56 protein-coding genes are annotated in these 51,748 nt (G+C 37.5%); 42 read left to right on the forward strand and 14 right to left on the reverse strand.

Annotation, left to right across the window (positions count from 1 at the left end; genetic code table 11):
* The first annotated feature begins 177 nt into the window (after positions 1 to 177).
* The 3 genes from rplU to obgE are packed head-to-tail and all read left to right on the forward strand — an operon-like array spanning position 178 to position 1,838.
* Complete coding sequence (gene rplU / locus N3C60_08340; GenBank protein ID MCX8084911.1) at positions 178 to 492, forward strand: 50S ribosomal protein L21; 315 nt, start codon at positions 178 to 180, stop codon at positions 490 to 492.
* Between the two features lie 11 nt (positions 493 to 503).
* The gene (gene rpmA / locus N3C60_08345) at positions 504 to 767 is read left to right on the forward strand and encodes a 50S ribosomal protein L27 (protein MCX8084912.1); all 264 of its coding nucleotides are present in this window, start codon (positions 504 to 506) and stop codon (positions 765 to 767) included.
* 60 nt (positions 768 to 827) lie between these two features.
* Positions 828 to 1,838 (forward strand): GTPase ObgE, encoded by a 1,011-nt coding sequence (gene obgE, locus N3C60_08350; protein MCX8084913.1) that lies wholly within the window; start codon positions 828 to 830, stop codon positions 1,836 to 1,838.
* Here obgE and N3C60_08355 read toward each other — a convergent pair.
* The 7 genes from N3C60_08355 to leuC are packed head-to-tail and all read right to left on the reverse strand — an operon-like array spanning position 1,786 to position 9,226.
* Entirely contained in the window at positions 1,786 to 2,556 is a 771-nt protein-coding gene (locus tag N3C60_08355) for an acyl-CoA dehydratase activase (protein ID MCX8084914.1), read from the reverse strand. The genes obgE and N3C60_08355 overlap by 53 nt on opposite strands.
* The gene (locus N3C60_08360) at positions 2,547 to 3,539 is read right to left on the reverse strand and encodes a 2-hydroxyacyl-CoA dehydratase (protein ID MCX8084915.1); all 993 of its coding nucleotides are present in this window, start codon (positions 3,537 to 3,539) and stop codon (positions 2,547 to 2,549) included. Before N3C60_08360 ends, N3C60_08355 begins: the two co-directional genes overlap by 10 nt.
* Positions 3,539 to 3,820, reverse strand: a complete 282-nt coding sequence (locus tag N3C60_08365) for a hypothetical protein (protein MCX8084916.1) — start codon at positions 3,818 to 3,820, stop codon at positions 3,539 to 3,541. Before N3C60_08365 ends, N3C60_08360 begins: the two co-directional genes overlap by 1 nt.
* Positions 3,821 to 3,828: 8 nt before the next feature.
* The gene (locus N3C60_08370; protein ID MCX8084917.1) at positions 3,829 to 6,612 is read right to left on the reverse strand and encodes a transporter substrate-binding domain-containing protein; all 2,784 of its coding nucleotides are present in this window, start codon (positions 6,610 to 6,612) and stop codon (positions 3,829 to 3,831) included.
* A 57-nt stretch (positions 6,613 to 6,669) separates the two neighbouring features.
* A complete protein-coding gene (locus N3C60_08375) occupies positions 6,670 to 7,212 on the reverse strand; it encodes a YqhA family protein (protein ID MCX8084918.1) in 543 nt (180 codons plus the stop codon).
* Position 7,213: 1 nt separating this feature from the next.
* Positions 7,214 to 7,822 carry a 3-isopropylmalate dehydratase small subunit gene (gene leuD / locus N3C60_08380; GenBank protein MCX8084919.1) on the reverse strand — a complete coding sequence of 203 codons (609 nt, stop codon included), beginning with the start codon at positions 7,820 to 7,822 and terminating at the stop codon, positions 7,214 to 7,216.
* Between the two features lie 15 nt (positions 7,823 to 7,837).
* The gene (gene leuC / locus N3C60_08385) at positions 7,838 to 9,226 is read right to left on the reverse strand and encodes a 3-isopropylmalate dehydratase large subunit (protein ID MCX8084920.1); all 1,389 of its coding nucleotides are present in this window, start codon (positions 9,224 to 9,226) and stop codon (positions 7,838 to 7,840) included.
* A gap of 216 nt (positions 9,227 to 9,442) precedes the next feature.
* Here leuC and groES point away from each other — a divergent pair, with 216 nt between their 5' ends.
* Entirely contained in the window at positions 9,443 to 9,736 is a 294-nt protein-coding gene (groES, locus tag N3C60_08390; protein MCX8084921.1) for a co-chaperone GroES, read from the forward strand.
* A gap of 15 nt (positions 9,737 to 9,751) precedes the next feature.
* On the forward strand, positions 9,752 to 11,377 hold the full coding sequence (gene groL / locus N3C60_08395; protein ID MCX8084922.1) for a chaperonin GroEL: 1,626 nt from the start codon (positions 9,752 to 9,754) through the stop codon (positions 11,375 to 11,377).
* A 25-nt stretch (positions 11,378 to 11,402) separates the two neighbouring features.
* On the opposite strand, the gene N3C60_08400 is transcribed toward groL, so the two are convergent.
* Positions 11,403 to 12,020: a penicillin-binding protein activator LpoB gene (locus N3C60_08400; protein ID MCX8084923.1), complete on the reverse strand. Its 618-nt coding sequence runs from the start codon at positions 12,018 to 12,020 to the stop codon at positions 11,403 to 11,405.
* A gap of 107 nt (positions 12,021 to 12,127) precedes the next feature.
* Between N3C60_08400 and N3C60_08405 the strand changes: the two genes are divergently transcribed.
* Positions 12,128 to 12,526, forward strand: coding sequence for a PilZ domain-containing protein (locus tag N3C60_08405; GenBank protein ID MCX8084924.1), 399 nt, complete (start codon positions 12,128 to 12,130; stop codon positions 12,524 to 12,526).
* A gap of 28 nt (positions 12,527 to 12,554) precedes the next feature.
* On the opposite strand, the gene N3C60_08410 is transcribed toward N3C60_08405, so the two are convergent.
* Positions 12,555 to 13,595 (reverse strand): 3-deoxy-7-phosphoheptulonate synthase, encoded by a 1,041-nt coding sequence (locus tag N3C60_08410; GenBank protein ID MCX8084925.1) that lies wholly within the window; start codon positions 13,593 to 13,595, stop codon positions 12,555 to 12,557.
* Between the two features lie 59 nt (positions 13,596 to 13,654).
* Entirely contained in the window at positions 13,655 to 15,787 is a 2,133-nt protein-coding gene (locus N3C60_08415; protein MCX8084926.1) for an RNA-binding transcriptional accessory protein, read from the reverse strand.
* Between the two features lie 125 nt (positions 15,788 to 15,912).
* On the opposite strand from N3C60_08415, the gene N3C60_08420 reads away from it, so the two are divergent.
* The 34 genes from N3C60_08420 (at position 15,913) to N3C60_08585 (ending at position 46,614) form a co-directional block, all read left to right on the forward strand.
* Positions 15,913 to 16,938, forward strand: a complete 1,026-nt coding sequence (locus N3C60_08420; protein MCX8084927.1) for an agmatine deiminase family protein — start codon at positions 15,913 to 15,915, stop codon at positions 16,936 to 16,938.
* Positions 16,931 to 17,821 carry a carbon-nitrogen hydrolase gene (locus tag N3C60_08425; GenBank protein MCX8084928.1) on the forward strand — a complete coding sequence of 297 codons (891 nt, stop codon included), beginning with the start codon at positions 16,931 to 16,933 and terminating at the stop codon, positions 17,819 to 17,821. Before N3C60_08420 ends, N3C60_08425 begins: the two co-directional genes overlap by 8 nt.
* A 68-nt stretch (positions 17,822 to 17,889) precedes the next feature.
* Positions 17,890 to 19,425: an ATPase, T2SS/T4P/T4SS family gene (locus N3C60_08430; GenBank protein MCX8084929.1), complete on the forward strand. Its 1,536-nt coding sequence runs from the start codon at positions 17,890 to 17,892 to the stop codon at positions 19,423 to 19,425.
* Between the two features lie 3 nt (positions 19,426 to 19,428).
* Positions 19,429 to 21,189, forward strand: a complete 1,761-nt coding sequence (locus N3C60_08435) for an ATP-dependent DNA helicase (protein ID MCX8084930.1) — start codon at positions 19,429 to 19,431, stop codon at positions 21,187 to 21,189.
* Positions 21,190 to 21,206: 17 nt separating this feature from the next.
* Positions 21,207 to 22,571, forward strand: coding sequence for a glucose-6-phosphate isomerase (locus tag N3C60_08440; GenBank protein MCX8084931.1), 1,365 nt, complete (start codon positions 21,207 to 21,209; stop codon positions 22,569 to 22,571).
* On the forward strand, positions 22,507 to 23,784 hold the full coding sequence (gene tilS / locus N3C60_08445) for a tRNA lysidine(34) synthetase TilS (GenBank protein MCX8084932.1): 1,278 nt from the start codon (positions 22,507 to 22,509) through the stop codon (positions 23,782 to 23,784). Before N3C60_08440 ends, tilS begins: the two co-directional genes overlap by 65 nt.
* On the forward strand, positions 23,784 to 24,317 hold the full coding sequence (gene hpt / locus N3C60_08450; GenBank protein MCX8084933.1) for a hypoxanthine phosphoribosyltransferase: 534 nt from the start codon (positions 23,784 to 23,786) through the stop codon (positions 24,315 to 24,317). Before tilS ends, hpt begins: the two co-directional genes overlap by 1 nt.
* Before the next feature lie 5 nt (positions 24,318 to 24,322).
* Entirely contained in the window at positions 24,323 to 26,137 is a 1,815-nt protein-coding gene (gene ftsH / locus N3C60_08455; GenBank protein MCX8084934.1) for an ATP-dependent zinc metalloprotease FtsH, read from the forward strand.
* Position 26,138: 1 nt separating this feature from the next.
* Positions 26,139 to 27,329: a dihydropteroate synthase gene (gene folP, locus N3C60_08460; GenBank protein MCX8084935.1), complete on the forward strand. Its 1,191-nt coding sequence runs from the start codon at positions 26,139 to 26,141 to the stop codon at positions 27,327 to 27,329.
* Positions 27,323 to 28,108 carry a diadenylate cyclase CdaA gene (gene cdaA / locus N3C60_08465; GenBank protein ID MCX8084936.1) on the forward strand — a complete coding sequence of 262 codons (786 nt, stop codon included), beginning with the start codon at positions 27,323 to 27,325 and terminating at the stop codon, positions 28,106 to 28,108. Before folP ends, cdaA begins: the two co-directional genes overlap by 7 nt.
* Complete coding sequence (locus tag N3C60_08470; protein ID MCX8084937.1) at positions 28,092 to 28,994, forward strand: CdaR family protein; 903 nt, start codon at positions 28,092 to 28,094, stop codon at positions 28,992 to 28,994. The genes cdaA and N3C60_08470 overlap by 17 nt, the downstream gene beginning before the upstream one ends.
* A complete protein-coding gene (glmM, locus tag N3C60_08475) occupies positions 28,991 to 30,343 on the forward strand; it encodes a phosphoglucosamine mutase (GenBank protein ID MCX8084938.1) in 1,353 nt (450 codons plus the stop codon). The genes N3C60_08470 and glmM overlap by 4 nt, the downstream gene beginning before the upstream one ends.
* A complete protein-coding gene (locus N3C60_08480) occupies positions 30,340 to 31,068 on the forward strand; it encodes a pyridoxine 5'-phosphate synthase (GenBank protein ID MCX8084939.1) in 729 nt (242 codons plus the stop codon). Before glmM ends, N3C60_08480 begins: the two co-directional genes overlap by 4 nt.
* A 3-nt stretch (positions 31,069 to 31,071) precedes the next feature.
* The gene (gene acpS, locus N3C60_08485; GenBank protein ID MCX8084940.1) at positions 31,072 to 31,416 is read left to right on the forward strand and encodes a holo-ACP synthase; all 345 of its coding nucleotides are present in this window, start codon (positions 31,072 to 31,074) and stop codon (positions 31,414 to 31,416) included.
* Positions 31,417 to 31,419: 3 nt separating this feature from the next.
* Positions 31,420 to 32,151 carry a 3-deoxy-manno-octulosonate cytidylyltransferase gene (gene kdsB, locus N3C60_08490; GenBank protein MCX8084941.1) on the forward strand — a complete coding sequence of 244 codons (732 nt, stop codon included), beginning with the start codon at positions 31,420 to 31,422 and terminating at the stop codon, positions 32,149 to 32,151.
* Positions 32,144 to 33,766, forward strand: a complete 1,623-nt coding sequence (locus N3C60_08495) for a CTP synthase (protein ID MCX8084942.1) — start codon at positions 32,144 to 32,146, stop codon at positions 33,764 to 33,766. Before kdsB ends, N3C60_08495 begins: the two co-directional genes overlap by 8 nt.
* Entirely contained in the window at positions 33,763 to 34,530 is a 768-nt protein-coding gene (gene kdsA / locus N3C60_08500) for a 3-deoxy-8-phosphooctulonate synthase (GenBank protein MCX8084943.1), read from the forward strand. The genes N3C60_08495 and kdsA overlap by 4 nt, the downstream gene beginning before the upstream one ends.
* Complete coding sequence (locus tag N3C60_08505) at positions 34,527 to 35,489, forward strand: KpsF/GutQ family sugar-phosphate isomerase (protein ID MCX8084944.1); 963 nt, start codon at positions 34,527 to 34,529, stop codon at positions 35,487 to 35,489. The genes kdsA and N3C60_08505 overlap by 4 nt, the downstream gene beginning before the upstream one ends.
* A complete protein-coding gene (locus N3C60_08510) occupies positions 35,486 to 35,986 on the forward strand; it encodes an HAD-IIIA family hydrolase (protein ID MCX8084945.1) in 501 nt (166 codons plus the stop codon). Before N3C60_08505 ends, N3C60_08510 begins: the two co-directional genes overlap by 4 nt.
* Positions 35,953 to 36,489 carry an LPS export ABC transporter periplasmic protein LptC gene (locus N3C60_08515; GenBank protein MCX8084946.1) on the forward strand — a complete coding sequence of 179 codons (537 nt, stop codon included), beginning with the start codon at positions 35,953 to 35,955 and terminating at the stop codon, positions 36,487 to 36,489. Before N3C60_08510 ends, N3C60_08515 begins: the two co-directional genes overlap by 34 nt.
* Positions 36,479 to 37,006, forward strand: a complete 528-nt coding sequence (gene lptA, locus N3C60_08520) for a lipopolysaccharide transport periplasmic protein LptA (protein ID MCX8084947.1) — start codon at positions 36,479 to 36,481, stop codon at positions 37,004 to 37,006. Before N3C60_08515 ends, lptA begins: the two co-directional genes overlap by 11 nt.
* Positions 36,948 to 37,667, forward strand: coding sequence for an LPS export ABC transporter ATP-binding protein (lptB, locus tag N3C60_08525; protein ID MCX8084948.1), 720 nt, complete (start codon positions 36,948 to 36,950; stop codon positions 37,665 to 37,667). Before lptA ends, lptB begins: the two co-directional genes overlap by 59 nt.
* Positions 37,664 to 39,058: an RNA polymerase factor sigma-54 gene (gene rpoN, locus N3C60_08530; GenBank protein MCX8084949.1), complete on the forward strand. Its 1,395-nt coding sequence runs from the start codon at positions 37,664 to 37,666 to the stop codon at positions 39,056 to 39,058. The genes lptB and rpoN overlap by 4 nt, the downstream gene beginning before the upstream one ends.
* Positions 39,059 to 39,076: 18 nt before the next feature.
* Positions 39,077 to 39,610, forward strand: coding sequence for a ribosome-associated translation inhibitor RaiA (gene raiA, locus N3C60_08535; protein ID MCX8084950.1), 534 nt, complete (start codon positions 39,077 to 39,079; stop codon positions 39,608 to 39,610).
* A gap of 6 nt (positions 39,611 to 39,616) precedes the next feature.
* A complete protein-coding gene (locus N3C60_08540) occupies positions 39,617 to 40,078 on the forward strand; it encodes a PTS sugar transporter subunit IIA (GenBank protein ID MCX8084951.1) in 462 nt (153 codons plus the stop codon).
* Positions 40,075 to 41,052: an HPr(Ser) kinase/phosphatase gene (gene hprK / locus N3C60_08545; protein ID MCX8084952.1), complete on the forward strand. Its 978-nt coding sequence runs from the start codon at positions 40,075 to 40,077 to the stop codon at positions 41,050 to 41,052. Before N3C60_08540 ends, hprK begins: the two co-directional genes overlap by 4 nt.
* Positions 41,052 to 41,906 (forward strand): RNase adapter RapZ, encoded by an 855-nt coding sequence (rapZ, locus tag N3C60_08550; protein ID MCX8084953.1) that lies wholly within the window; start codon positions 41,052 to 41,054, stop codon positions 41,904 to 41,906. The genes hprK and rapZ overlap by 1 nt, the downstream gene beginning before the upstream one ends.
* Positions 41,907 to 41,908: 2 nt before the next feature.
* Positions 41,909 to 42,307 (forward strand): PTS galactitol transporter subunit IIBC, encoded by a 399-nt coding sequence (locus N3C60_08555; protein ID MCX8084954.1) that lies wholly within the window; start codon positions 41,909 to 41,911, stop codon positions 42,305 to 42,307.
* Positions 42,304 to 42,792, forward strand: coding sequence for a PTS sugar transporter subunit IIB (locus tag N3C60_08560; GenBank protein MCX8084955.1), 489 nt, complete (start codon positions 42,304 to 42,306; stop codon positions 42,790 to 42,792). The genes N3C60_08555 and N3C60_08560 overlap by 4 nt, the downstream gene beginning before the upstream one ends.
* Positions 42,789 to 43,421, forward strand: coding sequence for a PTS sugar transporter subunit IIC (locus tag N3C60_08565; GenBank protein ID MCX8084956.1), 633 nt, complete (start codon positions 42,789 to 42,791; stop codon positions 43,419 to 43,421). Before N3C60_08560 ends, N3C60_08565 begins: the two co-directional genes overlap by 4 nt.
* Positions 43,406 to 44,116 (forward strand): PTS system mannose/fructose/sorbose family transporter subunit IID, encoded by a 711-nt coding sequence (locus N3C60_08570; GenBank protein ID MCX8084957.1) that lies wholly within the window; start codon positions 43,406 to 43,408, stop codon positions 44,114 to 44,116. Before N3C60_08565 ends, N3C60_08570 begins: the two co-directional genes overlap by 16 nt.
* On the forward strand, positions 44,116 to 44,391 hold the full coding sequence (locus N3C60_08575) for an HPr family phosphocarrier protein (GenBank protein MCX8084958.1): 276 nt from the start codon (positions 44,116 to 44,118) through the stop codon (positions 44,389 to 44,391). Before N3C60_08570 ends, N3C60_08575 begins: the two co-directional genes overlap by 1 nt.
* On the forward strand, positions 44,388 to 46,130 hold the full coding sequence (gene ptsP / locus N3C60_08580) for a phosphoenolpyruvate--protein phosphotransferase (protein ID MCX8084959.1): 1,743 nt from the start codon (positions 44,388 to 44,390) through the stop codon (positions 46,128 to 46,130). The genes N3C60_08575 and ptsP overlap by 4 nt, the downstream gene beginning before the upstream one ends.
* Complete coding sequence (locus N3C60_08585) at positions 46,123 to 46,614, forward strand: thermonuclease family protein (GenBank protein MCX8084960.1); 492 nt, start codon at positions 46,123 to 46,125, stop codon at positions 46,612 to 46,614. Before ptsP ends, N3C60_08585 begins: the two co-directional genes overlap by 8 nt.
* 48 nt (positions 46,615 to 46,662) lie before the next feature.
* On the opposite strand, the gene dapB is transcribed toward N3C60_08585, so the two are convergent.
* Genes dapB through dapF form a run of 3 tightly spaced genes read right to left on the reverse strand, consistent with a single transcriptional unit; the run spans position 46,663 to position 49,195 of the window.
* Positions 46,663 to 47,469: a 4-hydroxy-tetrahydrodipicolinate reductase gene (gene dapB, locus N3C60_08590; GenBank protein ID MCX8084961.1), complete on the reverse strand. Its 807-nt coding sequence runs from the start codon at positions 47,467 to 47,469 to the stop codon at positions 46,663 to 46,665.
* A 4-nt stretch (positions 47,470 to 47,473) separates the two neighbouring features.
* Positions 47,474 to 48,355 carry a 4-hydroxy-tetrahydrodipicolinate synthase gene (gene dapA / locus N3C60_08595; protein MCX8084962.1) on the reverse strand — a complete coding sequence of 294 codons (882 nt, stop codon included), beginning with the start codon at positions 48,353 to 48,355 and terminating at the stop codon, positions 47,474 to 47,476.
* Positions 48,356 to 48,379: 24 nt separating this feature from the next.
* Entirely contained in the window at positions 48,380 to 49,195 is an 816-nt protein-coding gene (gene dapF / locus N3C60_08600) for a diaminopimelate epimerase (GenBank protein MCX8084963.1), read from the reverse strand.
* A 148-nt stretch (positions 49,196 to 49,343) separates the two neighbouring features.
* On the opposite strand from dapF, the gene N3C60_08605 reads away from it, so the two are divergent.
* On the forward strand, positions 49,344 to 49,829 hold the full coding sequence (locus tag N3C60_08605) for a TlpA family protein disulfide reductase (GenBank protein MCX8084964.1): 486 nt from the start codon (positions 49,344 to 49,346) through the stop codon (positions 49,827 to 49,829).
* 24 nt (positions 49,830 to 49,853) lie between these two features.
* On the opposite strand, the gene N3C60_08610 is transcribed toward N3C60_08605, so the two are convergent.
* Entirely contained in the window at positions 49,854 to 50,324 is a 471-nt protein-coding gene (locus N3C60_08610; protein MCX8084965.1) for a rhodanese-like domain-containing protein, read from the reverse strand.
* Positions 50,325 to 50,570: 246 nt separating this feature from the next.
* Between N3C60_08610 and rho the strand changes: the two genes are divergently transcribed.
* Positions 50,571 to 51,748, forward strand: a 1,178-nt coding sequence (rho, locus tag N3C60_08615) for a transcription termination factor Rho (protein MCX8084966.1), incomplete at its 3' end; no start/stop codon positions are given.

The following is a 51,748-nucleotide window of genomic DNA, read 5'->3' on the forward strand; positions in this document are numbered from 1 at the left end:
GGGAGTTTGCTCATTAATACCAAAAATTATTTGGTATCTAACTTTACTATAAGCTGTTCTTGTCTGACAGCTGAGATTATGTTTGTAAATATTATATCCTTTTGGTATAAAAAAATGTTGACTACTGCAATAAAAAATGATAATTAAACAATCCTTTTAAAAATGGAGGTAACAGAAATGATTGCTATATTAAAAACAGGTGGTAAGCAGTTTATAGTCAAGGCTGGTGATGTATTAAAGGTTGAAAAGATAGAAGGGGAGCCAGGTACCACTATTAAACTTGATGGTGTTTTAATGGTATCTGATGGCGAAAAGGTTACTTTTGGGAATCCTACAGTAAGTGGGGCTTTTGTGGAAGCAGAAATTGTGGAACAAACTCGAGGTGAAAAGGTAATCGCTTTTAAGAGAAGGCCAAGACACGATTATAAAAAAAAGATAGGCCACAGGCAGTATCTTACAAAAATCAAGATAAAAGAGATTAAGGTTAGCTAAGGAGGCGTTCGATGGCACACAAGAAAGCTGGTGGTAGTACAAGAAATGGAAGGGATAGTCACAGCAAGCGCCTTGGTGTAAAAAAATCTGACGGTCAAGTTGTAGTAGCTGGAAATATTATTGTAAGGCAGAGAGGTACCAAATTTAAGCCTGGCAAGAACGTAGGCTGTGGTACAGATTACACCCTGTTTGCTTTGATAGATGGAAAAGTAAAATTTGAGGATAAAGGAAGTAGAGGTAAGTTTGTTTCTGTTTACGCTGATCAATCTGCATAGTTAGAATAAAACCCTTTTGTTCAATGGGTGCATTGGCACCCATTTTTTTTGGAGTATTCCTTGAAATTCATAGATACTGTAAAGATAATAGTAAAAGCTGGTGATGGTGGTGATGGCTGTGTAAGCTTTCGCCGGGAAAAATTTGTCCCAAAAGGTGGACCAGATGGTGGGCATGGAGGAAGAGGTGGGCATGTTATCCTTGTAGGGGATCGATCAAAACATACATTACTTGATTTGAATTATCAACATATCTATCGAGCTGAAAGGGGACAGCATGGTAGGGGTAATGACCAAAATGGTAGATCAGGAGAGGATCTTTTTATAAAAGTACCGCTTGGTACTGTCGTAAAAGACTTTGAAAAAGATGAGATTATTGGTGAAATACTTGAAGATGGTCAAGAGATCATAGTAGCAAAAGGTGGTAGAGGTGGAAGGGGGAATCTGGCTTTTGTAAGCCCCACACAGAGGGCACCGAGAATTGCAGAACCCGGTGAGCCCGGTGAAGAGAAAGCTCTGTTGCTTGAATTAAAGCTTATCGCAGATGTGGGGATAGTTGGATTTCCAAACGCTGGTAAGTCCACATTTATATCTGTTGTATCAGCGGCAAAACCTAAAATAGCTGACTACCCATTTACCACTCTAACACCCAATCTGGGGGTAGTTAAAGGTGAATATGGTAGTTCTTTTGTTCTTGCTGATATGCCGGGCCTTATTGAAGGGGCACATCTGGGGCTTGGTTTGGGGATACAGTTTCTAAGACATATCGAAAGAACAAAGTTTATTTTACATTTTGTTGATGCTTCATCTGAAGAGTCAATGGTAGAAAACTACAAAAAAATTAGGAAGGAACTGGAGTCCTATTCTAAAGATCTCTCAGAAAAGTATGAAATCATCGTGGCAACTAAGATGGATGCTGTAAATATTGATAATCTAAAGGAATTTGAAGATTATATCAAAGGTAGAGATTTCTTCAAAATCTCATCTATCACAAAAACAGGGGTGGATGATCTGATAAAGTTCATAAGCGAAAAACTGAAAGATCTTCAACAGCGTAGCTTAGACAACCAATAGCACCATTGAATTGGGGGTTTTTTAGTACGTTGATATCTTTTGCCAGATGTTTTGAAAGAAAATAAACGATCCCTTTTAGGGAGGCAACACCACCACTTACATAAATTTTGTGTTTGTTAAATCTTTTTACCTGTGGTATGAGGCGCCTTGCTATAGAGTCGTTTACTCCAGCTGCTATACTATCAAAAGCACACCCTTCGGCAATCTTACCTATGATCTCTGACTCGGCAAAAACGGAGCAGGTGGAGCTGAGTTTTACTGGATTGTCGATATAAGCACCCAACTGTTCTACAGACATTTTTAGTATTGCCGCTGAAGACTCTAAAAACCTTCCAGAACTTGCGGCACACTTATCGTTCATTATAAAGTCCTCTATGTAACCATCCCTAACAATTATTACCTTACTATCCTGCCCACCTACATCCAAAAGCACAAAGTCCTTTTCTTTGGTCTGTATCAAAGCACCTCTGTAGTGGGCTTTGATCTCGGAAATAACATCAGCGTTTTTAAAGTTTATAAGATTTCTACCATAACCTGTGGCACAAATCTTAACAGGAGATGACGTCAAAAAAGAGAGGTCCAAAGATAGCTGATTATCAATCCTGATAACATACTTTTGATAAAAGGTTACTGTATCGATTAAATCGAATGAGATTTTATTATCAGAGTAAAGAGCAATTTTTACAAACCTACTACCGAGATCTATACCTACGAACATCTCTTCCCCTCAAGCATTTCGATAAAGGACTCTAATCTGATTTTTGTTCTGGCATCTAATCCATCGGGATCGTTGCCTTCGATGGTTATTACAGGTATTTTTACCTCTTTTTTGATTATGACATCTTGAATCTGTCTATAGCAAAAGGATTGGACATAGTGGATCAATCCATCGAGCTTTCTATTGAAGATCTCTTTTTTTATATCATTTAATCTGTGGTAGATATCGTAAGGGTAGGTGTATTCGATAAAGTTTTGGATATAATCATCACCCATAAAGGGCATGGCAAACTGTCTTTGTATTTCATTGAAGATTACGGAGACCCCCTTTGACTCTAAAAAATCGTATAGGTCTGTAAAGATAGGTGGAACACCGATAATACCGATTTTTATTTTGTGTATTATGGGAGTTCTTTTCTCCGCTTTTTTTAAAAAGGTATCCAGATGTTTTTCAAATGTTATTGGGTCTGAGTTGAAATCTGTGGAGGAGACAAGCCATAGGTGGTTTTCAAATCCGGTTACATACCCATCGATGGTCATCTGGTCTAATCTCTTTAATTTTTCTCGAACAGGTTTTAGTTTTTTTGCAATTGCAAGGGCTTCGGTAAGATCCCCATTTAACGAGGCTGCTAAATGTTTTATTTGATTTTCAAGAAAAGAATATTTGTCGGGGGCATCATAGGGATAAGCAAAGGTATGGACTTTGATCCCTTCTGATCGAAAGATCTCTATGAGGGCGTGGGTATTGCTACAATCCCCTTCTGTGACGGCGATCACTTCGTCCACTTTTTTTTCCATTACCACAGCCAGAATCCCCTTAATCCAACTACAGGTGTTGCGTGGTAGACCATACTCTTCAGCAAATTCGATCTTTTTGTAAGGGGTTTTGTCTGTTATAAAAATATTGTTGAGATCTACTGGGATTTTTTTAGCTGAAAGGACAATCTCTACAGGGATTGTAGTGGTAAAACCTACTTTTTTCATTACAGGCTGTAATCTATGTACCTTCTGATCTCTCTGTGGAGCCCTTCCCGATTTTTAAAGATGATCATATTTTTTTCAAAAAAAGAGTCTATCAATTCAAAGTCCACGATGTCTGCTTCCCTACCATCTTCTAAGGAAATGCGATAAACTTTTGTGACTTCATTGCTTTTTGATACAGTACCTTTTAGGTGTTTACCTTTTCTAAGGAGTGTTATGAAAATTAAGTCGTCCTTAAGTTCAAAATCGATCTCTTCCCATCTCATATTTTTAAATACAATCATCCATCTACTCATATCTCACCATTGGAATGACTAATATATTTTGAATATCTTTCTAAGAGCTCTTTGACTTCTTTTAAACTATATGGCTTGGGTAAGTAATCGTTGAAACCGTATTTCTCCTTCTCCTGTATAACGAGGTCATCTGAATACCCGGAGGAGACTACAAAATAACTCTTTATTCCCATCTTTTTGAGTCTATTCATAGTTTCTAAACCATTAAGACCAGATCTGATCGTAAGATCAAGTACCACAATATCAAAGGGTTCGGACTTTACGGCTTCAAGTAGCTCTTCCCCATTTGACACAGTCTTAACTTTGCTGCCCAATGTTTCTAAAAGTATCTCAAAGGAGTCCCTTAGGATCTCTTCGTCATCCATGTATATTACAGATATGTTTTTGTCCATCATATTAAAGTGAGTTATATTCTCTTGTTTTTGATTACATGGGTGTTTATCGTTAAGGGGGATAAAAAAGATAAATTCACATCCATCCAGGTGGTTTTTAAAAGTGAGATGTCCTTTATGTTGCTTGATAATAGAATAACAGGTGGCAAGGCCCAGGCCTGTTCCTCTGGATTTTGTAGTAAAAAATGGTTCAAAGATTTTTGTGGATAGTGCTTCAGGGACACCAGGACCAGAATCTTTTACCGAGACCTTTATATACCTTCCTGCAATAAGACCGTATTCGTTGGACTCATCCATATCTATCTTGTGGGCAGATATCTTTATCACTCCGTTATCGTTCATAGCTTCTCTGGCATTTATGACGATGTTTGAGATAACTTGACTGAATAAGCCTTCGTCTATCTCTGCACACAAAGGTTCTTCAGAAATATTAAATTCCTCTTTAATGTTACTACCCCGTAATGAAAAAGTACTCACCTCTTTGATCAACTCCCTTAAGTCGATTAGTTTCAAAACAGGCTGACCACCTTTAGCAAAGGTGAGAAGCTGTTTTGTGAGGCTTTTACTCCTTTGGACGACTGTACTTATGGCGTTTGCGAGTTTTTGGATATTTTCATCCTCATTTAGCATTATAACGTTCACGTAGTTTTGAATTGCTCCAAGATAGTTGTTAAAATCGTGGGCTATACCTGATGCTATTCTACCTATGGATTCGAGCTTGTCAGCTCTTATAAGCTCTTCTTCTAACTGTTTTTCGGCGGTTATATCTTTTAGAACAAGGACAGCTCCAGAAAGCTGGGAATGGTGATCGTATATGGGTTGAACACTACCTTCAATAAAAATCTTTTTAGAATCTATGATCAAGTAAGCATTTTTAATATTGGTTTCTTGTGAAAAAAAGTTTGTGGCGTATATGGAGAAGATGGAATTTTCTGTTTTAGAATCTTTGATGGGTAAGGCATCCAAAGGGGTTCCAGATATATTGGGACCTATGATATTTAAAGCTGACCTGTTAGCATAGGTTATCATAAGATCGTTGTTTGCCACAATGACCATCTCTTTGATAGAATTTAAGATTCTGTTTAGCTTGTCTTTTTCGATACTGATTTCAGTGGTTAGTTTCTTCAGTGCTTCATTGGCTTTGACAATCTCTGTTCTTTCTAATATATGAAAAAGACCAAAGGTTTCACCCCCTATCATCATGGGGACACCAGTGGATTCGAAGTACCTTGTTTCCCCTTTTATATTTAATTGGTATAAGATATTTGAAATCTGATTTTTTTCTACAACTTCCTCTATGTGATGTTCTAATAGTGGCAAAAGATCAAGCTTAAAAAAGTCGTGGGGCCTCTTGCCAATGATTTGTTCTTTAGGTGCCAACAAAAGCTCTTCTTTGTTGGTTATGACATCTATATAGCGTTTTTCTTTGTTCATTATAAAGAGTAAGCCGGGCATAGAGGTGAGGATCGCTTTTAATCTGTTTTCTGAGTTTTGAAGTTGTATTATTGTACGGTTGAGTTCTATGGTTTTTTGGGCTATTTTTGTTTTGAGCAGATAGTTAAAAATCAAAAGTAAAACGATAACAACAAAAATGATCGTAAAGAAAATCAAGTAATACTCCAGGATATAGTAAATTAAGACATTTTCTTTGTAACCTGTAGATGTTAGATAGTCCAGCCTTTTGTAGTAATAGGAATGTTGATTTTGAATTAGGGATTGTAGCTCTTTATCTATTTTGTCTTTGATCTCTTGGGGTAATTTTTTACTATAGGCAAATTTTACTTCAATGGGTTGAATGGTAATGGTGGTGGCTATTATATTCTTTTCGTTTATTAGGTAGTAAAAGGATTTTGGAATAAGGGCGTAGTCAGCTTCCCCTTTTAACACTTTGTTTTTAGCTTCAACGTAGTTTTCACAGGTGATAGGGAGATATTGTATTTTAAAATCTTCCAGTATCTTCTTTAGACCCATATCACCATTAAAATATACATCATTTTTATGTATGGCGATTCTTTTACCTTGAAGACTACGGATATTATTGATATCATTACCTTTTGTCGTAATGAGTAGGCCCCAATTGGTATAAAGGGTCTGTTTGGAAAAGTCCATAAGTGCCAAACGACTTTCCATGTATCCTATGGGGAAAAAAAGATCTATCTCGTTTTTTATCAATTTATCATATAAATCGGACCATGTGCCGGAGACAAATTGATATTTTATATGTGTATTTTTTGCTATCTCCTTAAAAATATCAGGTAAAAAACCTTTTATATCATGGTTGTTTTCAATAACCGACATAGGAGGATTGTGCCATACACCTACTTTTAAAGTTTGGGCGTTTAGAGCAGTAACACAAAAGAATATAAAGAGGAACAAATATTTATACATGTTGTAATAATACAATTTATATTGGATTAGTCAAGGAAAATTAAACTCAACAATCTATTAGTGTTCTTCTTCTTTTTCCTTTTTGCCCTCTTTTTTAAGATTTATAACAAACAGGGATAAAGATACCAGTAATGTTCCACCTGCTAATAGGAGTAACTTTAAAATATCCCATTCTTTTTGACCTACGGCAAATTTGAAATAGGTCACTATCAAAACCATAACTATCACCTTTGCAATCTTATCCTTTAGTTGATCAAGGGAGTGAACTACAAGGATCTTAGAGGATTTTTGGTCTTTTTCCAAAAGCTCTATCTTGCTTATAAAAAGCTCATAAAGGCCAAGACCGAAGATAAGCAAAACTGTTGATATGAGGTAGTTATCTACAGCACTTATAACCTTTGCTATAGCTTCTTTTTGAACAGTTTCATAGTAAGAATAATCGGTAATGGCTAATAGAGCCTTTTTAAACAACAAAAATATATCATAAGTACCTAAAAGGATGAGCAGAATGGCCGCCAGCACTGAGGATATGACAGCCAATATGAGAAATAATCTGCTATTCCATAGGAGCCATTCAAAAAATTTTTCCAGTTTGTTCAAACTAAGCCTCTACAAATCTGTATTTTAAAGTCTTTTCCAGGCTTTTTACTTTGTCCATATTTTTTAAAAGCTCACCCAAACTATCGTATGTGCCATCTAAGAGAGCTTTTCTTGCGCTATCTTTTATCTCTATTTTATATATTTTATCACCTACAGTCAACTGTTTTGCTTCGATATCCAAAACAGCCTCAAGGTCTGGAGCTCTTACTATGATCTCTGCAACCTCTCTTATCTGATCTTTTGGTAAAGTGGCGCATACTATACCCAATGTTAGTGAATTGCCAAAGAATATCTCAGCAAAACTCTCTGCTATTATGGCATCGTATCCGGCTCTTTTGATGGATTGGGGTGCATGCTCTCTGGATGAACCACAACCGAAATTGTTACCTGAAAGTATTATTTTGGCACCTTTGTATTTTGGGTCGTTCATGGGATGGTTTTTTGGGGTACCATCTGGGTTAAATCTTTCATCGTAAAAGGCAAACTCCCCGATACCATCAAAGGTAACACATTTGAGGTATCTTGCGGGTATTATTCTATCCGTATCGATATCATCGCCTAATATCGGTATGATTCTACCTTTTACCTCTTTTATAGGTCCTATACTCATTATCTATCCTCCTTGCTATATTGAGAAGATTTCTCTTGGATCTGCTATTTCACCTGTTATTGCACAAGCTGCAGCGGTTACAGGGCTTGCTAAGATGGTTCTGCCTGTGGATGATCCCTGACGACCTTTAAAGTTTCTATTTGATGTGGAGACGGAGATCTGGTCCCCCACTAACTTATCTGGGTTCATAGCTAAGCACATGGAGCATCCTGGTAATCTCCATTCAAAACCAGCTTCGATGAATATCTTATCGAGCCCTTCGGCTTCGGCTTGCTTTTTGATTGTATAGGAGCCAGGGACTACAATTGCCTTGACCCCATTGGCTACTTTGTGCCCTTTTAGATATTTTGCTGCTTCCCTGAGATCCTCCAATCTTCCGTTGGTACAACTACCTATGAAAACAACATCGATTTTCACACCTTTTATTTTTTCTCCTGCTTTAAGCTTCATATACTCCAGAGCCTCTTTTGTGGATTCAGTATTGTCGTTAGGGATAGTTTCAGATATACCTATAGCTTGTTCTGGTGTAATACCCCATGTTACCATAGGCTCTAAATCATCGATATCTATATCTACGATGTCATCGTAGTCAGCATCTGGATCTGACTTTATGCTTTCCCAGTATGATACCATCTTGTTCCATTCGCTATCTTTAGGAGCATAAGGTTTGCCTTTTAGATAAGCGTAGGTGGTTTCATCTGGGTTTATGTAGCCCACCCTTGCACCCCCTTCTATGGCCATGTTACATATAGTCATTCTTGCTTCCATGGTGAGCTTTTTTATTATATCACCATCAAATTCATAGGCATATCCTATGCCACCATTGACGCCAAGTGTTCTAATTATCTTTAAGATAATATCCTTAGAGTAAACACCTTTTTTTAAGTCACCTTTTAGGTTTATTTTTCTTACCTTAAAACTATTTATAGCCATTGTTTGGGTTGCCAAAACGTCCCTTACCTGACTTGTGCCTATACCAAAAGCTATGGCTCCGAAAGCTCCGTGTGTGGCTGTATGAGAATCCCCACAAGCTACAGTTATACCCGGTTGAGTTAGACCCATTTCTGGACCAACGATATGAACAACACCCTGATAGCCTGAATCTGGTCCAAAAAATCTTATTCCAAACTCTTTTGTGTTCCTCTCTATGGCCTGCATCATCTCCTCTGCAAGGGGATCAGCAAAAGGTCTTTTTATATCATCTGTTGGGATGATATGATCGCAGGTAGCAAATGTTCTGTCAGGGAAAGCCACCTTCAAACCTAACTCTCTGAGCATGGAAAAGGCTTGTGGACTTGTCACCTCATGTATTAAATGAAGCCCTATAAAGAGCTGGCTTCTGCCGCCGGGTAGTTGGGCTACTTCGTGTATCTCCCACACTTTCTTGAATAGATTTTTTCCCATCATTTCACCTCGAAAAACTATTTATAAGGATTGATATAATGTTTTTCTGAAAAAGTAAAGTTTAATTGTTTTGAATATTTGTAAAGTTTTATAAAAATCATAAAAAAAAGAAAAAACCCCTTGATTTTTTTTGAAAGAGTTATATATATAAAAACTGTTAGCACTTAACTCGATTAACTGCCAACAAAAAAATAAAAATAAATTAAGGAGGTCTTAATGGCAAGTATTAAACCATTGCAGGACAGAGTATTGGTTAAAAGGCTTGATGCCGAAGAAAAAACAGCATCTGGTATCATTATCCCAGACACAGCTAAGGAAAAACCACAGGAAGGTGAAGTAATAGCTACAGGCCCCGGTAAGGTATTGGAAAACGGTACAAGGATTGAGCTTACCGTTAAGGCTGGGGACAAGGTTCTTTTCAGCAAATATGCTGGTACTGAAGTGAAGATCGATGGTGTTGAGTATCTCATCATGAGAGAAGACGACATCTTAGGTATAATCAACAAATAATAAAGGAGGTTAAGCATGGCAAAAGCAATTACATTTAGTGAAGAAGCAAGACAGGCAATATTAAGAGGTGTTGATAAATTAGCTAATGCTGTTAAGGTCACATTAGGACCAAAGGGAAGAAATGTTGTTATAGAAAAGAAATTTGGTTCACCTCTTGTAACAAAGGATGGTGTAACAGTTGCAAAGGAGATCGAGCTTAAGGACGCCCTTGAGAATCTTGGTGCTCAGATGGTTAAAGAGGTGGCTTCTAAAACAAGTGATGTAGCTGGTGATGGTACTACTACAGCTACCGTTTTGGCTCAGGCTATATATAGAGAGGGTATTAAAAACGTAGTGGCCGGTTCAAACCCAATGGATCTTAAAAGAGGTATAGATAAAGCTGTAGAAGCAGTAGTTGCTGAGCTTAAGAAGATGTCTAAGCCTATTCAGGGGAAAAAGGAGATAGCTCAGGTGGGTTCTATCTCTGCTAACAATGATATTGAGATCGGTAATATTATTGCGGATGCAATGGAAAAGGTTGGTAAGGATGGTGTTATCACAATTGAGGAGAACAAATCCACCGATACTGTATTGGAAGTTGTAGAAGGTATGCAGTTTGATAGGGGTTATCTATCTCCATATTTTGTAACAGATCCAGAGAATATGGAGGCTGTCCTTGAGAATCCATATCTGCTTATCTGTGATAAGAAGATCTCCAATATGAAGGAGCTACTTCCTATCCTTGAACAACTTGCAAAACAGAATGCTCCATTCTTGATAATAGCTGAAGATATTGAGGGTGAAGCCCTTGCTACGCTTGTGGTGAACAAACTAAGGGGTACACTAAATTGCTGTGCTGTTAAAGCGCCAGGTTTTGGTGATAGAAGAAAAGAGATGTTAAAGGATATTGCTATCCTTACTGGTGGTCAGGTGATCAGTGAAGAGCTTGGGCTCAAGCTTGAAAATGCTAAACTTAGCGATCTTGGTAGAGCTAAGAAGATAGTAGTAGAGAAAGAAAATACTACGATAGTAGAAGGTGCTGGTAAGACAGAAGATATTCAGGCAAGGGTCAACGTAATCAAAAAGCAGATCGAAGAGACCACTTCTGACTATGATAGAGAAAAGCTTCAGGAAAGACTTGCTAAGCTTGTGGGTGGTGTAGCAGTGATCAAAGTGGGTGCTGCTACAGAGACCGAGATGAAGGAAAAGAAAGCCAGAGTAGAAGATGCTCTCCATGCTACAAAGGCTGCTGTGGAAGAAGGTATTGTACCTGGTGGTGGTGTGGCTCTGCTTAGAGCTTCAAGGGCTATTGCAAACCTTAAAGATCTGAACCATGATCAGAAGGTGGGCGCTGATATCGTGAGAAGAGCTCTTGAATATCCAGTAAGACAGATTGCTGAAAATGCTGGGTTTGAGGGTTCTATAGTGGTGAACAAGATTCTTGATGCTGAGAAGGACACCTTCGGATTTGATGCTGCTGCTGAGATCTATACGGACATGATCGAAGCTGGTATTATAGATCCTACTAAGGTTGCAAGATCAGCGCTTCAAAATGCTGCTTCTGTAGCTGGCTTGATGCTTACTACTGAAGCTATGATCACAGAGATTCCAGAGAAGAAAGAGACTCCAATGCCAAATCCTGGCATGGGTATGGATATGTAATATAGAGCCGGCGATGAGCCGGCTTTTATTTTTTATTGAGTTTCTTAATAATACTGTCTATCATATCGGAAACTATTTCATCAAGGAGCTTTTCTGCTGAAGTCGCCTGTATCTCTACCTTTAACATACTCTTTGGCTTTCTTTCTTCGGCGTTTATCGCTTTGGAGTCCCTCATCATCTCGGATGCCCATACAACTTCTGCCGTTTCTATATTAACGATTTTTGCTGTGATGTGGACTTTGGAGTATAGGATAAAATTGTCTTCGTACCGTTTCTTTTCCTCAAACGCAAAGATTGCCCCAGACATAAGGTATTGGGCGCCTAACTGTTTTAGTCTGATTTTTGTCTTTTCATCCAAGCTACCTATCATATCGAGATTAGTTTGGTAGCCCAACTCTTCGAATATCTTTTTGGTGTTACTTCTATCTAAGAGCTTGAACTTGTTTGTCTTAATTACATCGACAGAAAACTTCTCAGCAGTTTTTTCCCCTAAAGAGCTTGGCACCCCTACTGTTTTAAAATTTAATATGGCAATGGTTGCAGAACCATCTATTTTAAACGTATCTGATACATTTACCTTGTTAATATTACCGGCACAACCAAAAATGATTAAAAAGATAAAAAGTATAAAAATTTTTTTCACATTAGCCTCCTATAATTTTATTATACTATTTAAAACAACTTTTTACAATCAAAAAAAGTGTTGCAAAAAAAAAGCAGATAGGTAAGATGTAAGTAAGGAGGCTTGTTATGGAGAGACGAAAATATAAACGTTATTCGGGAATACCGATTCGTGTTTTATTGAAAAATGAAAAAGATGGCCAGTTCCACAATGTTGATTTAATCAATATAAGTTTGGGAGGTATTTTGATTAGAACAAATGATAGGTTTATGCACATTTATGATCAGTATGTGCTGAAGATTGAGATCCCTGTCGATACTGTTCATCCTCTAAAAAACCATGATAAGGATGTTATTTTTGCAAGGGGTATTGTGTGGAGGATTGAGGCTGATAGGGAAAACTATAAAGAGGATGTGGCGATAAACTTTTTCTATGTGGCTTTGAGGTTCACGCAGATCGATGAGCATGACAGGATAGTTATTTCGGAATATCTCAGCAATTTTGAAGAGAATGTCCCTTATGAATAGATAGTAACCTTGTGTTGATGGGAATCGGCTAAAGTATTTCATAGGCCTCTGTTAAGATTGTTTCGGTTGTTTGCCAATCGATACATTTGTCTGTAACAGATACCCCATATTTGAGTTGGCTCTTATCCTCAGGTATGCTTTGATTCCCTTCGTAGATGTTGCTTTCTATCATAACGGCTTTGATATATCTGTTACCATCTTTTATCTGTTGTAGTACTTCTTTAAACACTTTTGGCTGATTTCTGTGGTCTTTCATGGAGTTTCCATGGCTTACGTCTATCATGATATTGGTGGGTAGGTTGTGTTTTTGCAATAGTTGAACCGCTTCTTCCACATCTTCTGGATAATAGTTTGGTCTGTCGGCTCCACCCCTTAACACTATATGGACATATCTGTTTCCAGTTGTCTTTACTATTGAGGTCCTACCCTCAGCATTTATCCCTAAAAAGCTATGGGGTCGTAGAGCTGTGAGCATGGCATCGACCGCTATCTTGAGATTGCCGTCTGTGCCGTTTTTAAAACCAACTGGGAAGGATAATCCACTTGCCATTTCCCTATGGGGCTGGGATTCGGTGGTCCTTGCACCTATTGCTCCCCAGGTGATCATATCTGAAAGGTACTGGGGTGTTATGGTGTCGAGCATTTCACAGGCTATAGGAAGTTTCATCTTTGTTAAATCGTATAAAAGCTTGCGGGCGATACCCAACCCTTTTGATATAAGATGACTACCATCCATGTCGGGGTCATTTATAAGCCCTTTCCACCCTACTGTGGTTCTCGGTTTTTCAAAATAGACACGCATAACTATGAATATCTTATCCTTAATCCTCTCAGAAAGTTTTGCCAATCTGCTGGCGTAATCAACAGCTGCAATTGGGTCATGTATTGAACAAGGTCCAACGACAGCCATAAGCCTTTTATCTTCACCAAACATGATATTTTTGACCTGTTCCCGGCTGTTTGTGACAAAAATAGCGTCATCTTCACTCAAAGGGAAGATCTGTTTTAGGTAATGGGGTGCCACTATAGGTATCAGTTCTTTAACATTTAAATTGGTTGTTTTGATCATTTTAAGCCTCACTTAAAGAAAGTTGAGCACGCTAAACATATACCAATTTGTTTTAAATGTCAAACTATACCTAAACCTTTTCTTGTTAGTGCAATTCTTTTTCTTTCGTTATCAATCTGTTTTATTTTTGCTTGTATCTTTTCACCTACCTTTACTATATGGGAAGGGTGTTTTATGAATTTATCAGCAAGCTCCGATATATGAATGAAACCAGATTCTTTTAGCCCTATATCTATAAAGACACCAAAGTCAACAATATTTGTAATTTTACCTTCTACGATCATACCTTCTTTTAGGTCTTCTATTTTTAATATCCCCTGTTTAAAAATTACCGGTTCCACAGAATCCCTGATGTCAAGATCCGGTTTTTCTAAATGTTGAATGATATCCTTTAATGTCATTTCACCTATGCCGAATCTCTTGGATATATCGTGTAAATTTTTAGATTTCAGGGCCAATCGGATCATTCTCGCATTATCGATTGTGAGATTTAAAAAGTGGAGTAGTTTATAAACATTTTCATATTGTTCTGGGTGGATAAACATTTTATCAAGGGGTTCGTCACCATCATATATTTTCAGAAAGCCTGCCGCCAGATCAAAAACTGTATCACCAATCCCCGGAACCTTTTTTAGATCATGTCTGGACCTAAATCTGCCATTTTTATCTCTATATTGGACTATTTTTTCAGCTAAGCCGGCATTTAGTCCTGAAACATACTTTAATAAGCTTGGGCTGGCGGTGTTAAGATCAACGCCCACACTGTTTACCACGTCTATAACGACATCGTTGAGCTTATCCTGTAGTTTCTTTTGGTTGACATCATGTTGGTACATTCCCACACCGATGGACTTTGGATCTATTTTGATGAGTTCTGCGAGGGGGTCGATGACCCTTCTGGCTATTGAGATAGCACCCCGAATTGTTACGTCAAGGTCGGGGAATTCTTTTATACCTACATCGCTTGCAGAATAGACACTGGCACCAGCTTCATTTACTATGGTGTACTTAATATCCAATTGTTCTTCTTTTATCATTTTTGAGACAAAATCTTCGGTTTCTCTACTTGCTGTACCATTACCTATTGCTATGGCTTTTATGGAATGTTTAGTGATCATGCTTAAAAGGGTTTTTTTACTTTTTTCATAATCGTTTTGGGGCTCTGTGGGGTAAATGACCCCGTAATCGAGAAGTTTACCTGATGGATCTACAACTGCAAATTTGCATCCGGTTCGAAATGCTGGATCTATGCCCAATATAGAAATCCCTTTTACTGGTGGAGTCATAAGTAGAGCCTTGAGATTTTTTTGGAATACTTCTATAGCTTTTTGCTCGGCTTTTTCCCATAGTTCATCCATTATCTCGATCTCTAAAGAAGGCAGTATCATCCTTTTATATGCGTTTTTGATCGCTTTTGATATAAATGGGTTTTGGGCTATACCTTTGCTATGACACAGGGCTGCTATAGCAGTGATGATTTCTTCATCTCTATTTTCCAGTTTAACTCTAATTATCTTTTCCTTTTCTCCTCTAAAAATAGCTAAGACTCTATGGGGTGGGATTTTTGCTATCTCCTGCTTAAAGCTGTAGTAATCTTCGTAGTTTGTTCTACCTTCGATCTCTTTGCGTTTTTCTGAGGTTATAAATGAGCTTTCCCAGATGATCTGCCTTGCTCTATTTTTAATCTCCAGATCGTGTCCAATTTCATTTATAACAATCTCCAGGGCGTCAGAGATCACAGCTTCTGGCATGGGGAATTGTTCATTTAGATGTTTTAATGCTACTGCTGTTATTTGATCTATATCATTATAGTTTTTGATAGCATCTGCTACAGGAGAAAATCCCCTTTCTATTGCCAGATCTGCTTTGGTCTTCTTTTTGGATTTGTAAGGAGCATAGATGTCTTCAAGCTCTTTTAACGTTGTTGCCGAAGAGATCAGCTTTTCTAACTCTAGTGTCATCTTACCTTTTTCAACTACTGCTTCATAGATCTCTTTTTTTCTTTTATTGAGATTTTTCAGGTAGTTGTATCTGTCTAATATTTCTCTGATAGTGGTTTCTGTCATACCACCGGTCTGCTCTTTTCTGTATCGTGCTATAAATGGGACTGTGGCACCATTTTCAGTGAGATGGATTAGATTTTCAAGGTATGTAGCTTTTATTCCGAACTCTTTTGACAATATATCTATCATATACACCTCGCTTTGTTTTGGGCTGAGGAATGTAAAACAAAATTCAATTAAAAGCAAGGGGGTAGTGTTTAGATATTCACCTAATTCCATTTGACATACTATTTATGTTAAACTATTATTAAAGTATGACAAGATATTTTCCACCTGAATGGTACAGACAATCATGTGTGCAGATAACCTGGCCCCATAAAGATACTGACTGGGGAGACTATTTAGATGAAGCTGAGAAATGCTTTTTAAATATTGCAAATGAGGTAACTAAACGGGAAAAATTGATTATAGTAGGTCATGATATTGATAGGATAAAAAAGCTTACCTTTGATCTACCATCAGATAAGGTGATTTATTTTGATGCAATAAATAATGATACCTGGGCAAGGGATCATGGGGGTATTACAGTTTTTGAAAATAGAATGCCTAAGATTCTAAACTATAGGTTTAATGGATGGGGACAGAAATTTCCGTCCAACTATGATAACCAGATAACGAGATTGATGTATGAAAAAGGGATCTTTGCTGATTTAGTAAAGATAGAGCACCATCATGACCTTGTACTCGAGGGGGGTAGTATCGAAACAGATGGGGAAGGTTCTTTGCTTACGACTACCCGGTGTTTGCTTTCTCTAAATAGGAATGAACATCTATCGCAGAAGGAGATAGAACAGCGATTAAAAAGGGATTTAGGAATCGATGTGGTACATTGGCTTACCCATGGTTTTTTAGAAGGGGATGATACCGATAGCCATATAGATACCCTTGCAAGATTTTGTAATGGGAATACTATATGCTATGTTAAGTGTTACTCACATGATGATATTCATTATGAGGAATTGACGAAGATGGAAGATGAATTAAAAAGTATAAGAAGACCAAACGGAGGAGAGTATAATCTGGTACCTATCCCTCTACCTGATCCCATATATTACAATGGTGAGCGTTTACCAGCGACTTACGCTAATTTTCTCATTATAAATGATGCCGTTCTTGTTCCAATTTATGGGTGTCAGCAGGATGGAGAGGCTATTGATATACTAAAAAGTGTTTTTACAGATAGGGAGATAGTACCTGTGGATTGTTCAGTTTTAATAAGACAGCATGGTTCTTTACACTGTGTAACTATGCAATATCCTGTGGGGGTAATTGATGAGTAGAATATTAAGGATAGGCTTGATTCAGCAGTCTAATACTTTTGATGTGAATGAGAACATAGAAAAACTTACTGAAAATATAAAGTATCTTGCTGGGAAGGGTGCTAATCTAATCGTTCTCCAGGAGCTACACAACTCTCTGTATTTTTGTCAGAGGGAAGCTGTGGAGTACTTTGATCTGGCTGAGCAGATACCGGGTAAATCCACGGTGCATTTTTCCAGGCTTGCTTCGGAGCTTGGTATTGTGTTGGTGACATCTCTTTTCGAGAAGAGGATGGCTGGAATGTATCATAACACATCTGTGGTTTTTGATAGAGATGGAAGTATTGCGGGGATATATAGAAAAATGCATATACCTGATGATCCAGGTTTTTATGAAAAGTTTTATTTTACACCGGGTGATTTAGGGTTTAAACCCATAGAGACATCTCTGGGGAAGTTGGGGGTGTTGATCTGTTGGGACCAATGGTACCCCGAAGCTGCAAGACTTATGGCCCTTGCAGGGGCAGAGATATTGATATATCCCACTGCAATAGGCTGGGACCCGGAGGATAATGTTGAGGAAAAGGAGAGACAACTGAATGCATGGGTAATTTCCCAGAGGGCCCATGCCGTTGCCAATGGATTGTTTGTTGTTTCTGTCAATAGGGTGGGTTACGAAAAGGATCCCTTCGATAATTTGGGTAAAGGTATACAGTTTTGGGGCAATAGTTTTGTAGCCGGACCACAAGGGGAGATTCTTTGCTGTGCCGGCAATCAGAATGAAGAAAATGTTTATATAGATATCCCCTTGGCAAGGGTAGAAAAGGTCAGGAGAATATGGCCATTCTTTAGGGATCGTAGAATAGATGCTTATGGTGATTTAATCAAAAGATGTATTGATTGATGCCTATATTTTGTTGTCAAAAATGAAATATCTTTTATAATTATATTATCGAAACGATGGGGTTTTATATGAAAAGACTAGGTGAGATATTAATAGAACGAAAGATTTTAACCAAAGAGGATCTGGATCAGCTCCTGGCCAAACAGCAAATAACAAAGGAGAAGCTGGGTGATCTTGTTGTAAAAATGGGTTATCTTACCTCAGATCAGCTTTTAAGTATAATAGCAGAACAATATGGCCTTCAATACCTCAATATAAAGGAGATCGTGATACCCCAGTCTGTCCAAAAGGAATTTAACTTTGATGTTCTAAAAAACTACAGGATTGTTCCCCTCAAAATAGAGGATAAGAAAGCTTACGTGGGTATAAACAATGTGAATATCTTAAAAGATCTGGATGAAATATCGTTTAATTTGGGGAAAACGGTTATACCAGTATTACTTTCTGAGACTACCGTGGATCGTATGCTGGATGATCTGGAAAAATTACCCTATGGGACAAAGGATTATCATTTTAAATCGTTGGAATTGATGATGCAGGGGGGAAAAGATTTTGATAATCTTATTATGACTATTATTAATTTTGATAACAAAATAGAACGGATATTTTTTAAAGAGAACTCTTCACCTTTTATCAAAAAGTACAACTATGTGGAAAAGATACCTTATGAGAAATTTACAAAAAACCATATCCTTAACATTATAAAAGAGGTTTGTGATGAATCGGATAGAAAAACACTTGTTGCCAATGGGTTTGTTAGCGTAAAAAGGCTAATAGATTCCAAAAGATTTACGGTGAACTTTTATAAGGAGAAAAGCTCTTTTTTTATCCTCGTCATAAACCATTCATCTGTTATAACAGATATCTCCAGTTTTAATCTCTCTAAGGACATATACAAAAATCTCATTGAGCCAGTAAAAGGGATAATCTTTCTCATTGCACCTTTCGGTCATGGTAAATCGACAATGTTGAATGCGATAATAGATTATTTTAATTCCACCAGAAATATTAATATGCTTTATGTTGTGGATAGGGTTTATGAGTCTATCAGAAATCATAAGTCTAACATAATACAGATTGAAAAAGAAAATATAAAGGGTAGAAAGGACTTCAACGACCTTTTGAACGATTTTGATCCAAATATCCTCTTTTTTGACAATTTGGATTCAGCGGAGACTCTAAATTATATATACAAATTTGTTGAGGCAGGAAGACCAGCCTATGTCTCAGTGGAGTCAAACAGTATCCCTTCAACATTAGAAAGTATATTGTATACAGAACGGGAACAGGCTTATAAATACCACCTTAATAGGCTTGCAGACAATATAAATCTATTTGTGAATTTTAGGCTTATACCGGGCAAGAAAAGTCAGAACAAGTACTTTATCTATGAGTATTGTACTAACAACTTCAAATTGAAAAAAATCATACGGGATAATTCTTTTAATATCATAAATACCCAGATGAGGGGTACTGGTGAGTATCAGCCCTTTGAGGTGCAGATGGCTGATCTGTTTTTAAAAAATCTTATATCTTATGATGTGGCTGAAAGCTATGCCCTTGATGTAGAGTTGTTTAAGAGATTAGCTAAGATTAGTGGTTAGTAGATGTCAGTAAGTAAATACTTCAAAGATAATTACTTACCTGCTTTAATTCAAAACTATACCTATAGGGAGAATCAGGTTCAGTTCTCTGAGGATCTCTTTCGTTATCTGGAAGATTATAAAGATATTGTAGCAGAAGCACCTACTGGTTATGGGAAAACTATAGCTTATCTTGTTCCGATCTTTGAACTGGGTAGAAGAACTATCATTAGCACCAAATCAAAACAGCTTATGAATCAGATTTTACTGAAAGATATACCTATTATTAAGAAAATTTTTAAAAATAAAGAATATAAAGTGGCTACACTATTAGGTAGGAGAAATTATTTCTGTCACTATAGATACTCGAAGTTTATTGTGCCATATTCAGATATTTATCCTGAAGTGGTGGAATGGGCAAACGGTATATTGGATAATAAAATAACAGAAGTTTATATGTTGAACTTTGGTGGGGATGTGTTGAATAAGATTACCGCTGATAGTTATCAATGTATTGGGGGCAAATGTCCTTATATTCAATCCTGTTCCTTTTATAATGCAAAAAATCTTGCCAATGAAGCGGATATTGTAATAACCAATCACCATATGATATTAGCTGATATCGCTATGAGACTGAAATTTGGTAATAGTTTTAATTTTGAGGTTGCTGAGCATATCATTTTTGATGAGGCTCATTCTGTTGCTGATATTTTCCCCCTTTATTTGGGAGAAGAGTTAAATTTTCGTTCCTTACTGAGCTTTGCAAGGGAGAATCGAAAGTTCATAGGTGATAATTTGATTAAAAAAATTGAACAAGAATACATGGCTTTGTGTATAAAAGCACAAAATATCAATAGGAAAAAACTGGATGACGATTTTCAAGAAAAATGTGTTAATTTTGTATCCGAAATGTGGGATAAATTTCATAATTTAGTTCCAGATGATGAGTACTCTGTCATGGAAAGATACTGGGAAACGATGAAAAAGATCAAAGATACAAATGGTGTGAAGGTCGTTGAGGGAAATGGTGATTTTTTCAATTTGAGAAATGTTCCCATTTATGCAGGTAAGCAGTTTGTTGATGGTGTAAAGGAAGCTGCTAATAGTATGCTTTTGGTAAGTGCTACAATTACCTTTGATAATTCTTTTGATTACATAAAGAAGGAGTTGGGTTTTGATGATACGGTGATTACCTTGAAGTTGGTACCTGAAAATAATCTTTTCTCTCAAGGGAAAGCGTATATTCATGATGAGTATCTTGTTAGTTTGGAGGATAAGAAAAAGTTTTATAAAGATTTTTTTTCAAAAAATAAGGGTGCTGCCATTGTTATATTCAATAATACAAGTCATATGCAGGAGATTGGTAAGTTTATAAAGGATTCCTTTAAAGATAAAAAGGTGTATTATCAAACGGATGATTTGCAGAGCTTAAATATTACACAAGATACCATCATATTGGGTTGTTCCATCATCAGAGAGGGGATTGATTTTGGTAATAAAGGTATAGAATATGTTATCATCGATAAGCTCCCATTTGAAAATATTTCAGATGTTTATGTAGAGGCAAAATTGGGTCACTACAAAAAAGAATATAAAGATCCATTTAAAGGGTATTATCTTCCAAGAGCGGTTATATTTTTCAAACAGGCTGTGGGTCGTCTGATAAGAAATGAAAAAGATAGAGGGTATTGGATTATTCTGGATAGCAGAATAAGAACAGAACATTATGGTAAGTACTTTTTGGACGTACTTAAGGGTGCTGGTAAAGTTGGAAAATTTTGGTAATTTTTTAGGAGGATAAGATGAGAAAGGTATCTTTGGATTACAATTTTGCCATGAGAGAGCATATTACAGATGGTATTACCAGCGAAGAACTCAATGAACACCTCAACCTGGCTAACGAAGGCCTCATCAAATTGAGTCAAATGGTGGAAAAGGGGGAGGTAGGATTCCCAAAACTCGTGGAATCTGATATCTCAGATCTCTTAAATTTTGTTAAAGAGGGGGCTGGTAGGTATGATGATGTTATTGTTATAGGTATAGGCGGTTCTTCGTTGGGGTTTGAGGCGATAACTAATGGGCTTTTACCTTATGGCTATAACTGCCTTTCAAAGGATAAAAGGGGGTTTTTCCCTAGGTTCTGGGTCATGGACAATGTGGACTCTTTTAAGGTATATTGGATTTTAAAGCATTGTGATCCAGATAGAACTTTGGCGATTGTCATAAGCAAGTCTGGCAGTACTGTGGAAACAGCTGCAAACTTTTTGATAGTTTATAAATGGTTTAATGAACATGCTGTGGATCTGAAAGATCATCTTGTGGCTATCACAGATCCTGTCAAAGGTGATCTTAGAAAGATTGTGGGGATGCTTAATATCCTTGCATTTACTGTTCCACCAAATGTAGGTGGTAGATATTCTGTTTTATCTGCTGTTGGTTTGTTGCCTGCTGCCCTTGTGGGGGTGGATATTAAAAGAATATTAGAGGGGGCTGCCTATTTTATCCATAACGGTAAGAACATATATCTCACTATGACAGCTATTTACAATATCTATCTTACTAGAGGCAAGAATATAAATGTGATTATGCCATATTCGTCAAGGCTGAAAAGTTTTTCTGAGTGGTTTAACCAACTTTGGGGAGAAAGCCTCGGTAAGAGGTATGATTTAAGTGGCAGGGAGGTTTATTTCGGTTCCACACCTGTTGGTGCTGTAGGGACAATAGATCAACATTCCCAATTGCAGCTTTATAAAGAAGGGCCTTTTGATAAATTTATAACTTTTTTAGAACTAAGTAAGCATGATTTTAATCTCGATTTAGATGGTAGTTGGTATGAAAACTATAATTACTTAGATGGAGTTGATCTCAATAGATTGCTCAATACAGAGCTGTATGCTACAGAGGCAGCGCTAAAGAAAGCATCAAGGGCTTCTATGAAGGTTGTGGTGGACTATCTCGATGAGTTTAGTATGGGCTACCTTTTTATGCTTTATCAGTATGTGGTGGCCACTCTCGGTATAATAAACAATATCAATCCATTTGATCAGCCAGGTGTTGAAGAGGGTAAGGATTATGCTTATGGTATTTTGAACAGGAAAGGGTATGATGAAAAACGGAAAGAATTTGAAAGCTTCAACCGAAGAGATAGAGATTTTATTATTGAATGAGTGTTTTAAGAAGATACCATGTGATTGCAAAAGACTTTTAGTGGCTTTTTCAGGAGGGAGAGACTCTGTGGCTCTCCTGCATTTTTTAAATAGGCATAGGGACAAACTGAAGATCATTTTAATGGCATGTCATGTTAATCATGGCTTAAGGGGAGAACTGGGTGATAGGGATGAGAGGTTTTGTGAAGATTTTTGTAGTAGATACGGTATTGAGTTTGTTTCAAAGAGGATAGATGTTCCTACTTTTCTAAAGAATAATAAAACATCTGTGGAGGATGCGGCAAGGCGATTGCGCTATCAGTCGCTTTGTGAGGTATTGGAGAAGTTCAATATGGGTTATATCGCCACTGCCCACCATCTGGATGATATGTTGGAGACCTTTTTTGTTAAGCTGTTTACAGGTTGTGCCATCTATAACCTAAAAGGTTTTAATGATACTAAAGTAATAAGACCTTTTTTGGGTGTGGGTAGGGATTTGATCGAAAAATATCTGAAGAAATATGATCTTGAATATGTGGATGATGAGACAAATTTTTCCGAGGATTACGTTAGAAACTGGGTTAGGCATAGGATATTACCGGAGATAAGAAGCTATAACAAAGGCTTTTTGCAAAATATCTTCTCCATTCAGGAACAATCTGAGGATCTGAAGATATTCTTAGAGGGGTACTTTTCTTCGATTGAAATTGTTTGGGGTGATAAGCTCTGTTATACTAGTAAGCAGGATTTAGTAAAAAGAACAAGGCTTGAAAAAAGGTATATCATAGGAAAGATGATGGAGCGCTTTTTTAGGGTGGAGAAACAGCATATCGATAATGCAATAGATCTTCTTGATGGGCAATCAAAGCGTATTAATCTACCAGATCGTTTTTTGTTTGAGGTGTCCTTTGAGAAGGTGATGGTATTCCACAGGGAATTGATAGAAGATTATAATTTTTTTAAAAAAGAAACAGTTGATATTGTTTTTTTACCAAAATTGTGTAAATATATAAAATTTAGCGGTGATCTGAAGCAAAGCAGCCTTATTGTTAGAAACAGAAGAACTGGAGATAGGGTTGCGGGAAAGAAATTAAAGGATATATTGATAGATAAAAAAATCGATCTGTTTGACAGGGATAGGTTAGTTGTTGTGGAAAAGGAAGGTAATATTATCTGGGTTGAGTCTGTATATGAAGGGAATGAAGAGATAAAGATTTATAGCATGGAGGATTGATGGAAAAACACAATCTGGAAGTTTTAATAAGTTACAATGAGATTATCGATAGGGTTAAGCTCATTGCAGAAACAATCACCAATGACTTTAAAGGTGAAGAGCTTTTGGTTGTGGGCGTGTTAAAGGGTGCTTGGATATTTATGGCTGATCTGGTTAAGTATATAGATCTACCTATGGAGATTAGTTTTGTTTCTGTCTCAAGCTATTCTGGCGCCAGAACCACTTCAAGCGGTATTGTAAGGCTGATATGTGATGTTGATAGACCAGTGGAGAAAAAAAATGTGATACTAGTAGAGGATATAATTGATACAGGCCTTACTATAAACTATTTGAGAAAACTTTTTTCTGTGAGAAATCCTTCTTGTCTTAAGATATGTGCACTCCTTGATAAACCTTCACGGAGACTTGCAGATATAAATCCTGACTACTGCGGTTTTACAATACCCGATGAGTTTGTGGTGGGGTATGGTTTGGATTACAACGGTTATTATAGGAACCTTAGAGATATATCGGTCTTAAAGCTAAATACTTAGGGGGTATGATGAGAGACAATTTTTATAAAAATATTACGTTATGGTTTGTGATTGCCCTTATAATGGTGGTGATGTTTAATGCTTTTAACACAGGTCAAGGGATCAAAAAAAAGATCTCATATACAGACTTTATAGAGCAGGTAAAGCAGGATAATGTAAAGAGTGTGGTTATAAAAGAGAAATTTATCACTGGTGAGTTTAAGAAAAACAATGAGCAGTTTGAAACCTATGCTCCTGATGATCCATCCCTTGTTTCTCTGTTAAATGAACACAAAGTGAAGATTTATGCCAAACCACCTGATCAAAATCCATGGTATATGCAGGTGCTCATCTCATGGTTGCCTATGATACTGCTAATAGCAGTCTGGATCTTCTTTATGAGACAGATGCAGGGAGGGGGTAAAGCGTTTAGTTTTGGTAAAAGTAGGGCTCGATTACTCACACCTGACCAGAGAAAGGTTACCTTTCAGGATGTTGCTGGTTGTGATGAGGCAAAGGAGGAGCTTGTGGAGATTATAGAGTTCTTAAAAGATCCCCACAAGTTTCAACGTTTGGGGGGTAAGATCCCTAAGGGGGTTTTATTAGTTGGACCTCCAGGGACTGGAAAAACATTACTTGCAAAGGCGGTAGCTGGTGAAGCTGGTGTTCCATTTTTTAGTATCAGTGGTTCCGATTTTGTTGAAATGTTTGTGGGTGTTGGTGCTTCAAGGGTTAGGGACCTTTTTGATCAGGGTAAGAAAAATGCTCCATGTATTATTTTCATAGACGAAATAGATGCAGTCGGTAGGCACAGGGGTGCTGGCCTAGGTGGTGGCCATGATGAGAGGGAGCAGACATTGAATCAATTACTGGTGGAGATGGATGGTTTTGAATCTACTGAAGGTGTTATTTTGATAGCGGCTACCAATAGACCTGATGTTTTAGATCCAGCTCTTTTAAGGCCAGGTAGGTTTGATAGACAAGTGGTGGTTCCAAGACCTGATGTTAAAGGTAGATTAGAGATCTTAAAGGTCCATGCTTCTAAGGTGCCGCTGGGGAATGATGTGGATTTAGAGGTTATTGCCAAATCCACTCCAGGTTTTGCTGGTGCAGAACTGGCCAACCTTGTCAATGAAGCGGCTCTTTTGGCTGCAAGAAAGAATAAAGAGAAAGTCAATATGGATGATTTTGAAGAGGCTAAGGATAAGGTGATAATGGGTAAGGAGAGGCGTTCTGTGGCTATTTCTGAAGAAGAGAAGAAGGTTACAGCCTATCATGAAGCGGGGCATGCAATAGTGGCGAGGTTTACCCCATTTTCTGATCCAGTTCACAAGGTGAGTATCATTCCAAGGGGTATGGCTCTTGGTGTTACCCAGCAGTTACCAAAGGATGATAAATATATTTATACTAAAGAGTACCTCAATGCCCGTTTATCTGTTTTAATGGGTGGTAGAGCTGCAGAAGAGATTGTGTTTGGTAGAATAAGTACAGGTGCAGGAAACGATATAGAAAGGGCTACAGATATAGCAAGAAATATGGTCTGCTCTTGGGGCATGAGTGAAGTTTTAGGTCCGTTAGCTTTTGGTAAAAAGGATGAGGCTATCTTTTTAGGCAAGGAGTTGGCTACACATAAAAATTATAGTGAAAAAACAGCAGAGATCATAGATGATGAGATAAGAAAAATTGTTTTAAGCGCTTATATGCATGCAAAGGACACCTTGTCAAACAATATAAAGTTATTACATTCAATGGCTGAGCTGTTGTTAGAAAAGGAAACCATAGAGGGTAAGGATATAGATGAACTGATAGATAAGGTTAATGGTGCATCTCAGATATCTTGATATGTTTTTAGAGGTTATAGATTCTGATAAAGACAGATTGGTTTATGAATGTGGCAAGATTGGGGCTCATCCTTATTCCTTTAGAGCTACTGATAGGGGTATTCCTTTGAATATCAAGATAAAAGGTATGAAGCCAGCTGCGGCTAATATTGTTAAACAGGAAGCTATTGCATCTGGAATAGACGCTGTGGTGCATAGAGGAGCTGTGGATTGTTCGGTTGATATGACGGATGTACTTATCTGTGGAGATATAAGGGGAATTAGGATCTTATCGGAAAGGCTTGATCTCCAGCCTTTTGGGTTAAAAGAGGTGGCAGATAGACTTAGAGGATTCTTAGCAGATAAAGGTGAGAGGGCTTTTCAGTGTCGTGATAGATTGTTGAATCTGAAAAAAAAACAGATGATGGCTATTGTGAATGTTACCCCTGACTCTTTTAGTGATGGTGGAAGGTTTCAGAATCTTGAGTATTTGGAAAACCATTTGATAAAGCTGAGGAGTTTTGGGGTAGAAGTGGTTGATATCGGTGGTGAATCCACTAGACCTGGTGCAGAAAGTGTTCCGGCTGAGGAGGAGTTAAGGCGCATAACACCTGCTTTAGAGATGGCTGTAAGTATGGGTTTTATTGTTTCTGTGGATACTTACAAATCTGAAGTGGCAAAAAAAGCCCTTGAAATGGGTGCTCATATTATAAACGATATTAGCGGATTGAGGTTTGATAAAGAGATGGCAAAGGTTTGTGGGGCATTTGGAGCAGGTGTAGTACTGATGCATATAAAGGGTACTCCAAAAACTATGCAGAACAACCCCCAATACGATAACCTCTTGGAGGAGGTTAAAAGGTATCTCCACGATGGTATAGAGATAGCATTGAATAGTGGAATAGATATCAAGAATATAATGATAGATCCAGGTTTTGGGTTTGGTAAAAGTTTGGAGGATAACTATAGGATACTCAAATACCTAAGGGAGTTTAGAGGCTTGGGTGTACCAGTGCTTGTGGGGATATCGAGAAAATCTATGATAGGAAATGTTCTCGGCAAGGATGTATCCCAAAGATTATTAGGAACAAAAGTGGCGGAAACAATAGCCCTTCTCAATGGGGCTGATGTAGTAAGGAGTCATGATCTGGAGGAAACTCTGGATATGCTCAAGCTCGTTAATTTTTATTCGGAAGTAGGGTTTAGATGTTAGAGGTTTTTAGATCGATTACCATCTTTGATGTGGTGGATATTGCAATAATTGCCTTTTTGATCTACAGAGTCCTTTTGCTAATAAAGGGGACAATCGCCCTAAGGATGACGCTGGGGGTTATAATTATACTTATTTTTTCATCATTTTCTACACTTTTTGGTTTTAAAGCTACAAGTTGGGTATTGAGCAACTTGACTGGTTATCTTTTTCTTTCTATCATTATACTTTTTCAGCCTGAGATAAGAAGGGCTTTGGCAATCATAGGGGATACAAAAGTCTTTAATAAAAACAATAGTCTAAATCTTTTTATTATAGATGAGATTGTAAAGGCTGTAACAGTGTTAGCCAATAAGCAGATAGGAGCCTTGATAGTAATCCAAAGGGAAATCGATCTGTTACCTTATATTCAGGTGGGTACAACGCTAAATTCTGATCTTAATAAGGATATTCTTATAAGTATATTTATCCCCCATTCCCCTTTGCACGATGGTGCTGTGATAGTAATTAATGGGAAAATTACTTATGCAGGGACAATCTTACCTCTTACAAAAAGGGTTGATCTGGATAAGAAGTTTGGTACTAGACATAGGGCAGCAATGGGTATTACTGAAGAGACGGACGCTGTTTGTATTGTAGTTAGCGAAGAAAGGGGGACCATTACCGTTTCGTATAGAGGGAATTTCACATCTGAACTTGACTCAGATACCTTAAGGGAGACGTTGCATAATATATTTAAAATTGATTCCATCAAAGAGGTCCATCATGATGCTGAGCAATAATTTGTTAAAATTGATCAGCATATTATTGGCCATTATAGTGTGGTTTATTGTGGCTACATCAGAACAGCAAGAGACAAGCTTTTATGTGCCAGTTAAATTTAAAAATGAGATGGAAGGGTTAAAAGCTTTTACCGATACAAACCTCGTTTCTGTTCTTGTTAAAGGGCCCAAGATATCTATGAAATCTTTTACATTTAATGATATAAAGATCGAAATTGATCTTTCTGGGTTTCAACATGGGGAGTACCTGTATAGAATAAAACCATCAGATATTATATTGCCATCTGGGATAAGTCTGATAAGAGTAGAACCACAGGATGTAAGAATAACCATCGATAAGGTTGGTAAGAAACAGGTTAAGGTTGTGCCAAGTTTTGTTGGTGAATTAAAAGATGGGTATAAGATCGTTTCTGTAAATATTAACCCCCAAACAGTTACAATCTTCGGTACTAACAAGAAAATCAGACTTTTGGAAAATGTTGAAACACTACCTATAAACCTGTCAGATGCAAGTAGATCCTTCAAACAAAAGATAGGGATAAAGGTAACTGATGTGATTTCAGATGCAAAACCCCAAGAAGTGGAAGTGGAAGTTAAGATAGCTGAAAATATAATAGAAAAGACATTTTTTAACATCCCTGTATTGCTGGAAAGACCATGGGGTGGTTTGAGGTTTAGGGTTTTATCAAAGGACAGGGTAGATATTACAGTCAAAGGTAGAAGCGATAAGATAATTAGTTTGGATAATCTGTCTATTAAGGCTAATACTACAGGGATCACTCAAAAGGGTATTTACAATGTTCCTCTAAAGGTGTTAAATCTTCCCGGTGATGTGGAATTGTTACAAGTGGAACCAAAGAGTATAAAGATAGAGGTAACACAATGAGAAAGTATTTTGGAACAGATGGTGTTAGGGGAAAGGCTAATTTATACCCTATGACACCAGACTTTGCACTCAAGCTTGGTCAGGCTGCGGCAAAAGTTTTTAGAAATGGCCATAAAAAACATAGGATAGTTATTGGTAAGGATACAAGGGTTTCTTCTTATATGTTTGAATATGCCATAGCCTCTGGGCTTTGTTCAATGGGTATGGATGTTGTACTTGTGGGTGTTTTGCCAACTCCTGCTATATCGTTTATAACAAGAAGTCTCCGGGCGGATGCAGGTATAGTTATCTCAGCATCTCATAACCCTTACTACGACAACGGGATTAAGTTTTTTTCCAGTGATGGGTACAAGCTGCCGGACGAGTTAGAACTTCAGATTGAGAAGATTATAGATGACAATATGATAGAACTTGAACCCATCATAGGTAGGGTAACAAGAATTGAGACTGCTATTGGAAGGTATGTGGAGTTTGCCAAAAGCTCCTTTGATAAGAACTATGATCTAAGTGGTCTAAAGATAGTAGTGGATTGTGCTAATGGGGCAACGTATAAGGTTGCTCCGATGGCTTTTGCTGAACTTGGTGCTGATATTGTGATCATAAATGACAAACCGAATGGATATAACATAAATGATAACTGTGGAGCTGTTTATCCTGAAGAGCTTGCTAAAAAGGTGATTGAGGTTGGAGCAGATGTTGGTGTATCCTTTGATGGGGATGGGGATAGAGCTATCTTTGTAGATGAAAATGGTTCTATTGTTGATGGGGATTATGTGTTGGGCATTTGTGGTAGATTCATGAAGGAGAGGGGGCTATTAAAAAATAACACGCTTGTAGCTACTGTGATGAGTAATCTGGGTTTCGAGAGGTCTTTAAATAAGATAGGTATTTATGTAGAACGCTGTGATGTGGGAGATAGATATGTTATAGAAAAGATGAGATATCTGGATCTGAATCTCGGAGGAGAGCAGTCTGGGCATGTTATCTTTAGCGATTATAATACTACTGGGGATGGTTTAATTACAGCCCTTCAGCTTTTCAAGGTGATGGTTTTGTCTGGGAAAAGGTTGAGTGAATTGCAGGAGTTTATATCTACGTATCCCCAAGTGCTCAAGAACGTTTCTGTGAATAAAAAGATACCGATCAAAGATCTTCCCAAGACAACCCACCTCATAAAGGAGTTTTCTGACCAACTTGGACAGGAGGGTAGAATCTTTGTAAGGTATTCTGGGACAGAAAATAAATTAAGGGTTATGGTGGAGGGTCAGGACTATAGTAAAATAGATTATATAGCAAACTCTATTTCGGCTACTGCTGTAAAAGAAATAAACGGTTGGAGTATGGAATGACGAAGTTGGGTGTAAATATTGACCATGTGGCCACTATTAGACAGGCAAGAAAGGGTAAAGAACCTGATCCTGTTCACGCAGCTGTTTTAGCTGAATTAGGTGGAGCTGATGGTATTACTGTACATCTGAGGGAGGATAGGCGTCATATACAGGAAAGGGATATATTTCTCCTTAAGGAGACGATAAAAGTAAAGTTAAATTTCGAAATGGCTTGCTATGATGATATTGTGGAGATAGCTTTGAGGTTGCATCCTAATACCTGTACCCTTGTTCCAGAGAAGAGACAGGAGCTCACCACTGAAGGGGGGTTGGATGTGATTAACAATTTTGATCTTGTAGCCAAAACGGTGGACGTTTTACAGTCTAACGGGATCGAAGTAAGTTTATTTATTGATCCAGATAAGGTCCAGATAGAAAAGGCGCTCCAGACAGGTGCAAAATATATAGAGATACATACTGGTAAATTTGCTGAAGCGGAAAATACCCCAGATTATGCTTTGGAGTTAAAGAAGATTGAGATCGCTGCTAAGTATGCTTCAGAGCTTGGGTTTATTGTGAATGCAGGACATGGTCTAAATTACAGAAATGTTGTAGACTTGTGCGGGGTGTTTCATTTCTATGAGCTTAATATTGGTCATTCTATAGTATCAAGAGCTGTTTTGGTGGGTTTTGAAAGAGCAGTCAGAGAGATGAAAAACATTTTGGATAGGTTCCATAAAGAGTAATGTATGTTGGGCTGTGATATTGTTGAAATAGATAGAATAGATAGTGCTTTAAAAAGGTTTGGGGATAAATTTTTAAATCGTATATTGACCGAAAGGGAAAAAGAGATTTATAATAAAAGGGGTGGTTCCCTTCAGTTTTTGTCTGGAAGGTTTGCTGCAAAAGAATCTATCTCTAAGAGTTTTAAAACTGGTATAGGTTCTCAGCTCTCTTTTAGGGATATAGAGATACTAAATGGTGAAAAAGGTGAACCGATTGTGTTTTTAAAAGGGATAAAAAGAGAGGATATTGAGGTTTCAATTTCACATGGTAGGGATTATTCTATTGCGGTTAGTATTTTAAAGGGGTGATAAGTGAACGCTGCTGTTGTTATACCTGCTAGATATGGTTCTACCAGACTTGAGGGTAAACCTTTAAAGGAGATTGCTGGTGTCCCTATGATTGTCTGGGTGATACAAAATTGTAAGAAAAGTAAAGCGGATAGAGTCATTGTTGTCACTGATGACAATAGGATATTTGATGAATGCCGTAAAATAGAAGGGGTAGAGGTGACTTTGAGCGATCCAGATCTCCCCTCTGGGACGGATAGAGTTGCTCAAGTAGCCAAGTATTTGGAAAGTGATATAATCATAAATGTTCAGGGTGATGAGCCTTTTATCGACCCTAAGTTAATAGACGATATGATAGATGATTTGGCAAAAGGTGATGCCGTAATGAATACAGCATGTGTATCTATTGATCCTGATACTGCCAGAAACCCCAATACTGTTAAGGTAGTACTGGACAAGGATGGATATGCTATATATTTTTCGAGATCAGTTATCCCTTTTGACAGGGATGGTCATGGTAGAGTGGAGTATTTAAAGCATATCGGCATCTATGGATACCGGAGGAGTTTTCTTAGGGTGTTTACATCACTGGAGAAGTCATTTTTGGAGGAGATAGAAAAACTGGAGCAGCTGAGGGCAATTGAAAATGGCTATAAGATCAAGGTGATAAAGACTAACTATAGAGGTATTTCTGTGGATACGGAGGAGGATCTTATTGAGGCAAATAAATATGCTAAGAGGTTGTTAAATGGCTAAGTTTATTTTTGTGACAGGTGGTGTACTTTCTTCATTGGGTAAAGGTATCACTGCGGCATCGTTGGGTACCCTTTTGGAACTTAGAGGATATAAGGTGATAATAAAGAAGTTTGATCCCTATTTGAATGTTGATCCCGGCACAATGAGCCCTTTTCAGCACGGCGAGGTCTTTGTTACGGAGGATGGTGCGGAAACAGATCTTGATCTCGGCCACTACGAAAGGTTTCTCAACTCATATACCAACAGGGACTGTAATGTAACTACCGGGAAGATATATCATCATGTTATAGAAAAAGAGAGAAAAGGGGATTATTTGGGGGCCACTGTTCAGGTTATTCCCCATATCACCGATGAAATAAAAAACAACATAAGGAAGCTCTCCTCAGACTTCGATATTGTGATTGTGGAGATTGGGGGTACTGTTGGTGATATTGAGAGTTTACCATTTTTGGAGGCGATAAGGCAGCTGAGATTCGATCTGGATGAAAAGGATGTGGTTTATATACATGTTACTCTTGTACCATATATCAAAAGTGCTGGTGAATTGAAGACCAAGCCCACCCAGCACTCTGTAAAGGAGTTAAGGGAGATAGGTATACAACCTGATATTCTTGTATGTCGTTCAGAGTACCCCCTTAACGATTCGATCAGAAAAAAGATAGCCCTTTTTTGCAACATTTCAAAGGATGGTGTAATAAACGCTATCGATGCGTCAAGTATTTATCAGGTACCGCTCTTGCTTCATAGTGAGGGGATTGATAGAGTAGTTTTACAAAAGTTAAACCTTCCTGAAGGAAGCCTTGATCTCTCAAAGTGGGAAGAGATCGTCTTTAGGCTCAATAATCCAGAAGGTGAGGTGACAATAGGTGTAGTTGGAAAGTATGTGGACCTTAAAGATGCATATATAAGTTTGAATGAAGCCCTAACTCATGGTGGTATAAAAAATAAGCTGAGAGTCAATGTTAAGTGGATAGATGCTGAAGATTTAGAAAAGATGCCTCCAGATAAATTTTTTGAAGATGTTAATGGTATTTTGGTGCCAGGTGGTTTTGGCGATAGGGGAGTTGAGGGTAAGATCAATGCAGTGAATTTTGCAAGGGTAAAGAATATCCCCTTTTTCGGGATATGTTTGGGGATGCAGTGTGCAGTCATAGAGTTTGCGAGAAATGTTCTTAGGATGGAAGGGGCTAATAGCGTTGAGTTTAATGCAAAAACTCCTTATCCTGTAATCGATTATATGAATGAACAAAAGAATATAAAGAAACTGGGTGGAACGATGAGATTGGGTGGGTACAAATGTACCATCAAAGAAGATACACTGGCTTTCAAATGTTATGGTGTGGGAGAGATCATTGAAAGGCATAGGCATAGATTGGAGTTTAACAATAAGTTTAGAGAGGACTTTTTAAAAGGTGGTGTGACGATATCCGGTTATAATCTGGAAAAAGATCTGGTTGAGATTATTGAGATTAAGTCTCATAGATGGTTTTTGGGATGTCAGTTTCATCCCGAGTTTAAGTCTAAGCCTACGAACCCCCATCCGTTGTTTAGCTCCTTTATATCTGCTGCTTATAAATATAAGAACGAAAAGGATGAAAAGGTGGTAATACAATGATACTTTTTGCAGGTCCTTGTGTTATTGAGAATAAAGAGCTGCTGGATGAGGTGTGTGCATTCCTCAAGGGTGTTGTTTCGAAATACAATGATGTGGAGTTTTATTTTAAATCTTCATACGATAAGGCCAATAGATCTTCGGCAGATGGTTACAGGGGGCCAGGCATCGATGATGGTTTGATGATGTTGGATTATGTGAAAAGGAAGTATGGGGTTGGTATTATTACCGATGTTCATCAGGTGGAAGAAGTGGAAAAGGCTAGTAGGGTAGCCGATGTTATACAAGTACCGGCATTTTTATCAAGACAAACAGATCTGCTGGAAGCTGTTGCTAAAAGTGGTAAAACGGTAAATGTGAAAAAAGGGCAGTTTCTTGCACCTTGGGATATGGGTAATGTCAAGGAAAAGTTAAAAAGATGTGGGGCTAAAAGGATTGTCTTTACCGAAAGGGGTGCTTCCTTTGGTTATAATAACCTTGTGGTGGACTTTAGATCTTTTCCAATCATGAAAAGTTTGGGGGTGGAAGTGGTGTTTGATGCTACCCATTCTTTGCAACTACCGGGAGGGAAAGGTAGTAGTTCCGATGGACAAAGGGGTTTTATCCCTTATCTTGCCAGAGCTGCTGCTGCCTGTGGGGTAGATGGTTTCTTTTTTGAGGTTCATCCTGAGCCGGATAAAGCACTTTGTGATGGGCCTAATATGGTAGATTTTAGAATGTTTCAGGATATATTTGATGCGATAATGAGGATTAGGTCTGTTTTATGAATCTGCTTAATATTGCCAAAGAGACAATGAAGATAGAGGCTGATGCCATTTTGAGGGCTATGGATCGCCTTGATGAAAACTTTGAAAAGGCTGTACATATTATTCTTAAGTGTGAAGGTAGAGTAATTGTTACAGGTATGGGTAAATCAGGGTTGATAGGTAAAAAAATTGCAGCTACCTTGTCATCGACTGGGACCCCTTCCATATTTTTGCATCCTGCTGAAGGTGTCCATGGTGATCTTGGAGTTATTACCAGTAAAGATTGTATAATAGCCATTTCAAATAGTGGTGAGACGGATGAATTGATATCCATTTTACCTGTGATAAAGATGCTTGGTGTTAAGATCATAGCTTTGGTGGGTAGGACTGACTCAACGCTGGCTAAAAAATCTGACTGTGTGATAGATGCATCGGTTTTAAGGGAAGCGTGCCCCCTTAATTTAGCACCTACAGCTTCCACTACTGTGGCTCTTGCTTTGGGGGATGCTTTGGCGGTGGTTTTACTTAACAAAAGGGGTTTTAAAAAAGAGGATTTTGCCATGTTTCATCCCTCTGGTGCACTTGGAAAAAGATTGCTTATAAAGGTTGAGGATCTGTATCACACAGGTGATGAATTGCCAGTTGTTAAAGCAGATAGTAAGGTTTCTGATTCAATTTTTGAGATGACAAGCAAAGGTTTTGGTTGTACAACTGTGGTTGATGATTCCGGTAAGCTCATCGGAATCTTAACTGATGGTGATTTAAGAAGGGGTATGCAAAAGTTTAGAGATCTTTTTGATAGAAAGGTTATAGATGTATGCACCCTCAATCCAAAAACGATAGATAAGGATGAACTGGCTGCCACAGCATTACAGATTATGGAGAGCAAATCGATTACCTCCCTTATTACTGTGGATAAGGATGGTAAACCGGAGGGTATCATCCATATACATGACATTTTAAAAAAGGGGATAGTATGAACATTAAACTTTTGATAATGGATGTAGATGGTGTATTAACGGATGGTAAGATTACCTATACTGCTTCTGGTGAGGAGATAAAATCCTTTCATGTTAGGGATGGTCTCGGAATAAAACTTGCGAAAAAGTACGGGATAGAGCTTGCTATAATCTCGGCAAGGTATTCTAAGATAACAGAGATCCGCGCTCAGGAACTGGGTATAGAGCATGTATATCAAGGACATTTTGAAAAACTGGATATATATGAGGAGATAAAGAAAAAGTTGGATGTCACTGATGATAAAATATCCTTTATTGGTGATGATCTAAATGACATACCTATACTTAAAAGAGTTGGTTTGCCGGCTACAGTATCAGATGCCCCAGATGTGGTAAAAAGGTTTGCCCAGATAGTTACTCCCCAGCCTGGAGGTCAAGGTGCGGTAAGACACCTTATAGAAATAATTTTAAAGAGAAATGTTAAGTGGGAAGAAATAGTAAACTCATATTCCTTGTAATTACATCTCTGGTATGTATCGCCATTGGTTATAGCATCTATGTAGATATAAATAAACCTAAAAAGATTGAAAAGAAAGAAGTGATCTCTTTTATTGAGGATTTCTCAATGAAAGCTAACATCGATAGCGGAGGGTTTTATAGGTTAAAAGCCAAAAAAGCTTACCTATTTCTTGAACAAGAAAAGGTGGATTTTGAAGGGTGTGATTTTTATTACTACGATTTAAAGAAGGAGATAAGTGGTGTTTCTGATAAATGTTTTTTTGAAAGGGATAAGCAGGTTGTGCTTGAGAAAAATGTTGCTGGTAGTTACAATAATTTAAAGATCACCACTAAAGAAGATAGTAAATTGGTGTATGATATAAAAAAGGCTTCGGGTTTTGTGACAGGCGAAGTTATGGCTATGGATGATAGAAATTTTATAAGATCTAACAGATTGAATTTTGATAAGGATAAAGTATATGTGGAGTTTATAGGTAATGTTGAGGTGAAATATGAAAAGTAAAATATTTGTTCTATTTCTTTTGGTGTTTATTACGACTGGTTTTGCAAGTGATCGCTACCCTATCAATATCGAGTCAGATAGTGTGAAATATTTTGGTAAAGAACAGTATTCTCTTTTTATTGGAAATGTAAGGGCTACCCACAAAGAGATGAAACTTTTTGCAGATGAGATGAAGGTGGTTTTTGATAAAAACAGGGAAGTGGAAACAATCTTCTGTACTGGCAATGTTAAAATGGTAAAAGAGGGGATGTACTCCCTATCTAAGGAAGCTGAGATTAGGTTGAAGGAGAATGTTCTTGTTCTTAAAGGAGATGCAAAAGTTTGGCAGGGAGAAAATTATCTTGAAGGTAACGAAGTAATAGTATATAATAATGACAACAGAGTAATTGTAAACAAAGCTGAAAACAAACGGGTTAAAGTAATTTTTTATCCAGATAATAAAACACAGGGAAGTTTTGGTGGGAATAAAGACAAAGAATCTCAAAAAGATATACAAAAAAAGAACAGTGGTAGATGATGTTTCTATAGAGGTAAACGAAGGTGAGGTTATAGGACTGCTTGGACCTAATGGAGCAGGGAAGACTACTACGTTCTATATGATTGTTGGTATTGTACAACCGGATTCTGGTTCAATCTTCCTCGATGAAGAGGATATAACTGACAAGCCTATTTACCTAAGAGCCAAAAAGGGTATCAGCTATTTACCCCAGGAATCCTCAATATTTAGAAAGATGACAGTTTATGACAATATATATGCAGCCCTTGAAATAAATCATAGGGATACTTCTTTTATCAAGGAAAGAGTAGAGGAGTTGATAGCTGATTTTAATCTGGAAAAGGTTAGATACAGTATGGGTTTTTCTTTGAGTGGAGGTGAGCGTAGAAGGGTTGAGATTGCAAGGTGCTTGTCTACAAATCCAAAGATAATATTATTGGACGAGCCTTTTGCAGGTATAGACCCGATATCGGTAATGGATATTCAGAAAATGATATTTAAGCTAAGATCTATGGGTATAGGTGTTTTGATCACGGATCACAATGTCAGGGAGACGCTTAAGATTACGGACAGAGCATATATACTTACCGATGGTTCGATTTTAGCACAGGGGTCACCTGAGGCAATTGTAAAAAATCAGGACGTTATCAATAGATATCTTGGAGAAGAATTTACTCTATGAAAGGGGCAAAACTTAATTTAGGGATTCAAACAAAACTCGGCCAAAAGCTCCTCATTACTCCACAGATGAGACAATCTCTGAATATACTTCAGATGACTGTTACGGAACTCAGTACAGAGCTAAATAATATTCTACAGGAAAATCCTGTTCTGGAGGTTATTGAAAGTAAAGAGGACTTTGAACAGAATAGTAGTGAGATAGATCAGTATTTGGAAAATCTTAAAAAGATAGAATGGGAGGATTTCTTCTCTGATAGGGAGGATTTCAAATACATTGCAAGTGATGATGAGGATGTGGACTTTGAAAAGTTTGTTTCCAGGTCAGTGTCTCTTGAGGATCATCTCATTTTTCAGCTAAAGATATTAGGTTTACCGCCGGAAGAGGAGGAGATTGGCATCTATATAATAGGTAATATTGATGAAAATGGTTATCTGGCTTCTTCTATTGAAAACATTGCTGCCGATTTGAAGGTGGATGTGGACTTAGTTCGGAAGATTCTCCGTCATATTCAGGATTTTGAGCCTTCTGGGGTTGGTGCAACAAATCTTTCTGAATGTGTAGTTAAGCAGTTAGAGGATATGGGGGTGGTCCAGGATGATATAGAACTAATAAAAGTGATTTTACAGGATCATTACACCCTTTTGGAGAAAATGGATATAAAAGGTTTAGCAAATGCCCTGGATATCTCCACAGAATATGTGGAGGATCTTATAGGTATGATCAAAAGAACCGATCCAAAGCCTGGCTTGAAATATTACAATCAAACAAAATATATAGTTCCTGATGTTTATGTGATAAAAAAAGATGATAAGATAGAGATAATCCCCAATGATGAGTCTATCCCCTCTATAAAGATAAATGGCTATTATATAAAGATGCTCAAGGATAAAGGGCTGGACAAAAATACTTATGATTATATATCCGAAAAGGTAAAAAGTGCATTATGGGTTTTAAAGAGTTTGAACCAAAGGAAATCTACTATTATCTCTGTTATGGAGAGTATAGTAAAGTTTCAGAGGGATTTTTTTTTCAAAGGTTTCGATGCATTGAAGCCACTGAGATTGAAAGATATTGCGGATGACATAGGCATACACGAGTCCACCATAAGTAGAGTGACTTCTGGTAAGTATGCTATGACTGAGTTTGGGGTTATTGAGATAAAGACATTTTTTGTAAAAGGGATTCAAACTGATAGTGGTAACATAACCACTGATTCGGTAAAATCGATGATAAAAGCTTTAATAGATGATGAAGATAAATCCAGACCTTTGAGTGATCAAAAGATTTCTGAAATATTAGCTAAAAAAGGTGTTAACATAGCAAGGAGAACTGTGGCAAAATATCGCGAAGAGATGGGGATACCATCCACAGCAGATAGAAAAAATAGATGAAAATAAACAGGAGGACGTATGAATATTCAAATTACTGGCAAAAATATTGAGTTGACAGATGCCATTAGAAATTATGTGGAGAAAAAGGTTTCTAAAGTTAAAAAGTATTTTGATCAAGTGCTAGATGTTCAGGTTATACTGGATGTACAAAAAAATGTTCATCTTGCAGAGATTTTGGTCAATGCAAAGGGGGTATTCCTAAAAGGTCTCGAAAAGTCTGAGGATCTATATGCTTCTATTGATTTAGCTGTGGATAAGATAGATAGACAGCTTGTAAAATACAAGGAGAAACTCAAGGCAAAGAAATTGATGGAAAAGGAGTTTGAAAAACCTTTAAAGTTAAACATCTATGAACATTCGAGCATGGAGACGGATAGACCCCAGATAATAGTGAGCAAACAGATACCAGTAAAACCTATGGATGTGGAAGAGGCGGTTATGCAGATGGATCTTTTGAATAAGAATTTCTTCGTTTTTAGAAATGCTTCATCTGGTGAGGTTAATGTGGTGTACAGAAGAGATGATAATAATATCGGATTGATAGAACCTTAAAAGATAATGGAAAATCTTTTTGTACAACATGACAGAGTGCTAATTCTAAAAGGTATAAAAGACAAAGAACAATTGATAAATGAATTGGTCTTTCATTGTATAAAGATAGGGATTTTAGATGATTCTAAAAAGGCTGTTGAAGGTATATTAAAAAGGGAAGCGTTGGGTAGTACAGGTATTGGCGATGGGGTAGCCATACCCCACGCCAAGCTACAATCTGTAAATGGGGTAAATGTTGTTTTTGCTTTTTTACCTGATGGAGTGGACTTTGATTCTCTGGATTCCAAACCGGTTAGATATGTTTTTCTTATTTTTAGTAATGAAAAGGAGACAGCTTTACATCTTAAAACCCTTGCATCGATTGCAAAACTGATTAAGAACACCGATTTTACATCCAAAATTGATGAGCAGTCCACTGTAAGGCAGATTGAAGAGATATTGATCAAACTATGGAGCAGCATAGTGTGAAAAGGTTAGCAGTTAGTGAACTTTTGTCAGAAGAGATAAGCGATCTAAAGTTAAAGCTCGTTTATGGTAAGGAGTTTATCAGGGATCGCTTTATCTCAAATTTTAGGATTCAAAAACCTGGTCTTGCTTTAGCTGGGTATACTGACCATATCCATCCGGAAAGGGTACAGATCTTAGGTAATACTGAAATATCCTTTGTAAATACCCTGACACCAGAGCAGAGGCTTAAGGCTTTTGATGATTTTTGTAGTAAAAAGATCTGTTGTGTTGTGGTGACTAAGAACTTAAAGATTCCAAAGGAACTTGTCTTTTGTGCTAAAAAATACGAAGTCCCTCTTTTTAGAACAGAACTACTCAGTTCCAAGGTAATAACAGAGATCATGAACTTTCTTGAAGACAAATTAGCCCCTGAATCTGTAATACATGGTGTGCTTGTGGATGTGTACGGTGTGGGTGTTGTTATACTGGGTAGAAGCGGTATCGGTAAAAGTGAATGTGCCCTTGAGCTTGTAAAACGGGGACATCGCTTAGTTGCTGATGATGCAATCCATATCAAAAAAAGACAGGATATTCTTATAGGAACTAGTAACGATCTTTTAACATACAACATAGAGTTGAGGGGGCTTGGCATACTTAATATTAAAGACATGTTTGGTGTAAGCTCCATTAGGTTACGGAAGAGGATAGAGATTGTGATCAGTTTTGTAGACTGGAATAATGAGGATGATTACGATAGAACTGGTTTGAATAAAAATACATATGAGATAATGGGTATTCAACTTCCCCATCTTATTCTTCCTGTTTCACCCGGTAGGAATATGGCGGTTATCATAGAGGCTGCTGCACGGAATCATCTATTAAAGCTCATGGGTTATGATGCTGCCCTTGAGTTTCAGGATAAGCTTATGAAAAAAATGGAAGAGAATCGTAAACACGAGATAAATAAGATGATGATGAATCAAGGGGTGGAGTAGTGAAAAACACTCATCTTTTGATACTAACAGGCTACTCCGGTGCAGGTAAGTCTACAGCTTCGAAGGCTCTGGAGGATCTCGGGTATTATACTATTGATAATATGCCCTTGCAGCTGGTAGAGAAATTTGTCCAGGTTGTGTTTGATTATAATTCTGAGATTCAGAAGATAGCTTTTGTCCTTGATGCAAGAACAAAGGATATTCCAAAAACGGTGGAGTTGATTAGGTTGTTAAAATCCAGGTACGATGCTGAGGTAGTCTTTTTGGATGCAACAGAAGATGTTCTTATAAGAAGGTACAAAGAGACGAGGAGAAGGCATCCTTTGGGGGAGAATATCGTTGATGCTATCAGGCTGGAAATGGAACAGATGGAAGAGCTAAAAGAGGTTGCTGATCTTATTATTGATACATCATCTCTTACTGTTCATGATCTCACAAAAGCCATAGAGGAGAAATACAAAGCCCCAGATGCATCCCTAATGACGATTACCATACAGTCTTTTGGCTTTAAGTATGGTATACCCCAAGACTCAGATATTGTTTTGGATGTGAGGTTTCTAAATAACCCACATTTTGTAGAAGAGTTAAGGGGAAAGACAGGTCTTGATAAGGAGGTATACCAGTATGTTTTTAATGATGAAAGAAGCATAAAATTTCTTAAGAGACTTAAATCGTTACTTGTTTTTCTTATACCGAATTATATAAAAGAGGGGAAAAAGTTTCTTACGCTTTCTATAGGTTGTACGGGGGGTAAGCATAGATCTGTGGCTATTGCCCAGTTTATAGGTGAGTATCTAATTAGTAAATATAAAAATAGAGTTTTTATAAAACATAGAGATATAGAAAGGGGTTAGTGATGATTGCTGTTGTGTTGCTCACTCATAGTAGCTTAGGACTCGAACTGTTGAAAACATCAGAAATGATAATAGGCAAACAGGATATGGTAGAGGTACTATCCATACATAGTGGGACCACCTTAAGTAGTCTTGTGGAACGATTAGATATACTTGTAGAAAAATACAAGCACACAGGTTTGATAATAGTTACTGACATGTTTGGCGGTAGTCCATCAAACATCGCTATGGCTTATCTTGTTCACGAAAATGTGGAGGTGATCACTGGGGTTAATCTCCCCATGCTTATAAAGATCTTTTCAGATAGAAAACATTTGGAAACAGCCCAAGAAGTATGCAAAGCAGCTGCTCAAACCGCCAAAGAAAGCATTATCATTGCAGGGGATATAATTAGAAAATGAGAAAAAACAGAATATTTCGTGTTGATGATAGGTTGGTTCATGGTCAGGTGATAGAAGGCTGGATAAAGTACTACAAGATAAATAATGTCATCATAGTGAACGAAAGGGTTGCTTCCGATCCTATACAGCAGATTATCTATAGAAGTGTTGTTCCAAAAGGTGTAAGTATCTATATAGTAAAGCCCAAAGATTTTTTAAAAGAGTTTGATAGATTTAGGGATGAGGAGTTTTTGGTGTTATTTGAGTCTGTTTTGGATATGATGGACTTTGCCGATGTTATCGATGATTCTATAGAGGTAAACATTGGTTGTATAGCCAATAGGCCGCATAAGTACCAGATATCTGATACAGTGTTTTTAGATCTTATCGAGATCAAAATGTTGTGCTCCCTGAGGGAAAGGCATGAGGTCAGTATCAGAAAATTACCTTGGGAAACATCTATAGAGATTATGAATTTTAACAAATTGTTAGATGGTAATCTATGACGTGGGAGCTTTTTCTAATAGCTTTTTTTGCCTCCATCGATAGACAGGCAGGCTTACATATAATGTTGTCCCGACCATTTGTAATCTCCATCTTAGTAGGGCTTGTAACATCCAATCTGCAGTTGACCTTCTATGTGGGGATTATGTTGGAGATATTTGGTTTGATAGATGTGCAGGTTGGTACCAGAATACCAAGGGAGGATACATTTGTAGCTTATGTCATGTCGGTTTTGGTGGGGTTGGGTCATATTGTGTCTGTTGCCAAATTTTTGCTGATATTGATCGTTGTTTTGCTCCTTATGTATGCTGCGAATTATACGGAAGAATTGGTGAGAAAAATAAACAGATACCTTCTTCTAAAAAAGGGTGCAAATGTTGGATCCATATTCTCCGGAGTAGCTTTATCTGGCTTAAAAGGTATAATAGTTTACCCTTTAGGGGTTTATCTGTGTGTATTTATCTTAGATTATCTAAAGGGTATGTTTGGATATGGTTTTAATATAAAAGTGTATATAGTCTTTTTATCCATTCTTTTAAGTGGCTATCTGTTGAGATTTTTATCTTTTAGATCTGTTTATAAATATGTAGTTTTTGTCGTAGGGTTGGTTTTAGGATGGGTAATAGGATAAATAGGTTAGCTTTGGTTTTGAGAAGTCTTTTCTATACCGGCAATTTCAATATAGAGAATATGCAGGGTACAGGTTTTAAGTGGCTGGTGGAGTATATAAATAAAAAGACAGACAAAAGGGTGGGGAAAAATGTATTAGAAAAAGAGGGGGAGTATTTCAACACTCATCCCTTTTTTATAACGTTTATACTTGGTGTTTGGTTTAGAGAGGTAAATACAGAGGAAGGCCCAGATTACTGGAAAAAAGTCTATTCTTCAGCTTTTGCAGCTGTAGGGGATAGCTTTTTCTGGTATAGTTATAAGGTTTTATGTTTTGTGATTGCTGCTATTGTGGGCTTATATAATCCTATTATTGGGGTTATTTTGTATTTATTAGTTTTTAACGGATTGCATTTTTATATGCTGTTTCAAGGGTATGGTATTGGTTATAAGTATGGGAAGAATCTTATAAATTGGTTTAATATGTTTAAGATAAACCAATGGGGGCAGATGGCTGATTTGATGTCTGTATTTTTATTGGGGGTTTTGCTATCCCTTTTGATCAAGACAAATAGTTTTATTAGCTATTGGCACTATTTTTTAGCTACAGTACTACTTTTGCTGGGGCTGTTTCTTGGGAAGGTGTTGAATGTTGTGATAAGTTTTGTGATAACCATATTTGGTTTTGGTTTTTTACTTCTCTTCAGGGGGTTATAATGGAAGAGTTACATGCAGAATTGGAGATAATCAATGCTTTGGGGCTACATGCCAGAGCAGCAGCTTTATTTGTAAAAGTTGCTTCTAAGTATAAATCAGAGGTCAAGGTGTCGAAAAACGGTTTAACTGCGAATGGTAAGAGTATCATGGGTGTTATGATGCTTGCGGCACCAAAGGGGAGTAAAATCATGCTTACTGTAAAGGGTACAGATGCAAGGGAGGCTTTAGAGGAGCTTTCTGAGCTTGTGAGAAATAAATTTGGTGAAATGGAATGAACAGGTTTAAGGGGATTCCGGCTTCTGAAGGTATTGCTATCGGTAAGGCGTTTGTATATGATCTTAGCAAACCTAAAATAGTAAAAAAGCTGATTCCCACAAGTAAAATAGCTGAGGAGATAGAAAAGTTTAGATCAGCGATAAATAAGACGGAGGAGTATGTCAATTACACAAAAGAGCTTTCCTTGGCCAATATGGAGTCTGATTACTCATTCATCTTTGACATATATCTCCTTTTTTTAAAGGATAGTATGTTGGTGGATGAGACGATAAAGCTCATACGAGATAATTTGTATACAGCGGAATATGCATTAGTAAAAGTTTCCGAAAGTATCATGGCATCGTTTGAAGAATCAGATGATGAGTACTTAAAGGAGAGAAAAAACGATATAGAACATATAACTAACAAATTGCTAACCTTTATGATGGGGGATATTCTTGCCCCAGACAGGTTAGAGGAAGGTTCCGTTGTTATAGCCCATGATCTGTCCCCTTCCCAATTGGTTCAATTTATACATATGGGGATTAATGGTTTTGCTACAGACATGGGTAGCAAGGTAACCCATACTTCTATTATTGCAAGAGCTGTAAATCTACCATCTGTAGTTGGTTTAAGTAATATCTCAAAAAGGGTGGAAACGGGTGATCTGGTAATAATCGATGCTTTTGAAGGGTATGTGATTGTAAATCCAACAGATGCAGAGATAAATCGGTATAAAGGTATTAAAGAGAGGTATCTTAAATATGTTGATGGTTTGAAATGTGATTTTTTACCTGATAAAATAAAGACCAAAGATGGTGTTGGGATAAAGATATTGCTGAATATTGAAATAAACGAAGAGATAAACCCTAAGATTGTAGAAATCACAGGTGGTATAGGCCTTTACAGAACTGAGTTCATATATTTGACAAAAGGGGATGTAAAAGAGGATGAGCAGTTTGAGATTTTAAAGCAAGCTGTTGTGGCGGCAAAGGGCAGACCTGTTGTAATTAGAACGTTTGATTTGGGTGGTGAAAAGCTTAGTTCCCTTTTACCACACCCAGAAGAGGTCAATCCTGCACTGGGACTGAGGGCTATTAGGTATTCCCTTAGATTTAAAGATTTCTTTAGAAAACAGTTAAGGGCTATTATAAGAGCCTCTGCTTTTGGCAATGTATCCATTATGTTTCCGATGGTGAGTACATTGGGGGAGATCATTGAGGCCAAAGAGATTATGGAAGCTGTTAAGACTGAATTGATTCAAGAGGGTTTCGTGGTGGGGGACATAAAAGTTGGGATAATGGTGGAGCTGCCTTCAGCTGCGCTTATGGCAGATGAGCTGGCAAAACATGTGGATTTTTTTAGTGTAGGAACAAATGATCTTACACAATATACATTAGGAGTAGATAGGAACAATGAGTATGTGGCCGATCTTTTCGATCCCATTCATCCGTCGATTCTCTATTTGCTGGAAAGAATTATACAGTCCGCTGAGAGGGAGGGTATAGAGGCAACTATATGTGGGGAAATGGCTGGGGACCCTCTGTTTATCCCAGTCTTGTTGGGGCTGGGGTACAGGAGTCTTAGTATGAGTCCTACCAATGTATTAAAGGTGATATATGTAATAAATCACCTGAATATAGCTGATTGTAAAGAGCTGGTGAAAAGATTACGTAGCTTCTATATGAGAGGTGAACATTATAAGCTTCTTAAAGAGTTTGCTACAGAACATTTTAAGGGGGTCTATTTCAATGATTAGATATGTTGTAAAGTTTATCCATGTTATTTTAGTATTTATTTTGTTTACCCAGATAGCACTTTCAGAGATTCTTAATGGGAAGGTAGTGGGTGTCTCTGATGGGGATACGATTACGGTCCTTTTGCAGGGGAATAAGCCTGTAAAGGTCAGATTAGCACAAATAGATGCCCCTGAAAAAAATCAAGATTTCGGCCAAAAATCCAAACAGTCTTTATCTGATATGATCTACATGAAGGATGTAACTGTCAAAGTATGGGATCAGGATAGGTATGGTAGAGTTGTTGGTCAGGTTTTTTTAAATGGTATCGATATAAATCTCGAACAGATCAAAAAGGGTATGGCTTGGGTTTATACTAAATATGCCAAAGACCCAAAGTACTTTGAGGAGATGGAGATAGCCAAAAGTAAAAAGTTAGGTCTATGGTCTATGAAAAACCCAATACCTCCATGGGAATTCAGAAAGGAGAAAAAAAATAAACCCTAAGAGTATGTTAGTTCTCTTAGGGTGATAGTTGGCTTTAGAAACGCTAATTTAAAGACCAAGAACATCAAACATACTGTACTTACCCTTGGGCTTATTGTGCAACCATTTTGCTGCAGCTACTGCCCCTTTTGCAAAAGTGTCTCTCGTGTGGGCTTTGTGGGTTATTTCAATCCTTTCTCCATTACCACAGAAGATCACGGTGTGCTCTCCCACTATATCACCTGCTCTGATTGTTTGTATACCAATCTCCTTATCAGTTCTCTCGCCTATAAGTCCTTTTCTGGCATAAACTAAGTCTTTGTCCATATCTCTACCTAGGGCATTAACTATTGTTTCGGCCATTTTCATCGCAGTGCCACTTGGTGCATCTTTTTTCATTCTGTGGTGGGCTTCTATTATTTCGATGTCGTATCTATCGCCGACGGTCTTTGCAACCAACTCAAGTACTTTTAAAGTAAGATTCACACCGAGGCTTGTGTTTGCGGCTAAGATAAAGGGGACGGTATCAGATAACCTATCTATAGACTTTACCTGATCACTGTTAAAGCCGGTGCTACCTATAAGAATCGGTTTTTGTGCTTTTAAATAGCTGTTTAGATTGTGAAATGTAGCTTCGGCGCCAGTAAAATCGATAATAACATCCGATACTGCTGCGCCATCTAAGATATTGGAGCTGATTTTTACCCCCAATTCACCACAGCCTGCGATAAGTCCAGCATCCTGTCCAAGAAGTGGGCACTTTTCATGTTCGATGGCAGCAGAAAGGGTTGTTTCCGGATCCTCGTTGATAAAATGGATGATACGTCTTCCCATTTTCCCTGCAGCACCCACCATCATTATTTTAATCTGAGACATATTTTTACCTCACCAATTTGATATTTAGATCTATTAGGATTTTTCTTAATTTCTCTGTACCTTCTGGTGTCATCTCCACAAGGGGTAGTCTAATATCATTTTCTATGATGCCCATTAGATATAAGGCTTTTTTAACAGGGATTGGATTTGTTTCTAAAAAGATACCTTTGAATAATGGGAATAGTTTTAAGTGAAGTCTTTTTGCCTCCTCTATTTTACCATTAAGCCAACATTCAACCATTGTGGAGACCTCTTTGGGGGCTATGTTAGAGGCTACAGAGATGACACCCTTACCACCCAAAGCCATCATAGGTATTGTCATAGAATCATCACCAGAGAGTACATCAAAATTCGCATCTACTCCTGCAATGATTTCAGATACCTGGTCAAGGGATCCGCTGGCTTCTTTGACGGCTACGATGTTGTTGATTTTGGAAAGTTTAATAACTGTTTCTGGTAACATATTTACAGCTGTTCTACCTGGTACATTATAAAGTACTAATGGTATATCTACAGCTTCCGCAACAGCTTTGTAGTGTTCGTAAAGACCTTTTTGTGTCGGCTTGTTATAGTAAGGGGTTACCACAAGGGCAGCTTCACAACCCACTTTTTTGGCAAACTCTGTTAGATATATTGTTTCATGGGTACTGTTTGAGCCTGTACCAGCTATCACGGGAACCCTCTTCTTAGCTTGATCTACGACTATTTCGATTACTTTCATATGTTCTTCGTAGGATAGTGTTGCCGCTTCACCAGTTGTTCCACATGGGACTAAACCTGAGATACCGTTTTCGATCTGGAACTCAACAAGGTTCCTCAATTTCTCTTCATCTACCATTCCATCCTTCATTGGTGTTACTAAAGCTGTAATAGCTCCTTTAAACATAGGTCCTCCAAAAGATTTTATTGTTTAGTATTTATAGGATTCCTCATGAATAACCCCTTTGTAGATTACCCTTGCTTCACCCTCAAGGAAAAGGGTTTCGTTTTCTAAATGTATGGTTAGTTGCATGCCACCACTTGTTATTAGATTAACGGGTGATGGAGTAACCTTTTTTTTGTAAAGTATGTAGGCAGCAGCAGCTGAGCCTGTTCCACATGCTAAGGTCTCATCCTCTACCCCTCTTTCATAGGTTCTGATCTTTATCTTATTGTCAGGAAGTATCTTGATGAAGTTTACATTTGTACCTTTGGGGGAGAAATTCTCATGAAATCTAAGTAATCGACCATATTTTTTTACGTCAAAATCATTCAGATCATCTACTTGAATTACTATGTGGGGTACACCTGTATTAACATAGGAGTAGAAAAAGTCCCGATTCTCAATGGATATCGTTTTATCTAAAATCAAGTCTTGGGGCCTTGTAAGTTTTACCTTAACATTATAGCCGGTGGTTATTTCGGCTTCAATGATACCAGCAAGAGATTCAAACCTTATTTCTTTCCCTGTAATACCATTGAGGTAGCAAAATCTTGCGGCACATCTTGCACCATTACCGCACATTTCAGCGTTGGAACCATCAGAATTATAAAAATCCCATTTAAAATCAACTATTTCAGATGGCTCAATAAAGATGACACCATCCGCTCCTATGGATAGGGATCTTTTACATATTTTACCAATAGTATCCCTGATGTTTGATTTATCTATTGAAAGGGATCTATTATCTATGATTATAAAGTCATTGCCGCTACCACTCATTTTCCAAAAACTAACACCGTTCATAGGGTACCTCTGCGTTTTTTTTATAATATTTCACTTTTTTAACTTTATCAATAGAAAGATTTTTTATTTTTGTTGTTGAATAAAACAAATCCTTTGACAATTTTGAATATTTGAATATATATAAAACAATAAAAACAGGAGTGTATTAATGGGGAAAGTGATTAAGTTTTTGCTGGGTGTGTTTGTTTTGCTGTATGTTGTTGGGTGTAATCAATTTGGGGATACGGATGTGTCCGGATTGCCTGAATTAAAGGATGTGGGTGTTTCAGAATATGAACAGATTTTAAAAGAACATAAGGGTAAGGTCATACTGGTGAACTTTTTTGCCTCATGGTGTCCACCTTGTAAGGCTGAAACTCCTGATTTTGTTGCTACCTATGAGAAGCTGAAGGATAAAAATTTTGTTATAATAGGTTTTTCCATCGATGATGATATTAACAAGGCGAGGAGATTTGTAGCTGATTATAAAATAACTTACCCTGTATATCACGCAAAAAGGGAACTTGAGCAGAAGATGGGTGTATCCAGTATCCCAACAAATATTTTTTATACTAAAGATGGTGCTTTATATCAGGCAATGGTGGGTGCTATATCTGCTGAGATGCTGATGAAAATGTATGAGTCATTGAAGTAAAATAAAGTGGGCTTAGAGCCCACTTTATTTTTTAGTGGGTGTAAAGCTTCCCATTTCGTTTATAATTGGAAAACCTTTTTTAATCCACTCGTCCATGCCTCCGCTCATATAATATACATTTTTATATCCCATTTTCTTTAAAGAAACTCCTGCTAAAGCTGCTCTTTGTCCAGTTTTGCATATTACTATAATTTTGTCTTCATATTTTAAGGAGCCTGTTCTAGATAATGTAGGCTCTAATACACCTCTACTTATATAAAGAAAGTTTTCAAATTCTATCCAACCGTTAACGTACTCAGATCTTTCTCTAACGTCAAGTAATGTGTAGTTTTCTTTTTTGTCAATAATCTCTTTTACTTGCTCTGGAGTTAATTTAATGAGTTGAGTTTCAGCTTCTGCAACCATTTTTCTCCAAACGTTCATATCTGGCTTGTCAGAAGCTGAAGATATAATAGCAAAAATTAGAACCATTAATGCTGTTAAAACTTTCTTCATATATCCTCCTTATTTTTTAGAATGTGTCAATAAATTATATTAAATCAAAAATTAAAGTCAATATTTTTAAATAAATTTTATTATATTGTTACAATAAATTCTTGACATATCTTAAATGTGTGCTAATGTTATATCCATCTAATAAAATCGATAAATTCCTTTGGGGTTAATTAGCTAAAGGTTATTTAATCTTTTGGATTAAATCATAAAAATCGTAATGAAATTAAAATGTGTTAGAGGTGCTTAGTGAATTTAGATGAGTTAAAGAAAAAGTCTGTTGAAGAATTATTATCTATTGCAGAGAGTATCAATCTTGAAAATGCTCCCAACATGCTTAGGCAAGAATTGATTTTTGAGATATTAAAAGCTACAAGCCAGAGGAATGGACAAATTTATGGTCAGGGCGTGTTGGAGATATTGCCGGATGGCTTTGGTTTTCTAAGATCACCTGATTACAACTATTTACCTGGTCCAGATGATATCTATGTTTCTCCTGCTCAGGTTAGGAAGTTTGGGTTAAGGAATGGGGATACTATTTCAGGTGAGATCAGACCTCCGAGGGATAACGAAAAGTATTTTGCCCTTTTAAGAATAGAATCGATAAACTTTGATGAAGTCAAGTTTCATAGACCTCTGTTTGAAAATTTGACGCCACTTTTCCCTGATGAAAGGATAGATTTGGAAGCGTTTCCTACCCATTACGATACAAGGATAATGAACTTGATTGCTCCAGTTGGTAAGGGGCAGAGGGGTCTGATCGTCGCACCTCCAAAAACAGGTAAGACGATGTTACTTAAATCTATTGCAAATAGTATTACAAAGAATCATCCCGAGATCTATATGATTATACTACTCATAGATGAAAGGCCTGAAGAAGTTACCGATATGCAACGATCTGTGAAGGCTGAGGTCATTAGCTCTACTTTTGATGAGCCAGCTTATAGGCATGTTCAGGTGGCAGAGATGGTATTAAATAAGGCAAAACGGTTAGTGGAGCATAAAAGGGATGTCTGTATATTGCTGGACAGTATTACAAGATTGGCAAGGGCTTACAACTCTATAGAACCATCCAGTGGTAAAGTGTTATCTGGTGGTGTCGATTCCAATGCCCTTCACAAACCGAAAAGATTTTTTGGTGCTGCAAGAAATATAGAAGAGGGAGGGAGCCTTACTATTATAGCGACTGCTTTGATAGACACTGGTTCCAGAATGGATGAGGTAATTTTTGAAGAGTTTAAGGGAACAGGCAATATGGAGCTACATCTTGACAGGAAGCTTGTGGAAAAAAGGATCTTCCCTGCTATAGATATTAACAAATCTGGCACGAGACGGGAGGAGTTGTTGCTTAAAAAGGATGAGATTAACAAGGTATGGATTTTAAGAAGATTCCTAAGCGGTATGAACTCTGTGGATGCTATGGAGTT

This window comes from Calditerrivibrio sp. (genome assembly GCA_026415135.1).
Taxonomy (GTDB): Bacteria; Chrysiogenota; Deferribacteres; order Deferribacterales; family Calditerrivibrionaceae; genus Calditerrivibrio.

Excerpts from the sequence above, each read along its gene's own strand:
- N3C60_08575 (MCX8084958.1), top strand. The coding sequence starts at position 44,116 with ATGGAAGAGTTACATGCAGAATTGGAGATAATCAATGCTTTGGGGCTA.
- N3C60_08495 (MCX8084942.1), top strand. The coding sequence starts at position 32,144 with ATGGCTAAGTTTATTTTTGTGACAGGTGGTGTACTTTCTTCATTGGGT.
- N3C60_08355 (MCX8084914.1), bottom strand. The coding sequence starts at position 2,556 with ATGTTCGTAGGTATAGATCTCGGTAGTAGGTTTGTAAAAATTGCTCTT.
- acpS (MCX8084940.1), top strand. The coding sequence starts at position 31,072 with ATGTTGGGCTGTGATATTGTTGAAATAGATAGAATAGATAGTGCTTTA.
- N3C60_08585 (MCX8084960.1), top strand. The coding sequence starts at position 46,123 with ATGATTAGATATGTTGTAAAGTTTATCCATGTTATTTTAGTATTTATT.
- groES (MCX8084921.1), top strand. The coding sequence starts at position 9,443 with ATGGCAAGTATTAAACCATTGCAGGACAGAGTATTGGTTAAAAGGCTT.
- N3C60_08470 (MCX8084937.1), top strand. The coding sequence starts at position 28,092 with ATGATGCTGAGCAATAATTTGTTAAAATTGATCAGCATATTATTGGCC.
- lptA (MCX8084947.1), top strand. The coding sequence starts at position 36,479 with ATGAAAAGTAAAATATTTGTTCTATTTCTTTTGGTGTTTATTACGACT.
- N3C60_08430 (MCX8084929.1), top strand. The coding sequence starts at position 17,890 with ATGAAAAGACTAGGTGAGATATTAATAGAACGAAAGATTTTAACCAAA.
- rpmA (MCX8084912.1), top strand. The coding sequence starts at position 504 with ATGGCACACAAGAAAGCTGGTGGTAGTACAAGAAATGGAAGGGATAGT.
- N3C60_08440 (MCX8084931.1), top strand. The coding sequence starts at position 21,207 with ATGAGAAAGGTATCTTTGGATTACAATTTTGCCATGAGAGAGCATATT.
- N3C60_08365 (MCX8084916.1), bottom strand. The coding sequence starts at position 3,820 with ATGATTGTATTTAAAAATATGAGATGGGAAGAGATCGATTTTGAACTT.
- rpoN (MCX8084949.1), top strand. The coding sequence starts at position 37,664 with ATGAAAGGGGCAAAACTTAATTTAGGGATTCAAACAAAACTCGGCCAA.
- N3C60_08605 (MCX8084964.1), top strand. The coding sequence starts at position 49,344 with ATGGGGAAAGTGATTAAGTTTTTGCTGGGTGTGTTTGTTTTGCTGTAT.
- glmM (MCX8084938.1), top strand. The coding sequence starts at position 28,991 with ATGAGAAAGTATTTTGGAACAGATGGTGTTAGGGGAAAGGCTAATTTA.
- N3C60_08560 (MCX8084955.1), top strand. The coding sequence starts at position 42,304 with ATGAGAAAAAACAGAATATTTCGTGTTGATGATAGGTTGGTTCATGGT.
- dapB (MCX8084961.1), bottom strand. The coding sequence starts at position 47,469 with ATGTCTCAGATTAAAATAATGATGGTGGGTGCTGCAGGGAAAATGGGA.
- dapF (MCX8084963.1), bottom strand. The coding sequence starts at position 49,195 with ATGAACGGTGTTAGTTTTTGGAAAATGAGTGGTAGCGGCAATGACTTT.
- leuC (MCX8084920.1), bottom strand. The coding sequence starts at position 9,226 with ATGGGAAAAAATCTATTCAAGAAAGTGTGGGAGATACACGAAGTAGCC.
- N3C60_08505 (MCX8084944.1), top strand. The coding sequence starts at position 34,527 with ATGAATCTGCTTAATATTGCCAAAGAGACAATGAAGATAGAGGCTGAT.
- leuD (MCX8084919.1), bottom strand. The coding sequence starts at position 7,822 with ATGAGTATAGGACCTATAAAAGAGGTAAAAGGTAGAATCATACCGATA.
- N3C60_08360 (MCX8084915.1), bottom strand. The coding sequence starts at position 3,539 with ATGAAAAAAGTAGGTTTTACCACTACAATCCCTGTAGAGATTGTCCTT.
- N3C60_08420 (MCX8084927.1), top strand. The coding sequence starts at position 15,913 with ATGACAAGATATTTTCCACCTGAATGGTACAGACAATCATGTGTGCAG.
- folP (MCX8084935.1), top strand. The coding sequence starts at position 26,139 with ATGTTTTTAGAGGTTATAGATTCTGATAAAGACAGATTGGTTTATGAA.
- N3C60_08415 (MCX8084926.1), bottom strand. The coding sequence starts at position 15,787 with ATGATAGATATATTGTCAAAAGAGTTCGGAATAAAAGCTACATACCTT.
- N3C60_08410 (MCX8084925.1), bottom strand. The coding sequence starts at position 13,595 with ATGATCAAAACAACCAATTTAAATGTTAAAGAACTGATACCTATAGTG.
- ptsP (MCX8084959.1), top strand. The coding sequence starts at position 44,388 with ATGAACAGGTTTAAGGGGATTCCGGCTTCTGAAGGTATTGCTATCGGT.
- N3C60_08540 (MCX8084951.1), top strand. The coding sequence starts at position 39,617 with ATGGAAAATCTTTTTGTACAACATGACAGAGTGCTAATTCTAAAAGGT.
- tilS (MCX8084932.1), top strand. The coding sequence starts at position 22,507 with ATGATGAAAAACGGAAAGAATTTGAAAGCTTCAACCGAAGAGATAGAG.
- dapA (MCX8084962.1), bottom strand. The coding sequence starts at position 48,355 with ATGTTTAAAGGAGCTATTACAGCTTTAGTAACACCAATGAAGGATGGA.
- hpt (MCX8084933.1), top strand. The coding sequence starts at position 23,784 with ATGGAAAAACACAATCTGGAAGTTTTAATAAGTTACAATGAGATTATC.
- ftsH (MCX8084934.1), top strand. The coding sequence starts at position 24,323 with ATGATGAGAGACAATTTTTATAAAAATATTACGTTATGGTTTGTGATT.
- N3C60_08565 (MCX8084956.1), top strand. The coding sequence starts at position 42,789 with ATGACGTGGGAGCTTTTTCTAATAGCTTTTTTTGCCTCCATCGATAGA.
- N3C60_08510 (MCX8084945.1), top strand. The coding sequence starts at position 35,486 with ATGAACATTAAACTTTTGATAATGGATGTAGATGGTGTATTAACGGAT.
- cdaA (MCX8084936.1), top strand. The coding sequence starts at position 27,323 with ATGTTAGAGGTTTTTAGATCGATTACCATCTTTGATGTGGTGGATATT.
- N3C60_08435 (MCX8084930.1), top strand. The coding sequence starts at position 19,429 with ATGTCAGTAAGTAAATACTTCAAAGATAATTACTTACCTGCTTTAATT.
- groL (MCX8084922.1), top strand. The coding sequence starts at position 9,752 with ATGGCAAAAGCAATTACATTTAGTGAAGAAGCAAGACAGGCAATATTA.
- kdsA (MCX8084943.1), top strand. The coding sequence starts at position 33,763 with ATGATACTTTTTGCAGGTCCTTGTGTTATTGAGAATAAAGAGCTGCTG.
- N3C60_08555 (MCX8084954.1), top strand. The coding sequence starts at position 41,909 with ATGATTGCTGTTGTGTTGCTCACTCATAGTAGCTTAGGACTCGAACTG.
- N3C60_08405 (MCX8084924.1), top strand. The coding sequence starts at position 12,128 with ATGGAGAGACGAAAATATAAACGTTATTCGGGAATACCGATTCGTGTT.
- rplU (MCX8084911.1), top strand. The coding sequence starts at position 178 with ATGATTGCTATATTAAAAACAGGTGGTAAGCAGTTTATAGTCAAGGCT.
- N3C60_08425 (MCX8084928.1), top strand. The coding sequence starts at position 16,931 with ATGAGTAGAATATTAAGGATAGGCTTGATTCAGCAGTCTAATACTTTT.
- N3C60_08570 (MCX8084957.1), top strand. The coding sequence starts at position 43,406 with ATGGGTAATAGGATAAATAGGTTAGCTTTGGTTTTGAGAAGTCTTTTC.
- raiA (MCX8084950.1), top strand. The coding sequence starts at position 39,077 with ATGAATATTCAAATTACTGGCAAAAATATTGAGTTGACAGATGCCATT.
- N3C60_08370 (MCX8084917.1), bottom strand. The coding sequence starts at position 6,612 with ATGTATAAATATTTGTTCCTCTTTATATTCTTTTGTGTTACTGCTCTA.
- N3C60_08610 (MCX8084965.1), bottom strand. The coding sequence starts at position 50,324 with ATGAAGAAAGTTTTAACAGCATTAATGGTTCTAATTTTTGCTATTATA.
- N3C60_08480 (MCX8084939.1), top strand. The coding sequence starts at position 30,340 with ATGACGAAGTTGGGTGTAAATATTGACCATGTGGCCACTATTAGACAG.